The organism is Pseudomonas sp. MSSRFD41, from assembly GCF_014230245.1.
GTDB lineage: Bacteria > Pseudomonadota > Gammaproteobacteria > Pseudomonadales > Pseudomonadaceae > Aquipseudomonas > Aquipseudomonas piscis.
On record NZ_JACKZK010000011.1, the window covers coordinates 166,402 to 215,695 of the forward strand.

The following is a 49,294-nucleotide window of genomic DNA, read 5'->3' on the forward strand; positions in this document are numbered from 1 at the left end:
GCACCCGGCTGTCGAACTTGCGTGCCTGCTCGATGGCCTGCTGCACCTGCTCGATGCTGCGCAAGTCCACGGCCACTCCCTGGCCCTGTTCGCCGTCCAGGGGCTTGACCACCACCCGACGATGCTCGTCGAGGAACTCCAGGTTGTCGTCGGCGTTGCCCGCCAGGCGCTGCGCCGGCAGGTTCAGTCCGGCGCCCTTGAGCACCTTGTGGGTCAGGCTCTTGTCCTGGCACAGGGTCATGCTGATGGCGCTGGTCAGGTCGCTCAGGGATTCCCGGCAGCGCACCCGGCGCCCGCCGTGGCTGAGGGTGAACAAGCCCGCCTCGGCGTCGTCGACCTGTACATCGATACCCCGGCGATGGGCTTCCTCGACGATGATCCGGGCATAGGGGTTGAACTGCGCCTGGGGGCCGGGGCCAAGGAACAACGGCTGGTTGATGCCGTTCTTGCGCTTGATGGCGAAGGTCGAGAGGGTGCGAAAACCCAGCTTGGCGTAGAGGTTCTTGGCCTGGCGGTTGTCGTGCAACACGGACAGGTCGAGGTGGCTCAGGCCACGGCTCATGAAGTGTTCGATCAGGTGGCGCACCAATACCTCGCCAACGCCCGGTCGGCTGCAGTCGGGGTCCACCGCCAGGCACCACAGGCTGCTGCCGTGCTCCGGGTCCTGGTAGGCCTTGTAATGGTCCAGGCCCATGACGCTGCCGATCAGTGCGCCGCTGTCCTCGTCCTCGGCCAGCCAGTAGGCCGGTCCGCCCTGGTGGCGTGGGGTCAGTAGCTCTGGGTCGATGGGCAGCATGCCCCGGGCCAGGTACAGCTGGTTGATGGCCTGCCAGTCGGCGGCGCTTTGCGCACGGCGGATACGAAAGCCACGGAACACCCGGGTGGCCTGGCGGTAGTCGCTGAACCACAGGCGCAGGGTGTCGGAGGGGTCGAGGAACAGTTGCGCCGGTTCCAGCCCCAGCACCTGCTGGGGCGCGGCCACATACAGCGCGATGTCGCGCTCGCCGGGACGCTCGTTGAGCAGTTCCTCGGCCAGCCGGGTGGCGTCGGGGAAGGTATGGCCGATCAGCAGGCGACCCCAGCCGCAGTGCACGGCCACCGGTGCCTTGCCCGGTTCGTTGCCGTCCTCGGCGAAGCGCGCCTGCAGGCGCTCGTAGGTAGGGGCCTGGCCGCGCAGCAGGCGTTGGCTGTAGGCCGTATGGGCTTTCATCGATCAGATTCCTTGTTCACTGAGCCACAGGTTCAACGCCGCCAGCTGCCACAGCTTGGAGCCGCGCAACGGCGTCAGCTGGCCCTGGGGGTCGGTCAGCAGGCGGTCGAGCATCGCCGGATTGAACAGGCCGCGGTCCTGGCTCGGGTCCAGCAGCAGTTCGCGGACCCAGTCCAGGGTCTTGCCCTCCAGGTGCTTGAGCCCCGGTACCGGGAAGTAGCCTTTCTTGCGGTCGATGACCGCGCTGGGAATCACCAGCCGCGCGGCCTCCTTGAGCACCTGCTTGCCGCCGTCTGGCAGCTTGAAGCGCGCCGGGACCCGGGCCGAGAGCTCCACCAGGCGGTAGTCGAGGAAGGGCGTGCGGGCCTCCAGGCCCCAGGCCATGGTCATGTTGTCCACACGCTTGACCGGGTCGTCCACCAGCATCACCGTGCTGTCCAGGCGCAGGGCCTTGTCCACGGCAGCCTCGGCCCCGGGACGAGCGAAATGCTCGCGGACCCAGTCGCCGGCGGCGTCGTGGTCCAGCAACCAGCGCGGTTGCACGGTGGCGGCGTAGTCCTCGTAGCTGCGGTCGAAGAACGCCGCGCGGTAAGCGTCATAGGGATCATCGGCGCCGTCCACCTGCGGATACCAGTGGTAGCCGGCGAACAACTCGTCGGCACCCTGGCCGCTCTGCACCACCTTGCAGTGCTTGGCCACTTCCCGGGATAGCAAATAGAAGGCGATGCAGTCGTGGCTGACCATCGGCTCGCTCATGGCGCGAAACGCAGCGGGCAACTGCTCGATAATCTCGTGCTCGGCGATGCGCAGTTGGTGATGGCGGGTGCCGTAGTGCCGGGCGATCAGGTCGGAATACTGGAACTCGTCGCCTCGTTCGCCGCCGGCATCCTGGAAGCCGATGGAGAAGGTCGACAGCTCGTCCACCCCGACTTCGCGCAGCAGGCCCACCAGCAGGCTGGAGTCGACGCCGCCGGACAGCAGCACGCCGACGTCCACCGCCGCCCGTTGGCGGATGGCCACCGCTTCACGGGTGCTGTCCAGCACCCGGTCGCGCCAGTCTTCCAGGGTCAGCCGGGTTTCGTCGGCGGCCGGGCCATAGGCCAGGGTCCACCAGGTCTGCTGCTCGCTGCGGCCATCGGCCTCGATGCGCATCCAGGTGGCCGGCGGCAGTTTCTCGATACCGGCCAGCAAGGTCCTGGGAGCCGGGACCACGGCATGGAAGTTCAGGTAGTGGTTGAGGGCGACCGGGTCGAGCAGCGGATCGATGTCGCCGCCCTTGAGCAGTGCCGGCAGGGTCGAGGCGAAGCGCAGGCGCTGGCCGGTGCGCGACAGGTACAGGGGCTTGACCCCGAGGCGGTCGCGGGCCAGGAACAGGCGCTTGCTGTCGCGCTCCCAGATGGCGAAGGCGAACATGCCATTGAGCTTGGGCAGCAGCTCGGCGCCCCAGGCGTGGTAGCCCTTGAGCAGTACTTCGGTGTCGCCCCCGGAATGAAAGGCATAACCCTCGGCTTCCAGTTCGGCGCGCAGCTCGGGGTAGTTGTAGATCGCGCCATTGAAGGCCAGGGACAGGCCCAGCTGGTTGTCGACCATGGGCTGCGCCGAACCGTCCGACAGGTCCATGATCTTCAGGCGCCGATGGCCCAGGGCGATCGGCCCCTGGCTGTGGAAGCCCCAGGCGTCGGGACCGCGGGGGGCGAGGTGGTGGGTGATGCGTTCAACTGCCGCAAGGTCGGCAGGTTGGTGATCGAAACGTAGTTCTCCAGCTAATCCGCACATAAGTCCTTACCGGTTGTTTCCGTTGGGGAAGAGTCAATCCGTCGCCGCCAAAATCACGGCTACCTGGAAACTGACCTGTGCATAACTCGGGAGTTTTAGATCGATGGGTAATAAGCGCCAGGTCTTGTCCAACCCCGGACGGGCCGGGGCGGGGCAGTGAGGGGCAGGCAGCGCCGCCGGCAAGCGGCTGCCGGGGCCTTGTTTCAGGCCTTGCCGCGAATCAGCCGGCGCAGGGCGAAGCGGTTCGGATGGCAGGCCTCGGCCACGCTCCTGGGCAATGGCAGGGGCTCGTTTTCCAGCCAGGCGGCCAGCAGCTCCCCCGACAACGGCGCGGTGATCAAGCCGCGCGAGCCATGGCCACTGTTGATGTACAGGCCTTCGAGCCAGGGGCAGGGCAGGTCCGGTACCTGGCGAGCGTCCTTGCCCAGGGCGGCATAGGTATCGACGAAGGCGGCGGGGTCCGCCAGCGGGCCGACGATGGGCAGGTAGTCCGGGCTGGTGCAGCGAAAGGCCGCGCGGCCCTGCAAATCTTCCAGGGGCAGTTGTTCGACCTCCAGGCGGTGCAGCAGGTCGCTGGAGATTTCCCGCAGCATTTCCAGGTTGCCCGCATGTTCGGCCGTGGTCGGGGCCAGGTCCTGGCTGTGGAAATCGAAGCTGGCGCCCAGGGTGTGCTCCCCCAGCCGGGGCGGGGCGACATAGCCTTCGGCGCAGACCACCGTGGCCAGGGCCTGGCTGCGTGCCGTTTGCGGCAGGCGGGTGATCTGCCCACGGATGCGCTTGAGGGGCAACTCGGCGCTGGCGGGAAACTGCTTGATCTCGGCAGCGCCGGCGAGGATCACCACGGCGGCGCTGGCCAGTAGTTGTTCGCCGTCCCAGGCCTGCCACTGCTGGTCGACCCGGCGCAGTTCCAGCACCTGTCGATGGGTCAGGACCTGGATGCCTGGATGCCCGGCTTGCCACTGGCACAGCGCCGGCGGATGGACCCAGCCCCCTTCAGGGAAGAACAGCCCGCCGTATTCCAGGCCAATGCCGGCCCGGGCCTGGGCTTGCTCGCGGTCCAGGATGTGCAGCAAATCGTGGGGAAAGGCCGCGGCCAGTTGTGCCTGGCGCTCGGCCTCCTTGGGGTTGAACGCCAGTTGCAGGACGCCGCAGGCGTCCCAGTCCAGGCCCCGTTGCAGGTGTTCGAGCTGGCGGCGGGTGTAGCCGAAGCCGCTGAGGATCATCTGCGACAACGCCGTGCCGTGGGCCGATAGCTTGAGGTAGAGCACGCCCTGGGGATTGCCCGAGGCTTCCTGGGCCAGTTGCCCGTGGCGTTCGAGCAGTTGTACCTGCCAGCCACGGGCGGCCAGGCTGGCGGCACTGGAGCAGCCGGCCAGGCCGCCGCCGATCACCAGGGCGGTCTTGTCTTGTCGTGGTGGGCGGGCGAACCAGGGCTTGGCTGCGGTCGGAGCGGGCGTTTCTTCGGGCCAGCCGAGGAACTCGCCGCGCAGCACTTCCCATTTGCGGCCGATACCCGGGGTGCGCTTCATCTTGAAGCCCGCGGCGTTCAACAGGCGCCGCACCCAGCCGGCGCTGGTGAAGGTGCTGATGCTGGCGCCCGGTGCGGCCAGGCGGGCCAGTTCGGCGAACAGCTCGGCGGTCCACATCTCGGGGTTCTTCGCCGGGGCGAAACCATCGAGGAACCAGGCGTCCACCTGGGCGTCCAGTTGCGGCAGTTGCTCCAGGGCATCGCCGATCAACAGGGTCAGGATGACCCGGCCCTGGTCCAGGACCAGGCGCTGGAAACCACCGTGGATCGCCTGGTACTGCTCCAGCAGCGGCTGTGCCAGGTCGGCCAGCTCCGGCCAAAGCGCCAGGGCCCGTTGCAGGTCGGCATGGCTCAGGGGGTATTTTTCGACGCTGACGAAATGCAGGCGCGCCCCGGCCGGCGCTTGTTGCCGGAACAGTTGCCAGGCGCAGAGGAAGTTCAGCCCGGTGCCGAAGCCGGTCTCGCCGATGACGAAGCGCTGGCCGGCGGCCAGGGCGGCGAAGCGTTCCCCCAGGCGGTTCTGTTCGATGAAGACGTGGCGGGTTTCATCCAGCCCCGAGTCGCTGGAGAAATACACATCGTCGAAGACCCGCGAACGCGGGCGTCCTTGGTCGTCCCAGTCGAGCTGGGCGTAGGGCAGTTCTGCTGTCATGTTCGGCTCATGTGGCGCAAGGCGGCCATTCTAGCCGATCACCGGGTCGGCGCTTGATCCATGGCAAGCCGTTGGCGCTTCTGGATTTGTTTTCCCTGGCCGAGGTCCATCCGCTAGTCTTGGAAAATTCTTGGAAGGGAGCCACCCATGTTCGAATCCGCTGAAATCGGTCACGCCATCGACAAGGGAACCTATGACGCCGAAGTGCCGGCCTTGCGCGAAGCCTTGCTCGAGGCGCAGTTCGAGTTGCGCCAGAAGGCCGGATTCCCGGTGATCGTGCTGATCAATGGCGTGGAAGGGGCGGGCAAGGGCGAGACGGTCAAGCTGCTCAACGAATGGATGGACCCGCGCCTGATCGAGGTGCGCACCTTCGACCAGCAGACCGACGAGGAGCTGTCGCGGCCACCGGCCTGGCGCTATTGGCGCATGCTCCCGGCCAAGGGGCGCATGGGGGTGTTCTTCGGCAACTGGTACAGCCAGATGCTCCAGGGGCGGGTGCATGGGCAGATCAAGGACCCGCGCCTGGACCAGGCGATCAATGCTGCCGAGCGCCTGGAGAAGATGCTTTGCGATGAGGGCGCGCTGATCTTCAAGTTCTGGTTCCACCTGTCCAAGAAGCAGATGAAGGCCCGGCTCAAGGCCCTGCAGGACGATCCGCTGCACAGCTGGCGCATCAGCCCGCTGGACTGGCAGCAATCGGAGACCTACGACAAGTTCGTCAAGTACGGCGAGCGAGTGTTGCGCCGCACCAGTCGCGACTATGCGCCCTGGCATGTGATCGAAGGCGTGGACCCGCATTACCGCAGCCTTACCGTGGGCCGCATCCTCCTCGAGGGCTTGCAGAGCGCCCTGGCTCGCAAGCCGCTCAAGCCGGCCCAGGTCAACGCCGCGCCGTTGCCGCCAGCGGTGGACCAGTTGAGCCTGCTGGACAGCCTGGACATGACCCAGCACCTGGACAAGGACGACTACGAAGAGCAACTGATCACCGAGCAGGCGCGCCTGGCCGGCCTGTTGCGCGACAAGCGCATGCGCAAGCACGCCCTGGTGGCGGTGTTCGAGGGCAACGATGCGGCGGGCAAGGGCGGCGCCATCCGCCGGGTGGCGGCGGCGCTGGACCCACGCCAATACAGCATCGTGCCGATCGCCGCGCCGTCCGAAGACGAGCGCGCGCAGCCCTACCTCTGGCGTTTCTGGCGGCAAATCCCGGCCCGGGGCAAATTCACCATCTTCGATCGTTCCTGGTACGGCCGGGTGCTGGTGGAGCGGGTGGAGGGTTTCTGCAGCCCGGCCGACTGGTTGCGTGCCTACAGCGAGATCAACGACTTCGAGGAGCAGTTGGCCGATGCCCGGGTGATCGTGGTGAAGTTCTGGCTGGCCATCGACAAGGACACCCAGCTGGAGCGCTTCCAAGAGCGCGAAGAGATCCCCTTCAAGCGCTTCAAGATCACCGAGGACGACTGGCGCAACCGCGACAAGTGGGATGACTACCGCACCGCGGTGGGCGACATGGTCGACCGCACCAGTACCGAAGTGGCGCCCTGGACCCTGGTGGAGGCCAACGACAAGCGCTGGGCCCGGGTCAAGGTCCTGCGCACCATCAACCGGACTCTGGAAGAGGCCTTCGAGCGCAGCGACCGGCACGACAAGAAACACAAGAAGTAGGCCGATGGCCACGCATACGGCCAATGAATGATCGTCGCGGCCAGTTGGCCGCGGATCTATGCTCGACGCTCTTGAGCTGGCAACAACAAGGAGAGCGTCATGCGTGAAGTGGTGATAGTCGACAGCGTGCGGACTGGCCTGGCCAAGTCCTTTCGCGGCAAGTTCAACCAGACCCGTCCGGACGACATGGCCGCCCATTGTGTCAATGCGCTGTTGGCGCGCACTGGCATCGACCCGGCCAGCGTCGAGGATTGCATCGTCGGCGCCGGCTCCAACGAAGGGGCCCAGGGCTACAACATCGGACGCAACGTCGCCGTGCTTTCGGCCCTGGGCACCGGCACCGCGGGCATGACCCTCAACCGTTTCTGCTCTTCGGGGTTGCAGGCGATCGCCATCGCCGCCAACCAGATCGCCTCCGGCTGCAGCGACATCATCGTCGCCGGCGGGGTGGAGTCCATCAGCCTGACCATGAAGAGCGTCAACACCGAGAACCTGATCAATCCATTGCTCAAGGAACAGGTGCCGGGCATCTATTTCCCCATGGGCCAGACCGCCGAGGTGGTGGCTCGACGCTACAAGGTCAGTCGCGAGAGCCAGGACCTTTATGCCCTGCAGAGCCAGCAGCGCACCGCCCAAGCCCAGGCCGCCGGCCTGTTCGACGACGAGATCGTGCCGATGGCGGTCAAGTACAAGGTCGAGGACAAGAACACCGGGCAGGTGCAGATCCTCGATGGCGTGGTGGATCGCGACGACTGCAACCGCCCGGACACCACCCTGGAGAACCTGGCGGCGCTCAAGCCGGTGTTCGCCGAGGATGGTTCGGTGACCGCTGGCAACTCCTCACAGCTCTCCGATGGGGCTTCGATGACCCTGGTGATGAGCCTGGAGCGGGCACTGGCCCTGGGGCTCAAGCCCAAGGCGTTTTTCCGGGGATTCACCGTGGCCGGCTGTGAGCCGGACGAAATGGGCATCGGCCCGGTGTTCTCGGTGCCCAAGCTGCTCAAGGCCAAGGGCCTGGGCATCGCCGACATCGACCTGTGGGAACTCAACGAGGCTTTCGCGTCCCAGTGCCTGTATGCCCGCGAGCGCCTGGAAATCGACAACGCCCGCTACAACGTCAATGGCGGCTCGATCGCCATCGGCCACCCCTATGGCATGACCGGCTCGCGCCAGGTCGGACACCTGGTGCGCGAGCTGCAGCGGCGCAACCTGCGCTACGGCATCGTCACCATGTGCGTAGGGGGTGGCATGGGCGCCACCGGGCTGTTCGAGGCCGTGCGCTAGGCCTGTTGCTGCTATACCAGCCGGCTACGATGGGGCCGGCTTGCGTGTTTGCGACCTGGACCATCCTGTTTGCGCTCGGCCGCTCATGGCCGCTGTGTTGCTCCAGGTTCCGGCCCTAGAATGTGCCCGTCGCTGGCAGGTCTTGTGGGGTTGGCATGCATGTTTCATCCGGTCGTTGGGCCTACGGCCTGTTCCTCGCCTTGGTGACGGCGGTGCTCTGGGGCATCCTGCCCATCAAGCTCAAGCACGTGCTGCAAGCGATGGATCCGGTCACCGTGACCTGGTTCCGCCTGCTGGTCTCCGGCGGGTGCCTGCTGGTCTACCTGGCGGCGGTACGCCGCCTGCCCGACTGGCGCCAGCTCGGGCCACGAGGCGCCTGGCTGGTGCCGCTTGCGGTGGGCGGCCTGGTGGGCAACTACGTGCTGTACCTGATGGGCCTGAACCTGTTGAGCCCGGGCACCGCGCAACTGGTGGTGCAGATGGGGCCGATCCTGTTGCTGGTCGCCAGTGTGCTGGTGTTCAAGGAGCGTTTCAGCCTGGGGCAGGGCCTGGGCCTGCTGGTATTGCTGGTGGGGTTCGGGTTGTTCTTCAACCAGCGCCTGGCCGAGTTGCTGACCTCCCTGGGCGACTACACCGCTGGCGTGCTCACCGTGCTGGCGGCGTCGGCGGTCTGGACTTTCTATGCACTGGGCCAGAAGCAGTTGCTGAGCGTGTGGAATTCATTGCAGGTGATGATGGTGATCTACCTGTCCTGTGCCTTGCTGCTCACGCCCTGGGTTCATCCGCTGGAGGTCCTGGCGCTGACGCCGTTGCAAGGTTGGCTGCTGCTGGCCTGCTGCCTCAATACCCTGGTGGCCTATGGCGCGTTTGCCGAAGCCCTGGCCCATTGGGAGGCATCGCGGGTCAGTGCGACCCTGGCCATCACCCCGCTGGTGACCTTCGCCGCCGTGGCCTGGGCGGCCTGGGTGTGGCCGCAGTACGTGCACGCGGAACAGATCAACGGCCTGGGTTACGGCGGTGCGTTGTTGGTGGTGCTGGGTTCGGCGCTGACGGCCCTGGGGCCGTCGCTGATCGAGGGGCTGCGGGCACGGCGTCGGCGCGGTGGCGCCAGGTGACGATCACGGGCGGTGGCATGAGCCAGCCGCCCACTCTGGATGTCAGCCCTGTTTTCCGGCTTCCAGCATGTTTTCCGGGCGGACCCAGGCGTCGAACTGCGCATCGTCCAGGTAACCCAGTTGCAGCGCCGCCTCGCGCAGGGTCAGGTTCTCGGCGTAGGCCTTCTTGGCGATCTCGGCGGCCTTGTCGTAGCCGATATGCGGGTTGAGCGCGGTCACCAGCATCAGGCCGCGTTCCAGGTGGGCGGCCATTTGCACCGGGTCGGGCTCCAGGCCGGTGATGCAGTGCTGGTGGAAGTTGCTGCAGCCATCGGCCAGCAGGCGGATCGATTGCAGCAGGTTGTGGATGATCACCGGCTTGAACACGTTCAACTGCAAATGGCCCTGGCTGGCGGCGAAACCGATGGCGGTATCGTTGCCCATGACCTGGCAGGCCAGCATCGACAAGGCTTCGCACTGGGTCGGGTTGACCTTGCCGGGCATGATCGAACTGCCCGGCTCGTTGGCCGGCAGCTTGACCTCCGCCAGGCCGGCCCTCGGCCCCGAACCCAGCAAGCGCAGGTCGTTGGCGATCTTCATCAGGCACACGGCCAGGGTCTTGAGCGCGCCGGACAGGGCGGTCAGCGGTTCATGGCCGGCCAGGGCGGCGAACTTGTTGGGCGCGGTGACGAACGGCAGGCCGGAGAGGGCGGCCAGTTCGGCGGCGATGGCTTCGCCGAAACCGTGGGGCGAGTTCAGCCCGGTACCCACGGCGGTGCCGCCCTGGGCCAGTTCGCAGACCGCCGGCAGGGCACTGCGGATCGCCCGCTCGGCGTAGCTCAGCTGGGCGATGAAGGCCGAGAGTTCCTGGCCGAAGGTGATCGGCGTGGCATCCATCATGTGGGTGCGTCCGGTCTTCACCAGCTTCATGTGCCGCGCCGACAGCTCGGCCAGGCCACCGGAGAGTTCGGCGATGGCCGGCAGCAGTTGGAATTGCACGGCCTGGGCGGTGGCGATGTGCATGGCGGTGGGGAAGCAGTCGTTGGAGCTCTGGGAGCGGTTGACGTGATCGTTGGGGTGCACCGGCGCCTTGCCGCCGCGAGGGTTGCCCGCCAGCTCGTTGGCTCGTCCGGCCAGCACTTCGTTGACGTTCATGTTGCTCTGGGTGCCGCTGCCGGTTTGCCACACCACCAGCGGGAACTGGTCGTCGTGCTCGCCGGCCAGCACTTCGTCGGCGGCCTGTTCGATCAGCCGGGCGATATCCGCGGGCAGGTCGCCGTTGCGGTTGTTGACCCGGGCCGCGGCTTTCTTGATCAGCGCCAGGGCGTGCAGGACCGACAGTGGCATGCGTTCGGTACCGATGGCGAAGTTGACCAGCGAGCGTTGGGTCTGAGCGCCCCAGTAGGCTTCCTGCGGGACTTCAACCTGGCCCAGGCTGTCAGTTTCGATTCGATTCATCGTGGCGATCCTCCTAGTCTGACTGGCCAGTTTAGGCCCTGATCCGAGGCTCGGGTTCCCTTGGCGGGATTTATCCCTGCCATTGGCCCGGGCAAAACCGGGTGGGGTTGAGGGACGCGGAACAATAGGCGCAGAATGGACGCCCTTGGGGTTCTACCTCGCCTGCTAGAAAAGGAAACTCGATGACCCGTCTTCGTGCCCTCTGTTCCGCGGTTGTTCTGGTCTGTGCCAGCGGCCAGGTTCTTGCCGATACCGCCAGCCACAACGCCAGTGCCGAGGCTTTCCTGACCCTGGCCCATGCGGACAAGCTCGGTACCCCGGTCTACATGCAAGTGCAGCAAATGTTCGCCCAGCGTTTCGAGCAGACCAAGGCTCCGGAATCCAAGCGCGCGCTGCTGGAAACCTACCAGGCCAAGGCCAACGCGGCCCTGGACCAGGCCATCGGCTGGAACAAGCTGAAACCGGACATGGTCAAGCTCTACACCAGCAATTTCAGTGAATCGGAGCTCAAGGATCTGGTGGCTTTCTACCAGTCGCCACTGGGCAAGAAAGTCCTGGAGAAGATGCCCCAGCTGACCCAGCAATCGGCGCAGATGACCCAGGGCAAGCTGGAAAGCGCAGTGCCGGTGGTCAACAAGCTGCTGGCCGACATGACCGCCGAGCTCGAGCCCAAGGCCGCTCCGGCGAAGAAGAAGTAAGCGGAGCCCGCGATGATCATGCAACAACGGATCGAAACGGCGCTGGCGGGCTTGCAGCCTGCGCACCTGCAAGTGCTGGACGAAAGCCACATGCATAGTCGTGGCCAGGAAACCCACTTCAAGGCGGTGCTGGTCAGCGAGCAGTTTGCCGGCCTCAACAGCGTCAAGCGCCACCAGAAGGTCTACGCCACCCTGGGCGAGCTGATGGGCCAGTTCCATGCCCTGGCGCTGCATACCTACACGCCCCAGGAATGGGAAAAGATCGGCGCGGCCCCGGCCTCGCCGACCTGCGCCGGCGGTCATCCCTAGGAGCAGCCGCGGGCTTTGGCGGCAGGGCGCGATTCCGGGATTTCCGGCTCGGTTGGTCGCTTGCCACTCGAGACTTGGAGCTTGCCGCCGGCTTCCTGTTACAATCCGCAACGCGCCGCTTAGCCGGCGCGTTTTTTTTTGCATCCGGTTCACCCTTTGCGAGGGTAGCCACCTGGAGATTACCCATGACTCAACCCATCGTCGTGGCGGCACTGTACAAGTTCGTCACCCTCGAAGATTACGTCAGCCTGCGCGAGCCTTTGCTGCAGGCGATGCTCGACAACGGCATCAAGGGCACCCTGCTGATCGCCGAGGAAGGCATCAATGGCACGGTTTCCGGCAGCCGCGAAGGTATCGACGGCCTGCTGGACTGGCTCAAGAACGACCCGCGCATGCGCGACATCGACCACAAGGAGTCGTACTGCGACGAGCAGCCGTTCTACCGCACCAAGGTCAAGCTGAAGAAGGAAATCGTCACCCTGGGCGTGCCGGGCGTCGACCCGAACAAGCAGGTCGGGACCTATGTCGAGCCCCAGGACTGGAACGCCCTGATCAGCGACCCGGAGGTCCTGCTGATCGACACCCGCAACGACTACGAGGTGTCCATCGGTACCTTCGAAGGCGCCATCGACCCCAAGACCACCACCTTCCGTGAGTTCCCGGAGTACATCCGGGCCAACTTCGACCCCAGCAAGCACAAGAAAGTGGCGATGTTCTGCACCGGCGGCATTCGCTGCGAGAAGGCTTCGAGCTACATGCTCAGCGAAGGTTTCGGCGAGGTGTTCCACCTCAAGGGCGGGATCCTCAAGTACCTCGAGGAAGTGCCGCAGCAAGAGAGCAAGTGGCAGGGCGACTGCTTCGTGTTCGACAACCGGGTCACCGTGCGCCACGACCTCAGCGAAGGCGACTACGATCAATGTCATGCCTGCCGGACGCCGGTGAGCGTCGCGGATCGCGCCTCCGAGCACTATGTGCCGGGCATCAGTTGCCCTCATTGCTGGGACACGCTGAGCGAGAAGACCCGCCGCAGCGCCATCGACCGGCAGAAACAGATCGAGTTGGCCAAGGCTCGCAACCAGCCGCACCCGATCGGCTACAACTACAAGCAAGCATCCTCCGAGGCCTGAGCCATGTCCGCCCGCCTGCTCTATGTGATGGACCCGATGTGTTCATGGTGCTGGGGCTTCGCTCCGGTGGCCGAGGCCCTGGTGGAGCAGGCACAAGCTGCCGGCGTCGAGTTGCACCTGGTAGTGGGCGGCCTGCGCACCGGCAGTGGCGCGGCGCTGGAACCCACGACGCGGCGCTACATCCTCGAACACTGGCAGGCGGTGCACCAGGCCACCGGCCAGGCGTTCAAGTTCGAGGGGGCGTTGCCCGACGGATTCGTCTATGACACCGAGCCGGCTTGCCGAGCCATCGTCACCGCGCGGGGCCTGGCGCCGGATTGCGCCTGGAAGCTGTTGGGGCTGATCCAGCGCGCGTTCTATGTCGAAGGCCGGGATGTGACCCTGGCCAGCGTGCTGGTGGAACTGGCCGAACGCGCCGGAGTGCCGCGCATCGAATTCGCCGAGGCCTTCGACCGGGCCGAGCAGCATGCGGCCACGGCGGCGGACTTCACTTGGGTCCAGGACCTGGGCATCGCCGGGTTCCCCACCCTGCTGGCCGAGCGCAACGGCCAACTGGCCTTGCTGACCAACGGCTACCAGCCACTTGGCGAGCTCGCACCGTTGCTGGGGCGCTGGTTGGAGCGTGCCGCCAGTGCCTGAGCCGGTCGATCCAGGCGCCAGCGGCAAAACCGTCGACCGTCTGAGCTGGGCGGAAATCCGTCGCCTGGCCCTGCAACACAAGAAATCCCTGTGGATCGCCAATGGCGTCGCCGTCCTGGCGACCCTGTGCAGCGTGCCGATTCCCCTGCTGTTGCCATTGCTGGTGGACGAAGTGCTGCTGGGGCATGGCGATGCTGCGTTGCAGGTGATGCGGCTGTTGCTGCCGACGGCCTGGCATGACGCCGCCGGCTACATCGGCCTGATGCTGCTGGCGACCCTGGTCCTGCGCTGCGCGGCCCTGGTGTTCAACGTGGTCCAGGCCCGATTGTTCGCCGGCCTGGCCAAGGACATCGTCTATCGCATCCGTATCCGCCTGATCGAGCGACTCAAGCGCATCTCCCTGGGTGAGTACGAAAGCCTAGGCGGCGGCACCGTCAGCAGCCACCTGGTGACCGACTTGGACACCGTGGACAAGTTCGTCGGCGAGACCCTGAGCCGTTTCCTGGTGGCCATGCTGACCCTGGTGGGCACCGCCGGGATCCTGATGTGGATGCACTGGAAACTGGCCTTGCTGATCCTGCTGTTCAACCCGCTGGTGATCTTCGCCACAGTGCAGTTGGGCAAGCGGGTCAAGCACCTGAAGAAGCTGGAGAACGACAGCACCTCACGCTTTACCCAGGCCTTGACCGAGACTTTGGAAGCGATCCAGGAAGTCCGTGCAGGCAATCGCCAGGGCTACTTCCTCGGGCGCCTGGGGCGGCGTGCCGAAGAGGTGCGGGATTACGCAGTGGCCTCGCAATGGAAGAGCGACGCGTCGGGGCGGGCCAGCGGGCTGTTGTTCCAGTTCGGCATCGATATCTTCCGCGCCGTGGCGATGCTCACCGTGTTGTTTTCCGACCTGTCCATCGGCCAGATGCTGGCGGTGTTCAGCTACCTGTGGTTCATGATCGGCCCGGTGGAACAGTTGCTGAACCTGCAGTACGCCTATTATGCCGCGGGTGGGGCGCTGACCCGGATCAACGAGCTGCTGGCGCGCGCCGACGAGCCGCAACATGCCGGTGGCGTGGACCCGTTCCTGGGGCGCGAGACCGTGGGCATCGAGGTGCGCGGGCTGAGCTTCGGTTATGGCGACGAGCGCGTGCTGGACAACATGAACCTGTCCATCGCCCCGGGGGAGAAGGTGGCGATCGTCGGCGCCAGCGGCGGCGGCAAGAGTACCCTGGTGCAACTGTTGCTCGGCCTATACACGCCACAAGCCGGCAGTATCCGCTTCGGCGGTTCGACCCAGGAGGAGATCGGCCTGGCTACCGTGCGCGAGAATGTCGCCGTGGTGCTGCAACATCCGGCGTTGTTCAACGATACCGTGCGGGCCAACCTGACCATGGGCCGTGAGCGCAGCGACGGCGCCTGCTGGCAGGCGCTGGAGATCGCCCAGCTGGATGTCACGGTGAGGGCCTTGCCCCAGGGCCTGGACACCATGGTCGGACGTTCTGGGGTACGACTGTCCGGAGGCCAGCGCCAGCGCCTGGCGATTGCGCGGATGATTTTGGCCGAACCCAAGGTGGTGATCCTCGACGAGGCCACGTCCGCCCTGGACGCGGCCACCGAATACAACCTGCACCAGGCACTGACGCGTTTTTTACGGGGCCGGACTACGCTGATCATTGCTCACCGATTGTCGGCGGTGAAACAGGCGGACCGGGTATTGGTGTTCGATGGCGGGCAGATCGCCGAAGATGGCGACCATCAGCAACTAATTGCCGATGGCGGCCTCTATGCCAAGCTTTATGGGCATTTGCAGCAAGTTCGAGCGCCTTGAGTTTTATCCGGCTTTCTGTGCTTAGTGCTTGAATTTCCAGGTGTATTTATCGATTCAGCAGTCCAGGCTCGGGACCTTTTGCAAAGGGCTCGAGCCAGCGGCCGTTCGCCCGGTCTCGAAACGGGGGAAATTAGCCTAATCTGTGCTGTCTGAGGCGAGACTACTGGGTGTTCATTTGGCAGTGCTGAAGCAAGGACCCTCATGAAGCAAAAGCGGACTTTCGCAACGCCACGGTTGTTGGGCATCGTCTGGCCTTTCATTGCAGTGGTGGTATTCCAGGCACTCCTGGGTGGCCTCAGCCTGTATGTGCTATCGGCGGTGCGTGGCTACGTCGCCGGCGAAAGCCTATGGTCCAAGGGCCAGAAAGACGCGATCTACTACCTCAGTCTGTATGCCGACAGCCGCGACGAAGGCACCTTCCTCAAGTACCAGAACGCGATCGCCGTGCCCCAGGGCGGGCATGAGCTGCGGGGAGCGCTGGATAGTCAGCCGCCGGACCTGGAAGCGGCGCGGCTGGGGATCCTCAAGGGGGGCAACCACCCGGACGACGTGGCCAGCCTGATCTGGCTGTACCTCAACTTCCGGCACTTCAGCTACCTGGAAAAAGCCATCGACCGCTGGACCGTGGGCGACAGCTACCTGTTGCAACTGGACCAGGTCGCGCGGGAAATGCACCAGCACATCAATAGCAACAACGCCAGCGATGCCGATGTCCAGCGCTGGAAGAGCGAGATCTTCGCCATCAACGCTGGAGTCACCCCGGCGGCCAAGGCGTTCAGCGATGCCCTCGGGGAAGGCTCGCGGGTGATCCTGCGGTTGCTGCTGGTGACCAATCTGGCCACGGCGTTGTTCCTGATCGGCCTGGCTTTGCTGCGCACCCACAAGCTGCTGGCCCAGCGTCATGCCTTTGCCACCGCCTTGCAGCTGGAGAAAGAGCGGGCGCAAATCACCTTGCAGTCCATCGGCGACGGGGTGATCACCACGGATGTCGAAGGCGCCATCGCCTACATGAACCCGGCGGCGGAGGAGCTGACTCGCTGGAAGGGCGCGCAGGCCGTCGGCTTGCCCCTGGCGGCGCTATTCAATCTGCTGGACGAAAACGCCCAGACCGACGGCTTTACCTTGATCGAGCATATTCTCAGCGGCCAACTCAGTGGTGGCAGCGAGCATTCCAAGCTGATCCAGCGCCTGGACGGCAGCACAGTGTCGGTGACGCTGGTGGGGGCGCCAATCCGCAATGCCGGGAAGGTCAGCGGTGCGGTGCTGGTGTTGCACGACATGACCCAGGAGCGGCAATACATCGCCAACCTGTCCTGGCAGGCGACCCACGATGCCCTGACCGGCCTGGCCAACCGTCGCGAGTTCGAGTTTCGCCTGGAACAGGCCCTGTACGGCCTGGCCCGGCAACCGGCGCGGCATGCCCTGATGTTCCTGGACCTGGACCAGTTCAAGCTGGTCAACGACACCTGTGGTCATGCTGCCGGCGACGAATTGTTGCGGCATATCTGCGCCTTGCTGCAATCAGGACTGCGCGAGGGCGATACCTTGGCGCGGCTGGGCGGGGACGAGTTCGGCATCCTCCTGGAGAATTGCTCGCCGGAAGCCGCGGAGAAAATCGCCGAGGGGTTGCGCCAAACCGTGCAGAATCTGCATTTCGTCTGGAAGGGGCGGCCGTTCGTGACCACCGTCAGCATCGGACTGGTGCATATCGCCCAGACCCCGACCACCCTGGAGGCCTCCCTGCGCGCGGCGGACATGGCCTGCTACATGGCCAAGGAAAAGGGCCGCAACCGAGTGCAGGTCTACCATGCCGATGACTCGGAGCTGTCCCTGCGTTTTGGCGAAATGGCCTGGGTCCAGCGCCTGCACATGGCGCTGGAGGAAAACCGCTTCTGCCTGTATTCCCAGGAAATCACCGCGCTGGACCATCTGGAAGAAGGGGGGGGGCATCTGGAGATCCTCCTGCGCCTGCACGACGAGGCCGGGCGCATGATCCTGCCGGACAGCTTCATTCCGGCGGCCGAGCGCTATGGCCTGATGACGTCACTGGATCGTTGGGTGGTGCAGAATGTATTCAAGATCATTGCCCAGTGCATCGAGGAGGGGCGCGAAGGGCCGATGGCCATGTGTGCGATCAACTTGTCGGGGATCACCATCGGCGACGATGAATTCCTCGACTTCCTGCGCGAGCAGTTCGCCATCTACCGGATATCACCGGAACTGATCTGTTTTGAAATTACCGAAACCAGCGCCATCGCCAACCTCGGCAGTGCGATTCGTTTTATAAACGAACTCAAGGGTTTAGGTTGTCATTTTTCCCTGGACGACTTTTGTGCGGGAATGTCGTCGTTCGCTTATCTCAAACATTTGCCTGTAGACTTCCTGAAGATCGATGGAAGTTTCGTAAAGGATATGCTGGACGACCCGATTAACCGCGCCATGGTCGAGGTGATCAACCATATCGGGCATGTCATGGGTAAGCGCACGATTGCCGAATTCGTCGAAACGCCGCAGATCGAACAGGCCCTGCTCGAGATCGGTGTGGATTATGCTCAAGGCTACAACATCGAGCGCCCGCAATTGTTCACCTGTGACAGCCTGCAGTGTCGACCCGTGCGGCCACGGCCCGTATTGCTGAAGGCGCCCGGCACGTTCCGCTGAAACCTCTTTTGGATCCGTACATCACCATCAAAAGGAGCCCGACAGTGATCGACACATTCAGCCGAACCGGCCCGCTCATGGAAGCTGCCAGCTACCCCGCCTGGACCCAGCAACTGATCCAGGACTGTAGCGAGAGCAAGCGCCGCGTCGTAGAGCATGAGCTGTACCAGCGCATGCGAGACAACAAGCTCAGTCCGAAAATCATGCGCCAGTACCTGATCGGTGGTTGGCCGGTGGTCGAGCAGTTCGCCCTGTACATGGCGCAGAACCTGACCAAGACTCGCTTTGCCCGCCACCCTGGCGAAGACATGGCGCGCCGCTGGTTGATGCGCAACATTCGCGTCGAGCTCAACCATGCCGACTATTGGGTGCACTGGAGTCGGGCCCACGGGGTGACCCTGGAAGACCTGCAGGCCCAGCAGGTGCCACCGGAGCTGCATGCCCTGAGCCACTGGTGCTGGCATACCAGCTCGGCGGATTCGCTGATCGTGGCCATTGCCGCCACCAACTACGCCATCGAAGGGGCGACCGGCGAATGGTCGGCCCTGGTCTGCTCCAACGGCATTTATGCGGCGTCCTTCCCCGAGGAAGACCGCAAACGCGCCATGAAGTGGCTGAAGATGCACGCGCAGTACGACGATGCCCACCCATGGGAAGCCCTGGAGATCATCGTTACCCTGGCCGGGTTGAACCCCAGCAAGGCGCTGCAAGCCGAGCTGCGCCAGGCGATCTGCAAGAGCTATGACTATATGTACCTGTTCCTGGAGCGCTGCATGCAGCTGGAAAAGAACACGGTGACTCGCGAGCGCCTGGCGCTGGCCGAGGGCTGAGTCAGCAGTTGGCAGGACAGATCGCCACAAGCGGCTAGCGCTTGTGGCGATATTTGACGCCTAGCCTGCCATGGCCAGGCGATTGCGGCCCTCGCGCTTGGCGACGTAAAGCGCGCTATCGGCGCGGCGCAGCAGGCTTTCAGCGGATTCTCCGGGCAGCAGCGTGGCGCAGCCCAGGCTGACGGTCAGTTCGATCAGCTTGCCATCGGCCCGATGTTCCTGGGCCTGGGTGGCATTGCGCAGGCGCTCCCCGACCATGGCCGCAGCCTCGCGACCGGTGTTGGAGAGCAGGATCAGGAATTCCTCCCCGCCGAAACGAAACACCATGTCCACATTGCGCAGTTGCCCCTTGATGGAGGCGGCAACGCTTTTGAGTACCTCGTCGCCAGTGCTGTGGCCATGGCTATCGTTGATGCGCTTGAAATGGTCGATGTCCAGCATCAGCAGCGACAGCGGCAGCAGGTGGCGCCGAGCCATCTCGATTTCCCGCGACAGGGTCTGGTCCATGGCGATGCGATTCCCGGTGTCGGTCAGCGGGTCGCGCAGGGCGCTGCGGGTGGCGGCGCGGTACAGCAAGGCGTTGCGCATCGGGTAGAGCAGGGTGGAGAGCAAGGATTCCAGGTGGCCTTGTTCGCTATCGCTGAAGCGCTGGTTGCGACGAAAGACCAGTTCGCCCATGGGTTCGCCTTCATGGCTGAGGCTGTAGCTGATGGAATGGTGGCCGCGCTGGCCGAACTCCAGGCGCAGGTCGCTGGGGGCGTATCTGTAGTGCAGGGCATCGAGAGGCACCAGGCGCTGCGCTTCGCGGAAGAACAGCTCCAGGATGCGCTGCGGTTCCAGGCTGGTCTGCAACTGCAGGCCTAACTGTTGGCGCAACTGCGTGAGGCTCACTGGCTGTTTGAGCAGTGGCGATTGTTGGGTAAAGCCCAGGCGCTGCAATTTGGCGCTGTCAAAGTCAATTGCGTTGTTCTGGGTGGGAATCTTCATCTGAGCTTGCGCCCCCTGAGCACTGTGTAAAGTCTTACTGGCCTGGGTGAGAGCGGCTCGGAGCTGCGCGTCATACTGTTCCTTCAGTCCCGTAGGACAATCGCGCACATTTTATGCCGCTTCATCTTGGGCTTCCACGCCCCGATCAAAGCCATATTCCACGGTGCCAAGGCACGGTGTATTGAGTGTTCTTAGAGCGAAACTCGTGCCATTCGGTTCAGATGGAGAAAAATCCATCCAATTCAACGGGTTGTAAATATGAGAGAAATTGCCGTCATCCAGGGCGACGGTTGTTTGGCTTGGAGTCCGTGCTGGATGGGACTTGTCGAGGTGTCGCGACGGTATTCCGTCGCGACGAACGGAGGGGGTTACTGCGCGTCGAATGCCTGGCCGTTGATGCCGGTGCTATCCGGGCCCATGAGGTAGAGGTAGACCGGCATGATTTCTTCGGGTTGCGGGTTCTTGCTGGGGTTTTCACCCGGGTAGGCCAGGGCGCGCATGCTGGTGCGGGTGGCGCCGGGATTGATGCTATTGGCGCGTACCGGGGCGACGGTATCCAGCTCGTCGGCGAGGGTTTGCATCAGGCCTTCGGTGGCGAACTTGGATACTCCGTAGGCGCCCCAGTAGGCGCGGCCCTTGCGGCCGACACTGCTGGAGGTGAAGACCACCGAAGCGTCCTGGGACAGCTTGAGCAACGGCAGCAGGGTGCTGGTCAGCATGAAGGTGGCGTTGACGTTGACCTGCATGACCCGCATGAAGTTTTCCCCCGACAGCTGCTCCAGCGGTGTGCGCGGGCCAATGATCGAAGCGTTGTGCAGCAGGCCGTCGAGGCGACCGAATTCGGCTTCGATCATGGCCGCCAGCTCGTCGTACTGGTGCGGCAACGCGGTTTCCAGGTTGAACGGGATCACGACGGGCTGCGGGTGCCCGGCGGCCTCGATGGCGTCGTAGACCTCGGTCAGGTTGGCCTCGGTCTTGCCCAGCAGGAGCACGGTGGCGCCGTGGGCGGCGTAGGTCTTGGCGGCGGCGGCGCCGATGCCGCGACCGGCGCCGGTGACCAGGATGATCCGGTCCTTGAGCAGTTCGGGGCGGGCGGAGTAATCAAACATAAAAAGCCTCAGCGGAAATGGGAGCCTGCCGGGAGTCAGTCGGGCAGGGCGCTGCTCAGCAGCTGCACAATGCGTTATCCAGGACCTGGCGCAGTTCCAGTGGGTGGCTGACCACCACGTCTGCACCCCAGTGCCGGGGATTGTCGTCCGGATGGATGTAGCCGTAGGTCACGGCCGCGGTCTTGGTGCCGGCATCGCGGCCGGATGCGATGTCGCGCAGGTCGTCGCCGATGAACAGCACGGTGGAGGGGTCCAGGTCCAGCATCTTGCAGGCCAGGATCAGTGGTTCGGGGTCCGGCTTGCTGTTCTTCACGTGATCGGGGCAGATCAGCAGGGCCGAACGCTCGGCCAGTCCCAGTTGCTCCATGATCGGCGCGGCAAAGCGCACGGGCTTGTTGGTCACCACGCCCCAGGGCAGGTTCGCGCGCTCGATGTCGGCCAGCAACTGTTCCATGCCGTCGAACAACCGGCTATGCACCGCGCAATGCTGGAGGTAGCGCTCGAGGAACTCCTGGCGCAACTCTTCGAACCCCGGGGATTCGGGGTCCATGGCAAAGGTCACGGCCACCATGGCCCGGGCGCCGCCCGAGACTTCGTCGCGGATGTGCTGGTCGGGGATGGGCGGCAGGCCGCGATCACGGCGCATGCCCTGGCAGACAGCGATGAAGTCCGGCGCGGTATCGAGCAAGGTGCCATCCATATCGAAAAGAACGGCTCTGATGGCCATGTGTCACTCCTCTCGCAGGGTCTGGATCATGTAGTTGACGTCCACGTCCGCTGACAGCTTGTAGTGCTTGGTCAGCGGGTTGTAGGTCAGGCCGATGATGTCCTTGACGGTCAGGCCGGCGGCGCGGCTCCAGGCGCCGAGCTCCGATGGGCGGATGAATTTCTTGAAGTCATGGGTGCCGCGTGGCAGCAGCTTCATGATGTATTCCGCGCCGACGATGGCGAACAGGTAGGCCTTGGGGTTGCGGTTGATGGTAGAGAAAAACACCTGGCCGCCGGGCTTGACCATGCGCAAGCAGGCGCGGATCACCGACGAAGGATCGGGAACGTGCTCGAGCATCTCCAGGCAGGTGACCACGTCGAACTGCTCGGGCATTTCCTCGGCCAGAGCCTCGGCGGTGATCTGCCGGTATTCGACGTTCACCCCGGATTCCAGCTGGTGCAGCTGGGCGACCGCCAGCGGGGCCTCGCCCATGTCGATACCGGTCACGGTAGCGCCACGCTGGGCCATGGCTTCGCTGAGAATGCCGCCGCCGCAACCGACGTCCAGGACCTTCTTGCCGGCCAGGCCGACCCGTTCGTCGATCCAGTTGACCCGCAGCGGATTGATATCGTGCAGGGGCTTGAACTCGCTTTCACGGTCCCACCAGCGGTGGGCCAGGGCTTCGAACTTGGCGATTTCAGCGTGGTCGACGTTGCTCATGGGTAGTGCTCCAAAACTCAAGGAATTCGATAGGGCCTCGCGCGCTGGCTCGAGGCCCGGGATTATTGGGCGTGTCCGCTGATGCGCCTGGCCCAGTCGCGGGCGGTGTCGCCGAGTTGGCGCTCATCCATGCGGGTCAGCCGCTTGTTGTCCAGTAGCTGCTTGCCGGCCACCCAGAGGTGCGTCACGCAGTCGCGGCCGGTGGCATAGATCAGTTGCGACACCGGGTCGTAAATCGGTTGCTGGGCCAGCCCGGACAGGTCGAATGCCACCAGATCCGCAGCCTTGCCGAGCTCCAGGGAGCCCACTTCATCTTCCAGGCCCATGGCCCTGGCGCCGTTGAGGGTGGCCATGCGCAGGGCACGATGGGCATCCAGCGCGGTTGCCGAACCTGCCACGGCTTTGGCCAGCAAGGCTGCGGTGCGGGTTTCGCCGAGCAGGTCCAGGTCGTTGTTGCTGGCTGCGCCGTCGGTGCCCACCGCGACATTGACCCCGGCCTGCCACAGGCGCTCGACCGGGCAGAAGCCGCTGGCCAGTTTAAGGTTGGACTCCGGGCAATGAACCACGCTGGTGTTGGTTTCTACCAGCAAAGCCAGGTCTTCATCGCTGATTTGGGTCATATGAACGGCCTGCAAGCGTGGTCCCAGCAAGCCTAGTCGTGCGAGGCGGGCCAACGGTCGCTCGCCATGCCGCTCCAGGGACTGCTGGATCTCGAATGCGGTTTCGTGCACGTGCATGTGGATCGAGGCGTCCAGTTCCTCGGCGATCATGCGGACCTTCTCCAGGTTTTCGTCGCTTACGGTGTAGGGGGCATGGGGGCCGAAGGTAATGCGGATGCGCGGGTGATGCTTGAGATCGCTGAGCAGTTCCACGCCCTGGCGAATGGCGTCGGCCGCGTCGTGGGCGCCAGGAATCGGGAAGTCCAGTACCGGAATGGCGATCTGGGCGCGAATGCCGCTGTTGTGAACCCGTTCGCTGGCGACCTTGGGGAAGAAATACATGTCGCAGAAGCAGGTGATGCCGCCTTTTATCTGCTCGGCGATGGCCAGGTCCGTGCCGTCGTGGACGAAGGCTTCATCCACCCATTTGGCTTCGGCGGGCCAGATGTGGTTCTCCAGCCAGGTCATCAGCGGCAAGTCGTCGGCCAGGCCGCGAAACAGGGTCATGGCCGCATGCCCGTGGGCGTTGATCAGGCCCGGGGCGAGCAGCATGCCGGGCAGCTCGCGGACCTCGCCAGCCTGGCGCCTCAGGGCTTCGTTGCGTGGCCCGATGAAGGCGATGCGGCCGTCGCGGATGCCCAGGCCGTGGTCCTTGAGGACGACGCCGGCTGGCTCCACAGGCACTAACCAGGTGGGCAGCAGCAACAGGTCGAGCGCAGGTTCACGGTTCGGCATCGAGTATCGGTCCAGGGCTTCAAAGACAAAGGATGGCGAAGTATACCCGAGCGTCTTCGCCGGGGGATCGCTATAATCGGCGGCTTTTGTTCATGAGTGCGGGGTGAGGGATGCGCGATCGTCTGTTGGCTGCGGAGAAGGTCAAGGCCATTGACTGGCGAGATGGCACTCTGTACCTGCTCGATCAGCGGGCCTTGCCCCTTGAAGAGAACTGGCTGGCCTGCGACAGCGTCGCCGCGGTGGCCGAGGCCATTCGCGCGATGGTGGTGCGCGGTGCGTCGGCCATTGGCATCAGTGCAGCCTATGGTGTGGTCCTGGCTGCCCGCGCACGTTTTGCCGCCGGTGGCGACTGGATCGCTGCGCTCGATGCGGACTTGGAGCTGCTCGAAGCCACCCGGCCGACGGCGGTCAACCTCTCCTGGGCCTTGCGCCACATGCGTGAGCGGCTGGAGCGGGTCAGGGAGCATGCCGACCCTCTGGCGGCCCTGGAGGTCGAGGCCCTGGCGATCCATGAAAGCGATCGCGAGGCCAACCTGACCATGGCCCAGCTCGGGGTGGAGCTGATTCGTCGGCACCAGGGAAACCCGCAGACCTTGCTGACCCATTGCAATACCGGGGCCCTGGCCAGCGGTGGCTTCGGCACTGCCCTGGGAGTGATTCGCGGAGCCTGGCTGGAGGGCATGGTGGAGCGGGTCTACGTCGATGAAACCCGGCCCTGGCTGCAAGGGTCGCGGCTGACTGCCTGGGAACTTGCCAGTGAAGGCGTGCCGGTGACCCTGAACGCCGATGCCGCGGCGGCGCACATCATGAAGACCAAGGGCCTGACCTGGGTGGTGGTCGGTGCGGACAGGATCGCCGCCAATGGCGATGTGGCGAACAAGATCGGCACCTACCAGCTGGCCGTCAACGCCATGCATCATGGCGTGCGCTTCATGGTGGTGGCCTCCAGTTCGACCATCGACATGAGCCTGGCCACTGGCGAGGACATTCCCCTCGAGGAGCGTGACGCCCGCGAGCTGCTGGAGGTGGGTGGCAAACCGCTGGGGGCGGCGGTGGCGGTCTTCAATCCGGTGTTCGACGTCACGCCGGCGGACCTGATCGACGCCATCGTCACCGAGAAGGGCGTCGTCGAGCGCCCTGATGCGGCAAAAATGGCCCAATTGCTGTGCCGCAAGCGCCTGCATTGAGTCGGGAGCGATGCCTGTCAGCAGGCAGGACCAAAAAATGCTCGCCAGCTCGGAAAAAACCTGGTTGTCGGAAAGGGAATCGGCCTCTGAGGCCCTGTCGCCGTCTTTCAGGTGGTCATCGGTCAACTAGCTACGTTCCATGCGCATCAGGGGGATAGGTGCGTGGCGGCGATTGTGATAACATCCGGCGGTTTCCAGGGTGGTCCGATGCGGTCACCTCTACTGCGCAAATCCATGTCATAACTTGTTGATTTGTCGTAAGTCGGTGCTGGCACTAGGCCTGCAGCGGCGAGCTTCGTTCGTCCCATCTGGATGTGGCGAAGTTTCACCAGAAAAAGGAATCAGGCTTCTCATGGGCGAACTGGCCAAAGAAATCCTACCGGTCAATATCGAAGACGAGCTGAAACAGTCCTACCTCGACTACGCGATGAGCGTAATCGTCGGGCGGGCACTGCCTGATGCGCGCGACGGCTTGAAGCCCGTGCACCGGCGTGTGCTGTACGCAATGAGCGAACTCGGTAACGACTGGAACAAGCCGTACAAGAAATCTGCCCGTGTGGTCGGTGACGTGATCGGTAAGTACCACCCCCACGGCGATACCGCGGTGTACGACACCATCGTCCGCATGGCTCAGCCATTCTCCCTGCGCTACCTGTTGGTAGACGGCCAGGGTAACTTCGGTTCGGTGGACGGCGATAACGCGGCGGCCATGCGATACACCGAGGTGCGCATGACCAAGCTGGCGCACGAGCTGCTGGCCGACCTGCACAAGGAAACCGTGGATTGGGTGCCCAACTATGATGGCACCGAACTGATTCCCGCGGTCATGCCGACCAAGATCCCCAACCTGCTGGTCAATGGTTCCAGCGGTATTGCCGTGGGCATGGCGACCAACATCCCGCCGCACAACCTGGGCGAGGTGATCGATGGCTGCCTGGCACTGATCGACAATCCCGAGCTGAGCGTCGACGACCTGATGCAGTTCATCCCCGGTCCGGACTTTCCCACCGCCGGTATCATCAACGGCCGCCAGGGCATCATCGAGGCCTACCGCACAGGCCGTGGCCGTATCTACATGCGCGCCCGCTCCACTGTCGAGGACATCGACAAGGTCGGTGGTCGCCAGCAGATCGTCATCACCGAGCTGCCATACCAGCTGAACAAGGCCCGCCTGATCGAGAAGATCGCCGAGCTGGTCAAGGAGAAGAAACTCGAAGGCATCACCGAGTTGCGCGACGAGTCCGACAAGGACGGCATGCGCGTGGTGATCGAACTGCGCCGTGGCGAAGTGCCGGAGGTGGTGCTCAACAACCTCTACGCCCAGACCCAGTTGCAGAGCGTGTTCGGCATCAACATCGTCGCGCTGATCGACGGTCGTCCGCGGATCCTCAACTTGAAGGACCTGCTGGAAGCTTTCGTTCGTCATCGCCGCGAAGTGGTGACCCGGCGTACCGTATTCGAGCTGCGCAAGGCTCGCGAGCGTGGCCATATCCTCGAAGGCCAGGCCGTTGCCCTGTCCAACATCGATCCGGTCATCGCCCTGATCAAGGCCTCGCCGACACCGTCCGAAGCCAAGGAAGCGCTGGTTTCCACACCGTGGGAATCCAGTGCCGTGCAGGTCATGGTCGAGCGCGCTGGTGCCGATTCCTGCCGCCCTGAGGACCTGCCGGAGCAGTATGGCCTGCACGACGGCAAGTACTTCCTGTCCCCGGAACAGGCCCAGGCCATCCTGGAACTGCGCCTGCACCGCCTGACGGGCCTGGAACACGAGAAACTGCTGGCCGAGTACCAGGAGATCCTCAACCAGATCGGCGAGCTGATCCGCATCCTCAACAGCGCTGAGCGCCTGATGGAAGTGATCCGCGAAGAGCTGGAAGTGATCCGTGCCGAATACGGCGACGAGCGCCGTACCGAAATCGTCAATGCGACCCACGATCTCGACTACGGCGACATGATCCCCGAAGAAGAGCGCGTAGTGACCATTTCCCATGGCGGTTATGCCAAGACCCAGCCGTTGTCGGCCTACCAGGCCCAACGCCGTGGTGGCAAGGGCAAGTCGGCGACCGGCGTGAAGGATGAGGATTACATCGAGCACCTGCTGGTAGCCAACAGCCATGCCACCCTGTTGCTGTTCTCCAGCAAGGGCAAGGTGTACTGGCTCAAGACCTACGAGATTCCTGAAGCTTCCCGTGCTGCCCGCGGTCGTCCGCTGGTGAACATCATCGACTCGCTGGAGCAGGGCGAGCGCATCACCGCGATGTTGCAGGTCGACCTCGAGGCCCTGCAGCAGGGCGCCGACTCCGAGGAGGTCGAAGAGGCTGAGGACGTTCTGGCCGACGCCGAAGTGATGGATGAAGAGGAAGCCGAGGACGATGACGACCGCGACACGCCGGAGTGGGTCGCCGAGCCGACCGGTGCCTTCGTGTTCATGGCGACCGCCTTCGGCCTGGTCAAGAAGGTCTCGCTGGCAAGCTTCGCCAAGCCGCGCAAGGCCGGCTTGATCGCCTTGAAGCTGAAAGAGGGCGATACCCTGATCGCTGCCGCCATCACCGATGGTGCGCGGGAAGTCATGTTGTTCTCCAGCGCCAGCAAGGTCATCCGCTTCGTCGAGAGCGAAGTTCGTGAGCGCGGTCGTGTGGCCGGTGGTGTGCGCGGGATGAAGTTGGGCAAGTCCCAGCAACTGATTTCCATGCTCATCCCCGAGTCCGGCGCGCAGATCCTTACCGCCTCGGAGCGCGGTATCGGCAAGCGTACCGAGCTTGCCAAGTTCCCGCGTCGCAAGCGTGGCGGCCAGGGCGTGATCGCCATGAAGGGGCGTACCGGCAATCTGATCGGCGCCATCCAGGTGCGTGAAGACGAGCAGATCATGCTCATCTCCGATCAGGGGACCCTGGTGCGTACACGGGTAGGCGAGGTGTCGATCCTCAGCCGCAACACCCAGGGGGTGACGCTGATCAAGTTGGCCGACGACGAGACGCTGGTAGGCCTGGAGCGTATCCAGGCGTCGGATGAGCTCGAGGGCGTGCTCGAAGACGGCGAGGTGATCGATGGTGAGGTAGTCGATGCCGAGGGCGAGGCGCCCGACGCCGCCGACGAGGTGACCCAGGAATAACCCAGCGCAATAACCCGGCGGGGCGATCAGCATGATCGCCCCGCTTCATAACTGAAGCAGAGCGAGAGTGGATGTGAGCAAACGAGCCTTTAACTTCTGCGCAGGCCCTGCCGCGCTTCCTGAAGCGGTGCTGAAGCGCGCCCAGGCCGAGATGCTGGACTGGAACGGCAAGGGCCTGTCGGTCATGGAAATGAGCCATCGTAGCGACGACTATGTGGCCATCGCCGAAAAAGCCGAGCAGGACCTGCGCGAGCTGATGTCCATCCCCTCCAACTACAAGGTGCTGTTCCTCCAGGGCGGCGCCAGCCAGCAATTCGCCGAGATCCCGTTGAACCTGCTGCCGGAAAACGGCACGGCGGACTATATCGAGACTGGTATCTGGTCGAAGAAGGCCATCGAGGAAGCCCGTCGCTTCGGTGCCGTCAACATCGCCGCCAGCGCCAAGTCCTACGACTACCTGGCCATCCCGGGCCAGAACGAGTGGAAGCTGACCGCGGGCGCGGCCTATGTGCACTATGCATCCAACGAAACCATCGGTGGCCTGCAGTTCGACTGGGTGCCGCAGACCGGTGACGTGCCTCTGGTGGTCGACATGTCCTCCGACATTCTTTCGCGTCCGGCCGATGTGTCGCAGTACGGCTTGATCTACGCCGGCGCGCAGAAGAACATCGGCCCGAGTGGCCTGGTGGTGGTGATCGTCCGCGAAGACCTGCTGGGCCGCGCCCGTAGCGCTTGCCCGACCATGCTCGACTACAAGGTCGCTGCCGACAACGGCTCGATGTACAACACTCCGGCTACCTATTCCTGGTACCTCTCGGGCCTGGTCTTCGAGTGGCTGAAGGAGCAGGGTGGCGTTGCCGCCATGGAGCAGCGCAACAAGGCGAAGAAAGATGCCCTGTACGGCTTCATCGACAACAGCGATTTCTACACCAACCCGATCAGCGTCAACGCCCGTTCGTGGATGAACGTGCCGTTCCGTCTGGCCGACGAGCGCCTGGACAAGGCTTTCTTGGCCGGTGCCGATGCCCGGGGCCTGCTCAATCTCAAGGGGCACCGCTCGGTAGGCGGCATGCGCGCCTCCATCTATAACGCATTGGGCCTCGATGCGGTCAACGCGCTGGTGGCCTACATGGCGGAGTTCGAGAAGGAACATGGCTGATGTCTGAGCAAGAACTCAAGGCCTTGCGCCTGCGCATTGACTCCCTGGACGAGAAGGTCCTGGAGCTGATCAGTGAGCGCGCGCGCTGTGCTCAGGAAGTGGCCCGGGTGAAGATGGCTTCCCTGGCCGAAGGCGAGGTGCCGGTGTTCTATCGCCCCGAGCGCGAGGCCCAGGTTCTCAAGCGGGTGATGGAGCGTAACCAGGGGCCGCTGGACAATGAGGAAATGGCGCGGTTGTTCCGCGAGATCATGTCCTCCTGCCTGGCGCTGGAGCAGCCGCTGAAAGTGGCCTATCTGGGCCCCGAGGGTACCTTCACCCAGGCCGCGGCCTTGAAGCATTTCGGTCACGCGGTGATCAGCAAGCCGATGGCGGCCATCGACGAGGTGTTCCGCGAAGTGGCGGCCGGTGCGGTGAACTTCGGCGTGGTGCCGGTGGAGAATTCCACCGAGGGTGCGGTCAACCATACCCTCGACAGTTTCCTCGAGCACGACATGGTGATTTGCGGCGAGGTCGAGCTGCGTATCCACCATCACCTGCTGGTGGGCGAGAACACCAAGACCGACAGCATCAGCCGTATCTATTCCCATGCCCAGTCGCTGGCCCAGTGTCGCAAATGGCTGGACGCCCACTATCCGAATGTGGAGCGGGTCGCGGTATCGAGCAATGCCGAGGCCGCCAAGCGGGTCAAGGGGGAGTGGAGCTCGGCGGCGATCGCCGGCGACATGGCGGCGAGCCTCTATGGCCTGACCCGCCTGGCTGACAAGATCGAGGATCGTCCGGACAACTCCACGCGGTTTCTGATGATCGGCAATCAGGAAGTGCCGCCGACTGGAGACGACAAGACTTCGATCATCGTTTCCATGAGCAACAAGCCGGGTGCGCTGCACGAGCTGCTGGTGCCGTTCCATGACAATGGCATCGATCTGACGCGGATCGAGACCCGGCCTTCGCGCAGTGGCAAATGGACCTACGTATTCTTCATCGACTTTGTCGGCCACCACCGCGATCCGCTGGTCAAGGGTGTGTTGGAGAAGATCAGTCAGGAAGCAGTGGCACTCAAGGTGCTGGGTTCCTACCCGAAAGCGGTTCTCTGAGGCATTTAACAATGAGTGGCGACTTCCTCGCCCTGGCGCAGCCAGGCGTGCAACAACTTTCGCCGTACGTTCCGGGCAAGCCCGTGGACGAACTGGCCCGTGAGCTGGATATCGATCCGGCCACCATCGTCAAGCTGGCGAGCAACGAAAATCCGCTGGGCGCCAGTCCGAAGGCGCTTGCCGCGATTCGCGAAGAGCTGGCCGAGCTGACTCGCTACCCGGATGGCAACGGCTTCGCGCTCAAGTCCCTGCTGGCCGAGCGCTGTGGCGTCGAGATCGGGCAGGTGACCCTGGGCAATGGCTCCAACGACATCCTCGAGCTGGTCGCTCGCGCCTACCTGGCCCCAGGCCTGAATGCGGTGTTCAGCGAGCACGCCTTTGCCGTGTACCCGATCGTCACCCAGGCGGTCGGTGCTGAGGCGCGGGTAGTGCCGGCCAAGAATTGGGGGCATGACCTGCCCGCCATGCTCAAGGCCATCGATGCGCAAACCCGGGTGCTGTTCATCGCCAACCCGAACAACCCGACGGGTACCTGGTTCGATGCCGAGGCGCTGGACGAGTTTCTCCAGGACGTACCGGCCCATGTGCTGGTGGTGCTGGACGAGGCCTACATCGAGTATGCCGAAGGCAGCGACCTGCCTGATGGCCTGGATTTCCTGGCGGCTTACCCGAACCTGCTGGTCTCGCGGACGTTTTCCAAGGCCTATGGCCTGGCAGCTCTGCGGGTCGGTTATGGCCTGTCTACCGCGGTGGTGGCGGATGTGCTGAATCGCGTGCGCCAACCCTTCAACGTCAACAGCCTGGCCCTGGCCGCGGCTTGCGCAGCATTGCAGGACGATGACTACCTGGCTGAAAGCCGGCGCCTGAACGAGGCTGGAATGCAGCAGTTGGAAGCGGGGTTCGGCGAGTTGGGCCTGGATTGGATCCCGTCCAAGGGCAACTTCATCGCCGTTGACCTGGGGCGCGAGGCCGCACCGGTATTCCAGGGGTTGTTGCGTGAAGGGGTGATCGTGCGCCCTGTGGCCAACTACTCAATGCCCAACCACCTGCGCGTGACCATCGGTTTGCCGGCGGAAAATACCCGCTTCCTCGAGGCCTTGGCCAAGGTCCTGGCTCGTGGTTGATGTCATTCCAGTGCAATCTGCTGTGCCTATGATCGGTCGCCTGGTGGTGATCGGCTTGGGATTGATTGGCGGCTCCTTTGCCAAGGGGTTGCGTGAAAGTGGTATCTGTCGTGAAGTGGTTGGCGTTGACCTGGATCCGCAGTCCCGTCGATTGGCCGTGGAACTGGGGGTGGTGGATCGCTGCGAAGAGGACTTGGCCCTGGCTTGCCAGGGGGCCGATGTGATCCAGCTGGCGGTGCCGATCCTGGCCATGGAGAAATTGCTGGCCAAATTGGCGGGCATGGATCTGGGGCGGGCGGTGTTGACCGATGTCGGCAGCGCCAAAGGCAATGTGGTGCGGGCGGCGACCGAGGCTTTTGCTGGCATGCCGGCGCGCTTCGTGCCTGGGCATCCGATCGCCGGTTCCGAGCAAAGCGGCGTCGAGGCCTCCAATGCCCAGTTGTTTCGCCGGCACAAGGTGATCTTGACGCCGTTGGCGCAGACCGATGCGCTGGCGCTGGCGCTGGTCGACAGCTTGTGGCGCGAATTGGGGGCAGATGTCGAACATATGCAGGTCCAGCGGCATGATGAGGTCCTGGCTGCAACCAGCCATCTACCGCATTTGTTGGCATTCGGCCTGGTCGACTCGTTGGCCAAGCGCAGTGAAAATCTGGATATCTTCCGTTACGCTGCGGGCGGGTTCCGCGATTTCACGAGAATCGCTGGCAGTGACCCGGTCATGTGGCATGACATCTTCCTCGCCAATCGCGAAGCGGTCCTGCGCACACTCGATACATTTCGCAATGACCTCGACGCCTTGCGCGACGCGGTCGATGCAGGGGACGGGCATCAGTTGTTGGGCGTATTCACTCGCGCCCGGGTAGCCCGCGAGCATTTCGGTAAAATCCTGGCCCGCCGGGCCTATGTGGACGCTATGAACTCCAACGATCTGATTTTCCTGGCAAATCCTGGTGGCCGCCTGAGTGGGCGGATTCGTGTTCCAGGTGACAAATCGATTTCCCACCGCTCGATCATGCTCGGCTCCCTGGCCGAAGGCACCACTGAAGTGGAAGGCTTCCTCGAGGGGGAAGATGCGCTGGCTACCTTGCAGGCTTTCCGCGACATGGGGGTGGTCATCGAGGGGCCGCATCACGGCCGGGTGACCATTCATGGAGTCGGGCTGCATGGTTTGAAGCCGGCACCTGGCCCGATCTACCTGGGCAACTCCGGTACGTCCATGCGCCTGCTCTCCGGCCTGCTGGCTGCGCAGGATTTTGATAGCACCCTGACGGGCGACCCTTCACTGTCCAAGCGTCCAATGAATCGTGTGGCCAATCCGTTGCGGGAGATGGGCGCGGTGATCGAGACCGCGGCCGAAGGTCGCCCGCCGATGGTGATCCGTGGCGGTCATAAGCTCAAGGGCTTGACCTACACCTTGCCGATGGCCAGCGCCCAGGTGAAGTCCTGCCTGCTATTGGCGGGGCTGTACGCCGAAGGCAAGACCACGGTGACCGAGCCGGCGCCGACTCGCGACCATACCGAGCGCATGCTGCGCGGCTTCGGTTATTCAGTGGATGTCGAGGGAGCGACCGCCTCGGTGGTTTCCGGTGGCAAGCTCAAGGCTAGTCATATCGAGGTGCCGGCGGACATCTCCTCCGCGGCCTTCTTCCTGGTGGCCGCTTCGATCGCCGAAGGCTCCGAGCTGGTGCTGGAGCATGTGGGGATCAACCCGACTCGTACCGGGGTCATCGATATCCTGCGCCTGATGGGAGCCGACATTCGCCTGGAAAACCAGCGTGAAGTGGGTGGCGAACCGGTTGCAGACTTGCATGTGCGCGCAGCCAAACTCAAGGGAATCGAGATCCCGGAGGAACTGGTGCCGCTGGCGATCGACGAGTTCCCGGTACTGTTCGTCGCTGCTGCTTGTGCCGAAGGGCGTACTGTGCTGCGTGGTGCGGAAGAGCTGAGGGTCAAGGAGTCCGACCGCATCCAGGTGATGGCCGACGGCCTGCTGACCCTGGGTGTGAAATGCGAACCGACCCCGGATGGCATCATCATCGATGGTGGCCAGATTGGTGGTGGCGAGGTCCATGGTCATGGCGACCACCGGATTGCCATGGCCTTCAGTGTGGCCTCGTTGCGCGCCAATGCGCCGATTCGCATCCATGACTGCGCCAACGTCGCCACCTCCTTCCCGAACTTCCTTGCGTTGTGCGCCCAGGTCGGCATCCGTGTTGCCCAAGAGGCTCAGTCGTGATGAGCAAGGCGCCTGTAATCACCATCGATGGGCCAAGCGGTTCGGGCAAGGGCACCATCGCTGGCAAGCTGGCCGAGCATCTGGGCTGGTGTCTGCTGGACTCCGGGGCCTTGTATCGGTTGCTGGCGTTCGCTGCCCGCAATCATGGGGTCGATTTGACCAACGAGGAGTCGCTCAAGCTTCTGGCGGCTCATCTGGATGTACAGTTCCTGGGTGCTACCGAAAGCCATCCGCAACGGATCATCCTCGAAGGCGACGATGTGACCGACGACTTGCGTAATGAGCAGGTCGGTGCCTGGGCTTCCCAGGTCGCTGCATTGCCGGCCGTACGGGATGCGTTGTTGCAGCGTCAACGGGCCTTTCGTGAATTGCCGGGGCTGGTCGCCGATGGTCGTGACATGGGCACGGTAGTCTTTCCCGATGCGCCATTGAAGATTTTCCTGACCGCTAGTGCCGAGGAGCGTGCGCGCCGCCGCTACTTGCAGTTGAAGGGAAAGGTCGATGGTGTTAGTCTGTCGAGTCTGCTAGATGAGATTCGTGCGCGTGATGAGCGCGATACCCAGCGAGCGGTCGCCCCGCTCAAGCCGGCGGCTGACGCCATACAGCTGGATTCAACGGAGTTGTCCATCGATCAGGTGTTGCAACGCATCTTGAGCGAAATCGCCCTTCGCGATATCGCCGGGTGAACAAGGAAGATCGTAGGGGACCAGTCATAGTCCTGCGATCTTTCTTTTATATGAACGTAACCCACATTGTCTGGAATGTGGCAGATGGGCGGAATCTTCGCCCTTATCAACAGGAATTAAAATGAGCGAAAGCTTTGCGGAACTCTTTGAAGAAAGCCTGAAAACCCTGAACCTTCAGGCAGGCTCCATCATCACCGGTGTTATCGTCGACATCGACTACCAAGCGCGTTGGGTAACCGTTCACGCTGGTCTGAAGTCTGAAGCGCTGATCCCGCTTGAGCAGTTCTACAACGATGCCGGCGAACTGTCCATCAATGTTGGTGATGAAGTTCACGTTGCTCTGGACTCGGTTGAAGACGGCTTCGGTGAAACCAAGCTCTCCCGTGAAAAAGCCAAGCGCGCTGAATGCTGGATCGTTCTGGAAGCAGCCTTCGCAGCCGAAGAAGTGGTCAAGGGCGTTATCAACGGTAAGGTTAAAGGCGGCTTCACTGTCGACGTTAACGGCATCCGTGCGTTCCTGCCAGGTTCTCTGGTTGACGTCCGTCCAGTGCGCGACACCACGCACCTGGAAGGCAAAGAGCTCGAGTTTAAGGTCATCAAACTCGACCAGAAGCGCAACAACGTTGTCGTTTCCCGCCGTAGCGTCCTTGAAGCCGAGAACTCCGCCGAGCGTGAAGCTCTGCTGGAATCCCTGCAGGAAGGTCAGCAAGTCAAGGGTATCGTCAAGAACCTCACCGATTACGGCGCATTCGTCGATCTGGGTGGCGTCGACGGCCTGCTGCACATTACCGACATGGCTTGGAAACGTATCAAGCATCCTTCCGAAATCGTCAATGTTGGTGACGAGATCGATGTCAAGGTTCTGAAGTACGATCGCGAGCGCAATCGTGTTTCCTTGGGCCTGAAGCAACTGGGTGAAGACCCATGGGTTGCCATCAAAGCTCGTTACCCAGAAAGCACCCGCGTTACCGCTCGTGTAACCAACCTGACTGACTACGGCTGCTTCGCTGAGCTGGAAGAAGGCGTTGAAGGTCTGGTACACGTTTCGGAAATGGACTGGACCAACAAGAACATCCATCCTTCGAAAGTCGTACAAGTTGGCGACGAAGTGGAAGTTATGGTTCTGGACATCGACGAAGAGCGTCGTCGTATTTCCCTTGGCATCAAGCAGTGCAAGTCCAACCCATGGGAAGACTTCTCTGGCCAGTTCAACAAGGGCGACAAGATCTCCGGCACCATCAAGTCGATCACCGATTTCGGTATCTTCATTGGTCTGGACGGCGGCATCGACGGCCTGGTTCACCTGTCCGACATCTCCTGGAACGAAGTGGGCGAAGAAGCTGTACGTCGCTTCAAGAAGGGCGACGAGTTGGACACCGTTATCCTGTCGGTTGACCCAGAGCGTGAGCGTATCTCCCTGGGTATCAAGCAACTGGAAAGCGATCCGTTCTCCGAGTACGTACAAGAGAACGACAAAGGCGCAATCGTTAAGGGTGTTGTAAAAGAAGTTGACGCCAAAGGCGCCATCGTCACCCTGGCTAACGATATCGAAGCTACTCTGAAAGCCTCTGAGATCAGCCGTGACCGCATCGAAGATGCGCGCAACGTCCTGAAAGAAGGCGAAGAAGTTGAAGCTAAGATCATCAGCGTTGACCGTAAGAGCCGTGTAATCCAGCTCTCCATCAAGTCGAAAGACGTTGAGGACGAGAAAGAAGCTATCCAGAGCCTGCGCGACAAGCCGGCTACCTCGGATATCGCTGCTGGTCCTACCACTCTGGGTGACCTGCTGCGTGCACAGATGGAGAAGCAGAACTAAGTTCTGGTTCACCAAAAAAGGGCGACTTCGGTCGCCCTTTTTTATGCCTGGAGATCAGCAATGATATCTTGGAGTGAAACCAAGGCATGCAATCATGGGTCTCTCTAGGTGGGTAGATTGTATTTAAGGGTCTTGGCTTTCGCTGGACGAGTCAGGTATCTAGAAGCTTGACCTAGGGAGGAGTATGAGCAGGTTTATGGTCGTGAGTTTGATTTTGCTTTTGGTGGGTTGTGAAGCCAATGTGAGAACCCATGCAATTCGAGGGGGCACTGGTATCGAAATTGACTGTTCTGGATTGGGCGCGGATTGGGATAGATGCTACGAACGGGCTGCACGTGAGTGCGGCTCCAGTGGTTATCGGGTCATCACTAAATCTAGCGATGCGAAGGATGAGGAGGGCGATTATCCCTTTGGCTGGAATCCGGCGGGGTATATGACGAGGACAATGCTGGTTATGTGTCGTTAAGGTTTTCGGTTGTTACAGATGCGTCTTGTTTATATTGCTCGATGTGGGTGGGCTGTTCAAAACCTTCTGGGCATGCTACAACCTTCTAAGCACTGATCTAGCTGCTTGAAAAAGAAGGGAAAAATATGACGAAGTCGGAGTTGATCGAACGAATTGTCACCCATCAAGGGCTGCTGTCATCCAAGGATGTCGAGTTGGCCATCAAGACGATGCTTGAGCAAATGTCTCAGTGTTTGGCTACTGGTGATCGGATCGAGATCAGGGGGTTTGGTAGTTTCTCACTCCACTATCGTGCTCCGAGGGTCGGCCGAAATCCGAAGACAGGTCAGTCGGTCAGCTTGGATGGGAAGTTTGTTCCGCATTTCAAGCCAGGCAAGGAGCTTAGGGATAGGGTTAATGAAGAAGAGGATAATTCTTTTTAAGTTTTGACTCTGAGAGACTTCAAGCTTCCATAAGGAAGAAGTTATTCTCCAAATTACCCTTGCAATGTTGCTAGAGCAGGGCTTCTTTCTGTTCCGGAAAATTTAGATGTTCTTTCTGGTCATGCCATGCCTATAGACGGGTGTGGTTTTTTTGTATTTGCAATTTGAACTTTCGCTGTGGATTTTGCAGGTCACACCTATTGTAGGTTATTGGGAGTTCAACCTGTGCTGGCTGGCTTGCGGTATAAGGATCAATGGTGAGCGATTTTTGAGAGGAAATGTAGCTCCTCGGTGCATTGTAGGCGCATAATGCCAGCTTTTGAGTGTTTCAGGCATAGTCTGTAGCGCGAGTTTGAGAGGGTACGCTAAAAAATGACCAGGATTCTTTTGACAGGAGCATCCGGTTTTGTGGGAGGCGCTCTTCATGAGCGTTTAGCCAAATTCCCGACTTATGATTTGACCCTCGCACTACGTAGGCCCATGCAAACACTTGGGGCTGCTGTCACCAGTGCTCTGATCGAGCAAATCGACGGTGTTACGGACTGGACTCAATCACTGTTGGATTGCGAAGTGGTTATACATGCTGCTGCTCGTGTCCATGTAATGCGTGAGTCTTCCAAAGATCCTCTCGCATCGTTTCGAAAAGTGAATGTAGAGGGAACGCTGAATTTGGCGCGCCAAGCTGCGGCTAAGGGCGTTCGCCGTTTCATATTCATTAGCTCCATCAAGGTCAATGGTGAGGAAACCTTCGGGGTCCCCTATACCGCAGATTCTGAACCAGCTCCGGTGGATCCTTATGGTATTTCCAAGCTGGAGGCGGAACAGGGGCTCATGAGCATTGCCTCCCAGACCGGGATGGAGGTGGTGATCATTCGCCCAGTTCTAGTTTACGGCCCTGGGGTCAAGGCGAATTTCTTGAGCATGATGAAATGGTTGAGCCAAGGCATTCCGTTGCCTTTTGGTGCGATCAACAACAGGCGTAGTCTAGTGGCTTTGGGTAACTTGGTGGATCTTGTTGTCACATGTATCGATCATCCCAAGGCTGCCAATCAGAAGTTCCTCGTCAGTGATGGTGATGATCTTTCAACGACTATGTTGCTGAATAAAATGGCGCAAGCATTGAATAAGCCTGCTCGACTTTTACCTATCCCGAGTTTTTTTTTGAAGCTTGCAGCATTCTTGTTGGGCAAGCAGTCTCTTTCGCAGCGCCTCTGTGGCTCGCTTCAGGTCGATATCGACAAAAACCGAGAGTTGCTGGGATGGAAGCCACCGTTAAGCGTAGATTCTGCACTGGGTGCTACAGCCAGGGATTTTCTTGCAAAAAATACCTGATTTCTATTTTTTAGTAGTTTTGTGCGTTTTTATTATTGGTTAAGAGTGGATATTCAATTAATACCCTCTTTTGTTTTTAAGGATTAGAAGTCTAGATGGCAATTAGCTGGTTGATGTTGGTGGTGCTCGGTGCTTCGCTTTTACTAACGTGGGTGCTGCGACGTTATGCGCTGACGCGCAGCCTCATGGATATTCCCAATGATCGTAGTTCCCATTCAGTTCCGACTCCGAGGGGAGGAGGTGTAGCGATTGTTCTGAGTTTTCTCTCCGCTATTCCCTTTTTAGGCGGGGTTGTTGAGATGCCCTGGCCTTACATATGGGCGTTATGGGGGGGGGGAGCGCTTATAGCTGTAGTTGGGTTTCTAGATGATCATGGTCATATCGCTGCGCGTTGGCGGCTATTAGCTCATTTTTCCTCTGCTGTTTGGTGTCTGGCCTGGTTGGGCGGCTTCCCTCCGATCCAATTGGTGGGCGGAACCTTCGATCTTTCTTGGGTAGGCCATGCCTTTGCCGTGCTCTATCTGGTATGGGTGCTCAATTTATACAACTTCATGGATGGTATTGACGGTATTGCCAGCATCCAAGCCGTTACTGTTTGTCTTGGCGCATGCGTTATTTATTGGGCGGCTGGTGATGCATCCTTGATCTGGGGGCCTCTGCTCCTGGCCATGGCGGTATTGGGCTTCCTTTATTGGAACTTCCCTCCGGCGCGTATCTTCATGGGAGATGCGGGTAGTGGATTCCTTGGATTAGTTCTTGGGATATTTTCTCTCCAAGCAGCTTGGGTCTCTCCAAAGTATTTCTGGGTGTGGTTGATTCTGTTGGGGGTGTTCATCATGGATGCAACCTTTACCTTGATGCGCAGATTGCTGAGAGGAGACAAGATTTACGAGGCACATCGTAGCCATGCCTATCAGTTCGCTTCGCGCAAATATGGTCGGCATCTACCGGTGACCCTTGCGGTGCTGGCGATCAATGTATTGTGGTTGCTACCTATATCCGTATGCGTAGGTCTATTGGAGCTGGATGGTATGATTGGCGCAGTACTGGCCTATGTGCCGTTGCTTGTTCTTGCCGTCAAATTCCATGCAGGTGAGTTAGAAAAGGCCAGTTGAGCTAGGCCAGCTCCGCAACATCAAGTGAGTGCTGCCTATCAACGGGCAATGTAGGTTGTGACTAGGGTTCGAGGTTCTAAAAAAGGATGATGGATAAAATAAGAACGCGTCTGCTAAGACTTCCACGCAGACAGAAAAGAATCCTGCAGGTCATCGCCGACGTTTTGCTGGTGTGGGTTGCATTGTGGATGTCGTTCGTTGTCAGGCTGGGTTTTGATGAGCTGAACAATCCTTTTGTAGTGCATTTCTGGCTATTTCTCAGTGCTCCGATCATCGCCATTCCGCTGTTCATCCGCTTTGGCATGTACCGTGCCGTCATGCGCTATTTTGGTAATGATGCACTCATCGCCATTGTAAAAGCGGTGACGCTGGCAGCTTTGGTTCTGGCGCTAGTCGTTTATATCTATAGCAATCATCAAACCGTGGTGCCTCGTTCCATCGTGTTCAACTATTGGTGGTTGAGCATGGTGATGATCGGAGGACTCAGGCTGATCATGCGTCAGTATTTTCTGGGCGATTGGTTTACCACTGCCCAGCATGTGCCATTTGCCAATCGGGATGATGGTTTACCAAAGGTAGCCATTTATGGGGCGGGGGCTGCTGGTAACCAACTGATTGCAGCATTGCGTTTGGGGCGCATGATGCGACCTGTAGCCTTTATCGATGATGACAGTAGTATTGCGGATCGGATGATCGCCGGGCTTCAGGTATACAAGCCCAAGCACCTGCAACAAATGATCGATGAAACCGGAGCAGAAGAAATTCTCCTGGCTATTCCTTCGTCCAGCCGTAGCCGACGTCGGGAGATATTGGGATTCCTGGAAGGTTTCCCCCTCCATGTCAGGAGCGTGCCGGGTTTCATGGACTTGGCTAGCGGTCGGGTAAAGGTCGACGATATCCAGGAGGTGGATATTGCCGATCTGCTCGGCCGAGACGCCGTTCCTGCCCAGGGTGATCTGCTGGCTCATTGCATCCAGGGGCAGACGGTTCTGGTGACGGGGGCAGGTGGTTCCATTGGCTCCGAGCTGTGCCGGCAGATCTTGAGCTTGCGTCCGACCACCCTGATATTGCTCGATCACAGTGAGTTCAACCTCTACAGCATCCTGGCAGAGTTGGAGCAACGCCTCTCCCGGGAATCCCTGCCAGTGAAATTGCTGCCGATCCTCGGGTCGGTGCGCAACTATGAAAAGCTTTTGAGCGTCATGGGCACCTGGAGTGTCGATACGGTCTATCACGCTGCGGCCTACAAGCATGTTCCCATGGTCGAGCACAACATCGCCGAAGGCGTGCTCAACAATGTCATGGGCACCCTCAATACCGCCCAGGCCGCATTGCAATCGGGGGTCGCCAATTTTGTGTTGATCTCCACCGACAAAGCCGTCCGGCCAACCAATGTGATGGGTAGTACCAAGCGCCTGGCGGAACTCACCTTGCAAGCGCTGAGCAAGGAACTGGCCCCCGTACTGTTCAACGACCCATCGAAGATTTCACGGGTCAATAAAACCCGATTCACCATGGTTCGCTTCGGCAATGTGCTGGGTTCGTCAGGTTCGGTCATCCCGCTGTTCCACAAGCAGATCAAATCCGGAGGGCCGCTCACGGTTACCCACCCGAAAATCACCCGCTATTTCATGACCATCCCGGAGGCCGCCCAACTGGTCATCCAGGCCGGTTCGATGGGGCAGGGTGGTGATGTTTTCGTGTTGGATATGGGCGAGCCGGTGAGAATAGTCGAGTTGGCGGAGAAGATGATTCATCTTTCCGGGTTGAGCGTTCGCTCGGAAAAGAACCCCCATGGAGATATTGCTATTGAGTTCACCGGGTTGCGCCCTGGTGAAAAGCTTTACGAAGAATTGCTGATTGGCGATAACGTGGTGGCCACCCAGCATCCGATGATCATGAGTGCCAACGAGGATCATTTGTCTTGGGATGCGCTCAAGATCAAGCTTGATGAGCTCCTGGCGGCATTGGATGGCGATGATTATTCGCGGGTTCGCCAGCTCTTGCGCGAGACCGTCAGCGGCTACACACCTGACGGAGAAATCGTCGATTGGGTTTATCAGCAGCAGCGTCTCAAGCCCTGAATCTACACAAGCGGTAACTCTCTCGGTTTTGACTTGCCTCATGCATCTCCTAGGTTTGGAAGGCAGCTTCGGAAAAGCTGCTTTCCTTATCGATGTCATGGAGCGTCATTATGCATAACCCTTATTTCTCCTCCCTGGCCTTTGCATTCCTGGCCAGTCTTTCTCTCCTCACCCAGGCGGCACCAGTCGCCAAGGTGCAGGAAGCCGCCACCGAAGTGGTGGAGCATTCCATCTCCAATCCAACCAGGCTTGATCTCAACACTGCCGATGCCGCCCTCTTGCAGCGGGAGCTGCTTGGCATAGGCGAAGCCAAGGCCAGGGCTATAGTCAGTTATCGTGAGGCAAACGGCCCCTTCGCTTCAGTGGACGAACTGCTTGAGGTCAAGGGAATCGGCAGGGCCATTCTCGAGCGCAACCGAGACAAGCTCCAGGTCAACTGAGGCGCCCCGTTCAAGACGAAAGGGTTGGCCTTACGGTCAATCCTCGTCGACGAGGTAGATTTTCTTCATGAAACGATGTGAATATTATGGGTGTAATATTTTTGCGTCGATCTTGCGAAATCGCGAATACCCATCAGGTTCATTCATCGTCAGGAGTGCAGCTATGAGTTCGGTTCGTTCCCAAGGCAAGGCCTTGATCACGGGGGCTTCATCCGGTATCGGCGCGGTCTACGCCGAGCGCTTGGCGGCGCGTGGCTTTGACTTGTTGCTGGTAGCCCGGGACAAAGAGCGTCTGCTGGCGGCAGCCAGTACTTTACAAGCCGATCATTCGGTACAGGTCGAGGTCTTGAAGGCCGACCTGACATCCAGAAGCGATCTGCTCGAGGTGGAGAGTCGCCTGCGCAATGACCGGGACATCAGCCTGTTGCTGAACAATGCCGGCGTTGCCGCCCATGGGCCCCTGGCTGCTGCGGACCTGGATCAGATGGAGCAGATGATCCAGCTCAATGTGGTGGCCCTGACCCGTTTGGCGAGCGCCGCAGCCGCCAACTTTTCTGCGGCGGGGCGAGGAGCGATCATCAATATCGCCTCCGTGGTGGCCCTGCTGCCGGAACGTTTCAACGCGACCTACAGCGCCACCAAGGCTTATGTATTGAGCCTGAGCCAATCCCTGCAGGCGGAACTGAAAGACACCGGGGTCCAAGTCCAGGCCGTCCTGCCCGGAGTCACTCGTACCGAAATCTGGCAGCGGGCGGGCTTGGATGCATCCGCTATTCCGGCAGAAATGGTGATGGATGCGCAGGAAATGGTCGATGCGGCCTTGAGCGGCTTCGACCAGCAGGAGTTGATTACCCTGCCGTCGCTGCCTGATGCCGCGGATTGGCAGGCCTTGGTGGCGGCGCGTTTAGCCCTGGCCCCCAACCTCTCACGCAGCAGTGCGGCTGCCCGTTACAAATAAGCCCGGAACGGAGCGGTTGCCGTTACCGCTCCTGTTCCTTCAAGCCTTCGCGTACCACTTCAAGTATCTGCGCAGCCAGTTGTGGATTTTCCACGCTACGCGACAGCATCAGCGCACCCGCCAGAGTCGACATGATCATCAGGCTGCGCTTGGCCTTGTCTTCGCCCTCCAGGGTCGCTTCCACTTGCGCGAGCCTGGCCTTGAGCACCGCGTCGGTGGTGGCGCTGGGCTGGCCACGTTGACCGAGCTCCGAGCTCATGGTCGGAAGCGGGCAGCCCTGGTGTGGTGACTCCTGGTGCCATTCGGAGAGGTAATTGTCGATGAAGGCCTGCAGGGGACGTTCCTGGGCGAACAGCTTGGCGCAATGAGCGTCGAGGTCCTGGGCGGCAGAGCAGAGCGCTTCCTCGACCAGTTCATCCTTGGAGCTGAAGTGGGAATAGAAACCGCCATGGGTCAGGCCCAGGGCTTTCATCAGGGGTTGCAAGCCTGTTGCGCCTATCCCGTCGCGACGAAACCGCTCCGAGGCTTCCTTGATGATGCGCTTATGGGTCTGGGCTTTGTGGTCTGCTGAATAACGCATCGGGGAAACCTCCGCAACAAGGCCACTATTTTAACCAGGGTTCGGCAGATCACATCCACTTCCGTACCAGCTTTGGCTGGCTGCTACAGCGTGATGACAGGTTTCCATGCCGAGCACAGCCAGGTGAGTTGGCACGATAAGTGATTACTGATCATTCATCCATTGTTGAACAATCCTGAGGCCCTTTCATGAACGTTGGTTTATCCCTGGCGGATCAGATTCGGCTGGAATTGCGTGCGGACATCATTGGCGGTCGTCTGGTGCCCGGCATGCCCTTGGTGGAGAACGAACTGGCCGTTACCTACAACGCCTCGCGCAATACCATCCGCGAAGCCCTGCATTGTCTTGGGCAGGAGGGACTGACGCGTTATGTGCGCCACAAGGGGGTGATGGTCCGCCGCCTGGAACGTGACGATCTGCGTGATCTGTTCAGGGTACGCCGGACTCTGGAGTTGCAAGCGATCGCCAACGCCAAGCCGCTGCGCGAGTACCAGTCGAACCTTATGCTCGATGCTATCGAAGCGGCCGAATTGGCCAGGGAGCGAGAGGACTGGCGCGCCGTCGGTACCCATGGCCTGGTGTTTCACCAGCATGTGGTGGCGTTGCTGGACTCACCATTGCTGGACGAGTTTTTCACCAAGGTGGTGGCGCAGCTACGGCTGGTGTTTTGCGCTGCGCCAGACGAGGCGCTGTTCCAGGCTCCCTGGCTGGAGCGCGACCGGCAGATCCATGGGTGGCTGGCCGACGGCGACCAGGAGTCGGCCGGAGCGGCCATGGAGTGTTACCTGGATGATTCTGAGTGCCTGTTGCTGAACATGTTCGATCCATCCTTGCGTCATTGAACGAGGAGCATAGCGATGTACAAGGACTATCCCGCGGCCTACCAGGTCAGCAAGGGCTCAGCGCTGCAAGTGGACACGGCCTTCTACGAGCGTATTCGAGCCAACCCTGGCCAGCGTACGTTGATCGAGAGTTTCGAGGTGCCGATCCGCACGGGACGTGCCTGGAAGGTGCCGGCCGGTCATGTGTTCCGGGTCACCACGCCCCATGGTCCGCAGGTGGGCGATTTCAACGTCTGGAATGCCCACGACCCGCGCGAGCGCCTGTGGGCGGCCCGAACCCGGCAGTTGCAGGGGGCACATGTCAGTACTCACGATCGGCTCTGGTCGAACCTGCCGTTCTTGCGGCCGCTGGTGACCATCACCGATGACAGCCTGGCCGATTACGGTATCGATGAGCATGGCGGCCGCCTGCATGACTTGCTGGGAACCCGCTGCGATCCTTATGTGAACCGTATGCTCACCGGCGAGGATTTTCACCACCACTGCCATTCCAACCTGACGCGGGCGGTGCTGCCCCACGGCCTGACTGAGTTCGACGTGCATGACGTGTTGAACATCTTCCAGTGCACGGGGTTGAACCACGACGACCTGTACTTCATGAAGGCCTGCCCGGCGGGCAAGGGCGATTACCTGGAGTTCTTTGCCGAAATCGACCTGCTCTGCGCCTTGTCGACCTGCCCTGGCGGGGACTTGTCCCTGCCGATGTGGGGACCGCAGGCGCAGGATCCACTCAGCGTATGTCGGCCGTTGGGGGTCGAGGTCTATCGCCTGGAGCAAGCGTTACTCGAAGGCTGGAGCTCGCCTGAACGAGCGGCCTACCAGGGCCTGCATGGTTTGCAACTCGCCAAGCCCGAATGGGAAAGTTGAGTCCATGGACCCTTGCACCGCAGGCGCAGGGGTCCATGTATTCACCGGTCGCGGGCGTCCTTGGCGTCCGCTTCGGCATTGCGTTCGGCCACGCGTCGGCGCTGTTCTTCGGTAAGTTCCACCTTGCTGGCGGTATCGCGTAGCAGCATCAGGCCACCCACGATCGAACCGATAGCGACCACCAGAATCAACCAGGCATACCAGGGCATGGAGCTCTCCTTGATGAGGCCGCCTGCCGGAGGCGAGATTCGCTCCGCAGCGGCTTGTAACGCTTTGAGTCAAAACGTTTTGCAGGGTTCCATTGTATGCCTGATCGGCCTGGCCGGCAGCGTGTCTAGAGTCCGGTGAGCATGGCATCCGCCGGCGCATTGGCCCGCGACTGCCCGGTGCACTGGAAGTAGATGAAGCCCAGCCCCATGAGGCCGAGGAAGACCAGGCCGATCAGCGTATTGAACCAGGCCATGGCCACCAGGCACACCACGGCCAGCAGCAGTGCCAGGGTGGGGACCAGCGGATAACCGGGAGCGCGGAAGCTGCGTGGCAGGCCGGGCTCGGTCCGGCGCAGCCGGAACAGGCTGAGCATGCTCATGATGTACATCACGATGGCGCCGAACACGGCCATGGTGATCATGGCGGCGGTGAGGCTCAGCCCGCCGAGGTTGACCAGGCCATCGCTGTAGATCGCGGCGATGCCCACCAGCCCGCCGGCGATGATCGCCCGGTGTGGGGTCTGGAACCGCGACAGCCTGGCCAGGGAGGCGGGCAGGTAGCCAGCGCGGGCCAGGGCGAAGAATTGCCGCGAGTAGCCGAGGATGATCCCGTGGAAGCTGGCAACCAGGCCGAACAAGCCGATCCACACCAGCATGTGCAGCCAGCCGGAGTCATCGCCGACCACCGCCTTCATGGCCTGGGGCAGCGGGTCGTTGATGTTCGCCAAACTGCGCCAGTCACCCACGCCACCTGCGAAGAACATCACGCCCAGGGCCAGCACCACCAAGGTCAGGATGCCGCTGATGTAGGCCCGGGGGATGGTGCGCCTGGGGTCCTTGGCCTCTTCGGCAGCCATGGCCGCGCCCTCGATGGCCAGGAAGAACCAGATGGCGAAGGGGATCGCCGCGAACATGCCGGCAACTGCTGCGCTACCGAACTGATCCGTGCCGGCCCAGCCATTGGCGGCGAAGTGGCTGAAGCTGAACGCCGGGGCCACCACGCCCATGAATACCAGCAATTCCAGGACCGCCAGGACGCAGACCACCAGTTCGAAGGTTGCCGCCAGCTTCACCCCGAGAATGTTCAGGCCCATGAAGACGACATAGGCCGCCACTGCGGCGTGCTTGGGGTCCAGCGCCGGAAACTGCACGTTCAAGTAGGCACCGATGGCCAGGGCGATGGCCGGTGGGGCGAAGACGAATTCGATCAGGGTCGCCAGCCCGGCGATCATCCCGCCTTTTTCGCCGAAAGCCCGGCGGCTGTAGGCAAAAGGGCCTCCGGCATGGGGAATCGCGGAGGTCAGTTCGGTGAAGCTGAATATAAAGCAGGCATACATGCAGGCGACCAGCAGCGAGGTCACCAGGAACCCCAGGGTCCCGGCCACGCCCCAGCCATAGCTCCAGCCGAAGTACTCCCCGGAAATCACCAGGCCGACCGCGATACCCCATAGATGCAGCGTGCCCAGGGTGGGCTTGAGTCCTGTGTTCATCGATAGCGTCCTGAACGATTGGAAAGGTTCGGGGCAGGGCGTTGCAGCGGTCGTGCCAGGCGGCCATGGGACGTCGCAAAGCTCGGAAAGCCGTCGTATCGAGGATATTCCCGACCGTGGCTGATGGTCAGCGTTTCAATCTGGTGCGGTTGGCCGCCTCGCTTTGGGGCGAGGGCCAGCGCGTCCATGGCGTGAGTCTTTACGCTTTCTTTATGGGTCACCCACCCCGTCGCTCTCGTTCCTTTACAGGCAGCCTGCGGACAATGTCGCCATTCGCGGCGATCGCCGTACCTCGGAGACATTCCATGAACATTCTGGACGCGGTGTCGTTGCTGCTGGCAGTAGGCCTGTTCGTTTACCTGCTGATTGCACTGTTGTGCGCGAATCGGAACTAGGAGCGACGCTGATGCACAGTTATGACTATTGGCTGATCCTCGCTTTCTTCGCGCTGGTGCTGGTGCCTGCGCCTTGGCTGGGACGCTTCTACTACAACGTGATGGAAGGCCAGCGTACCTGGCTGACCCCGGTCCTGGGGCCGGTGGAACGTGTGTGCTACCGCATCGCCGGGGTCGATCCGCAACTGGAGCAGAGCTGGCAGAAGTACAGCCTGGCCTTGCTGGCCTTCAACCTCGCCGGGTTCGCCCTGTTGTTCCTCATCCTGCTGTTCCAGGACCACTTGCCACTCAACCCGCAACACCTGCCGGGGCAGGAGTGGACCCTGGCCTTCAACACCGCGGTCAGCTTCATGACCAACACCAACTGGCAGGCCTACAGCGGCGAGGCGTCCCTGAGCTACTTCAGCCAGATGGCCGGCCTGACGGTACAGAACTTCGTCAGCGCGGCCACCGGACTGGCGGTGCTGGTGGCCCTGTGCCGGGGTATCGGCCGGCGCTCGGTACGCACCCTGGGCAATTTCTGGGCCGACATGACCCGCGCCACCCTCTACGGCCTGCTGCCGCTGTGCCTGCTGTTGGCCTTGCTGCTGGTCTGGCAGGGCGTGCCGCAGACGTTCGCTCACTATGTGGACGCCCTGACCGTGCAGGGTAACGATCAGGTGATTCCCCTGGGACCAGCGGCCAGCCAGATCGCCATCAAGCAACTGGGCACCAATGGCGGTGGCTTCTTCGGGGTCAACTCGGCGCATCCGTTCGAGAACCCCACGGCCTGGAGCAACCTGTTCGAACTGGTATCGATCATCCTGATCCCGGTGGCGCTGGTCTTCACTTTTGGCCATTACGTCAAGGACATGCGCCAGAGCCGGGCCATCATCGCCTGCATGCTGGCGCTGTTCCTGATCGGCGGCGCCACCTCGCTGTGGGCGGAATACCAACCCAACCCGGCACTGGCCAACCCGGTGGTGGAACAGGCAGCGCCACTGGAGGGCAAGGAGACGCGCTTCGGCACCACGGCCACGGTGCTGTGGTCGGTGACCACCACCGCCGCCTCCAACGGGTCGGTCAACGGCATGCACGACAGCCTCAACCCGCTGAGCGGCATGGTGGCGCTGATCAACATGATGGTGGGCGAGGTGATCTTCGGCGGCGTCGGCGCCGGGCTCTACGGCATGCTGCTCAATGTGCTGATCGCGGTATTCCTGGCCGGCCTGATGATCGGGCGCACGCCTGAGTACCTGGGCAAGAAGCTCCAGGCCAGGGAGGTGCAATTATTGGTGCTGACCCTGATGGTCATGCCCATCGGCGTGCTGGTCCTGGGGGCCCTGGCCGCCAGCTTGCCAGGGCCGGCCGGCGCCATCAGCAACCCTGGGCCCCACGGCTTCAGCCAACTGCTGTACGCCTATACCTCGGCCAGTGCCAACAATGGCTCGGCATTCGGTGGTTTCAGCGCCAACACCTCGTTTCATAACCTGATGCTGGGCCTGGGCATGCTGATCGGTCGCTTCGGCTACATCCTGCCGGTGCTGGCCCTGGCTGGCAGCCTGGCCCTGAAGAAACCCGCGCCTGTGGGCCAGAACAGTTTTCCCACCCATGGTCCACTGTTCGTGGCCTTGCTGACCATGACCATCTTGCTGGTAGGCGGCCTGACGTTCCTGCCGACCCTGGCACTGGGCCCGATCGCCGAACAACTGAGCATGGGTTTCTGAGGATCCGATGATGAATATGCATGTTCCCGCCTCGAACAAGGTTGCCGATGGGGTGGCCAAGGCCAAGCAGTCTGCTGCGCCATCGCCGGCCACCAGCCTGTCCGCCCTATGGCGCCCGGCGCTGGTCCAGGCCTTCGCCAAGCTCGACCCACGGCAGCTGCAGCGCTCGCCGGTGATGCTGGTGGTGGAGCTGACGGCGATCCTCACCACTGTGCTGTGCTTGGTGCCCAACACCGCGGTGCCGACTTTCGTTGCCGCGCAGATTGCCCTGTGGCTGTGGTTCACCGTGTTGTTCGCCAACTTCGCCG

General features: G+C 61.8%; 41 protein-coding genes and 1 pseudogene (1 of these 42 cut by a window edge). 30 read left to right on the forward strand and 12 right to left on the reverse strand.

Features of this window, described 5'->3' with window-relative positions; all coding sequences use genetic code 11:
* The 3 genes from ngg to mnmC form a co-directional block, all read right to left on the reverse strand.
* A protein-coding gene (ngg, locus tag H7A76_RS18380) for an N-acetylglutaminylglutamine synthetase (protein WP_185699796.1) crosses the window boundary here: on the reverse strand, positions 1-1,210 show its 5' portion. The gene continues 533 nt to the left of window position 1, outside the view; the window shows 1,210 of its 1,743 coding nt (coding positions 1-1,210); it begins with the start codon at positions 1,208-1,210; its stop codon lies off the left edge, out of view.
* A 3-nt stretch (positions 1,211-1,213) separates the two neighbouring features.
* Positions 1,214-2,986, reverse strand: a complete 1,773-nt coding sequence (locus H7A76_RS18385) for an N-acetylglutaminylglutamine amidotransferase (RefSeq protein ID WP_185699797.1) — start codon at positions 2,984-2,986, stop codon at positions 1,214-1,216.
* Positions 2,987-3,189: 203 nt separating this feature from the next.
* A complete protein-coding gene (gene mnmC, locus H7A76_RS18390) occupies positions 3,190-5,166 on the reverse strand; it encodes a bifunctional tRNA (5-methylaminomethyl-2-thiouridine)(34)-methyltransferase MnmD/FAD-dependent 5-carboxymethylaminomethyl-2-thiouridine(34) oxidoreductase MnmC (protein WP_185699798.1) in 1,977 nt (658 codons plus the stop codon).
* A 147-nt stretch (positions 5,167-5,313) separates the two neighbouring features.
* Between mnmC and pap the strand changes: the two genes are divergently transcribed.
* From pap to H7A76_RS18405, 3 genes are all read left to right on the forward strand, one after another.
* Positions 5,314-6,828 carry a polyphosphate:AMP phosphotransferase gene (gene pap / locus H7A76_RS18395; RefSeq protein WP_185699799.1) on the forward strand — a complete coding sequence of 505 codons (1,515 nt, stop codon included), beginning with the start codon at positions 5,314-5,316 and terminating at the stop codon, positions 6,826-6,828.
* A gap of 99 nt (positions 6,829-6,927) precedes the next feature.
* The gene (locus tag H7A76_RS18400; RefSeq protein WP_185699800.1) at positions 6,928-8,112 is read left to right on the forward strand and encodes a thiolase family protein; all 1,185 of its coding nucleotides are present in this window, start codon (positions 6,928-6,930) and stop codon (positions 8,110-8,112) included.
* A gap of 155 nt (positions 8,113-8,267) precedes the next feature.
* Positions 8,268-9,227 (forward strand): DMT family transporter, encoded by a 960-nt coding sequence (locus tag H7A76_RS18405; RefSeq protein WP_185699801.1) that lies wholly within the window; start codon positions 8,268-8,270, stop codon positions 9,225-9,227.
* A gap of 42 nt (positions 9,228-9,269) precedes the next feature.
* Here H7A76_RS18405 and H7A76_RS18410 read toward each other — a convergent pair whose 3' ends face one another.
* The gene (locus H7A76_RS18410) at positions 9,270-10,664 is read right to left on the reverse strand and encodes a class II fumarate hydratase (protein ID WP_185699802.1); all 1,395 of its coding nucleotides are present in this window, start codon (positions 10,662-10,664) and stop codon (positions 9,270-9,272) included.
* A 182-nt stretch (positions 10,665-10,846) separates the two neighbouring features.
* Here H7A76_RS18410 and H7A76_RS18415 point away from each other — a divergent pair, with 182 nt between their 5' ends.
* The 7 genes from H7A76_RS18415 to H7A76_RS18445 all read left to right on the forward strand — a co-directional run bounded on the left by H7A76_RS18415 (position 10,847) and on the right by H7A76_RS18445 (position 18,747).
* Positions 10,847-11,362 carry a DUF2059 domain-containing protein gene (locus H7A76_RS18415; RefSeq protein ID WP_085596795.1) on the forward strand — a complete coding sequence of 172 codons (516 nt, stop codon included), beginning with the start codon at positions 10,847-10,849 and terminating at the stop codon, positions 11,360-11,362.
* A 12-nt stretch (positions 11,363-11,374) separates the two neighbouring features.
* Positions 11,375-11,671, forward strand: coding sequence for a BolA family protein (locus H7A76_RS18420; protein ID WP_185699803.1), 297 nt, complete (start codon positions 11,375-11,377; stop codon positions 11,669-11,671).
* Positions 11,672-11,856: 185 nt separating this feature from the next.
* Positions 11,857-12,798: a rhodanese-related sulfurtransferase gene (locus tag H7A76_RS18425; RefSeq protein WP_185699804.1), complete on the forward strand. Its 942-nt coding sequence runs from the start codon at positions 11,857-11,859 to the stop codon at positions 12,796-12,798.
* A 36-nt stretch (positions 12,799-12,834) separates the two neighbouring features.
* On the forward strand, positions 12,835-13,437 hold the full coding sequence (locus H7A76_RS18430) for a DsbA family protein (RefSeq protein WP_185699832.1): 603 nt from the start codon (positions 12,835-12,837) through the stop codon (positions 13,435-13,437).
* Positions 13,430-15,256 (forward strand): ABC transporter ATP-binding protein, encoded by a 1,827-nt coding sequence (locus tag H7A76_RS18435; protein WP_185699805.1) that lies wholly within the window; start codon positions 13,430-13,432, stop codon positions 15,254-15,256. Before H7A76_RS18430 ends, H7A76_RS18435 begins: the two co-directional genes overlap by 8 nt.
* Positions 15,257-15,457: 201 nt before the next feature.
* Complete coding sequence (locus tag H7A76_RS18440) at positions 15,458-17,917, forward strand: EAL domain-containing protein (RefSeq protein WP_185699806.1); 2,460 nt, start codon at positions 15,458-15,460, stop codon at positions 17,915-17,917.
* A 77-nt stretch (positions 17,918-17,994) separates the two neighbouring features.
* Positions 17,995-18,747 (forward strand): iron-containing redox enzyme family protein, encoded by a 753-nt coding sequence (locus tag H7A76_RS18445; RefSeq protein WP_221775290.1) that lies wholly within the window; start codon positions 17,995-17,997, stop codon positions 18,745-18,747.
* A gap of 60 nt (positions 18,748-18,807) precedes the next feature.
* Here H7A76_RS18445 and H7A76_RS18450 read toward each other — a convergent pair whose 3' ends face one another.
* The 5 genes from H7A76_RS18450 to H7A76_RS18470 all read right to left on the reverse strand — a co-directional run bounded on the left by H7A76_RS18450 (position 18,808) and on the right by H7A76_RS18470 (position 23,666).
* Positions 18,808-19,734 carry a GGDEF domain-containing protein gene (locus H7A76_RS18450; protein WP_185699808.1) on the reverse strand — a complete coding sequence of 309 codons (927 nt, stop codon included), beginning with the start codon at positions 19,732-19,734 and terminating at the stop codon, positions 18,808-18,810.
* 368 nt (positions 19,735-20,102) lie between these two features.
* Positions 20,103-20,843 (reverse strand): YciK family oxidoreductase, encoded by a 741-nt coding sequence (locus H7A76_RS18455; RefSeq protein WP_185699809.1) that lies wholly within the window; start codon positions 20,841-20,843, stop codon positions 20,103-20,105.
* A 55-nt stretch (positions 20,844-20,898) separates the two neighbouring features.
* Positions 20,899-21,570, reverse strand: a complete 672-nt coding sequence (gene mupP, locus H7A76_RS18460) for an N-acetylmuramic acid 6-phosphate phosphatase MupP (RefSeq protein ID WP_185699810.1) — start codon at positions 21,568-21,570, stop codon at positions 20,899-20,901.
* Between the two features lie 3 nt (positions 21,571-21,573).
* Positions 21,574-22,272, reverse strand: a complete 699-nt coding sequence (gene ubiG, locus H7A76_RS18465; protein ID WP_185699811.1) for a bifunctional 2-polyprenyl-6-hydroxyphenol methylase/3-demethylubiquinol 3-O-methyltransferase UbiG — start codon at positions 22,270-22,272, stop codon at positions 21,574-21,576.
* Between the two features lie 62 nt (positions 22,273-22,334).
* Positions 22,335-23,666 carry a TRZ/ATZ family hydrolase gene (locus H7A76_RS18470; protein WP_185699812.1) on the reverse strand — a complete coding sequence of 444 codons (1,332 nt, stop codon included), beginning with the start codon at positions 23,664-23,666 and terminating at the stop codon, positions 22,335-22,337.
* A gap of 110 nt (positions 23,667-23,776) precedes the next feature.
* Here H7A76_RS18470 and mtnA point away from each other — a divergent pair, with 110 nt between their 5' ends.
* From mtnA to H7A76_RS18540, 15 genes are all read left to right on the forward strand, one after another.
* Positions 23,777-24,853 carry an S-methyl-5-thioribose-1-phosphate isomerase gene (mtnA, locus tag H7A76_RS18475; RefSeq protein WP_185699813.1) on the forward strand — a complete coding sequence of 359 codons (1,077 nt, stop codon included), beginning with the start codon at positions 23,777-23,779 and terminating at the stop codon, positions 24,851-24,853.
* Positions 24,854-25,205: 352 nt separating this feature from the next.
* Entirely contained in the window at positions 25,206-27,965 is a 2,760-nt protein-coding gene (gyrA, locus tag H7A76_RS18480) for a DNA gyrase subunit A (RefSeq protein WP_185699814.1), read from the forward strand.
* 73 nt (positions 27,966-28,038) lie between these two features.
* Entirely contained in the window at positions 28,039-29,124 is a 1,086-nt protein-coding gene (serC, locus tag H7A76_RS18485; protein WP_185699815.1) for a 3-phosphoserine/phosphohydroxythreonine transaminase, read from the forward strand.
* Positions 29,124-30,218, forward strand: coding sequence for a prephenate dehydratase (pheA, locus tag H7A76_RS18490; protein ID WP_185699816.1), 1,095 nt, complete (start codon positions 29,124-29,126; stop codon positions 30,216-30,218). The genes serC and pheA overlap by 1 nt, the downstream gene beginning before the upstream one ends.
* An 11-nt stretch (positions 30,219-30,229) precedes the next feature.
* Positions 30,230-31,342 (forward strand): histidinol-phosphate transaminase, encoded by a 1,113-nt coding sequence (gene hisC, locus H7A76_RS18495; protein WP_185699817.1) that lies wholly within the window; start codon positions 30,230-30,232, stop codon positions 31,340-31,342.
* 28 nt (positions 31,343-31,370) lie between these two features.
* Positions 31,371-33,578, forward strand: a complete 2,208-nt coding sequence (locus H7A76_RS18500) for a bifunctional prephenate dehydrogenase/3-phosphoshikimate 1-carboxyvinyltransferase (RefSeq protein ID WP_185699833.1) — start codon at positions 31,371-31,373, stop codon at positions 33,576-33,578.
* Entirely contained in the window at positions 33,578-34,264 is a 687-nt protein-coding gene (gene cmk / locus H7A76_RS18505) for a (d)CMP kinase (protein WP_053133198.1), read from the forward strand. The genes H7A76_RS18500 and cmk overlap by 1 nt, the downstream gene beginning before the upstream one ends.
* Positions 34,265-34,385: 121 nt before the next feature.
* Positions 34,386-36,080 (forward strand): 30S ribosomal protein S1, encoded by a 1,695-nt coding sequence (gene rpsA / locus H7A76_RS18510; RefSeq protein WP_022640118.1) that lies wholly within the window; start codon positions 34,386-34,388, stop codon positions 36,078-36,080.
* A 184-nt stretch (positions 36,081-36,264) separates the two neighbouring features.
* Positions 36,265-36,546 (forward strand): hypothetical protein, encoded by a 282-nt coding sequence (locus H7A76_RS32385; protein WP_260498005.1) that lies wholly within the window; start codon positions 36,265-36,267, stop codon positions 36,544-36,546.
* A 125-nt stretch (positions 36,547-36,671) separates the two neighbouring features.
* Positions 36,672-36,968 (forward strand): integration host factor subunit beta, encoded by a 297-nt coding sequence (ihfB, locus tag H7A76_RS18515; RefSeq protein ID WP_185699818.1) that lies wholly within the window; start codon positions 36,672-36,674, stop codon positions 36,966-36,968.
* 372 nt (positions 36,969-37,340) lie between these two features.
* Complete coding sequence (locus tag H7A76_RS18520; protein ID WP_185699819.1) at positions 37,341-38,300, forward strand: UDP-glucose 4-epimerase family protein; 960 nt, start codon at positions 37,341-37,343, stop codon at positions 38,298-38,300.
* Positions 38,301-38,395: 95 nt separating this feature from the next.
* Positions 38,396-39,415 (forward strand): MraY family glycosyltransferase, encoded by a 1,020-nt coding sequence (locus H7A76_RS18525; protein ID WP_185699820.1) that lies wholly within the window; start codon positions 38,396-38,398, stop codon positions 39,413-39,415.
* An 89-nt stretch (positions 39,416-39,504) separates the two neighbouring features.
* Positions 39,505-41,499 (forward strand): polysaccharide biosynthesis protein, encoded by a 1,995-nt coding sequence (locus tag H7A76_RS18530; protein ID WP_409519195.1) that lies wholly within the window; start codon positions 39,505-39,507, stop codon positions 41,497-41,499.
* A 110-nt stretch (positions 41,500-41,609) separates the two neighbouring features.
* Positions 41,610-41,939, forward strand: a complete 330-nt coding sequence (locus H7A76_RS18535; protein WP_185699822.1) for a ComEA family DNA-binding protein — start codon at positions 41,610-41,612, stop codon at positions 41,937-41,939.
* 163 nt (positions 41,940-42,102) lie between these two features.
* Positions 42,103-42,897: an SDR family NAD(P)-dependent oxidoreductase gene (locus tag H7A76_RS18540; RefSeq protein ID WP_185699834.1), complete on the forward strand. Its 795-nt coding sequence runs from the start codon at positions 42,103-42,105 to the stop codon at positions 42,895-42,897.
* 22 nt (positions 42,898-42,919) lie between these two features.
* Here H7A76_RS18540 and H7A76_RS18545 read toward each other — a convergent pair whose 3' ends face one another.
* On the reverse strand, positions 42,920-43,477 hold the full coding sequence (locus H7A76_RS18545) for a TetR/AcrR family transcriptional regulator (protein ID WP_185699823.1): 558 nt from the start codon (positions 43,475-43,477) through the stop codon (positions 42,920-42,922).
* Between the two features lie 188 nt (positions 43,478-43,665).
* On the opposite strand from H7A76_RS18545, the gene H7A76_RS18550 reads away from it, so the two are divergent.
* Both H7A76_RS18550 and H7A76_RS18555 read left to right on the forward strand, forming a co-directional pair.
* Entirely contained in the window at positions 43,666-44,319 is a 654-nt protein-coding gene (locus H7A76_RS18550) for a GntR family transcriptional regulator (RefSeq protein WP_185699824.1), read from the forward strand.
* A 15-nt stretch (positions 44,320-44,334) separates the two neighbouring features.
* On the forward strand, positions 44,335-45,186 hold the full coding sequence (locus H7A76_RS18555; protein ID WP_185699825.1) for an urea carboxylase-associated family protein: 852 nt from the start codon (positions 44,335-44,337) through the stop codon (positions 45,184-45,186).
* A 41-nt stretch (positions 45,187-45,227) separates the two neighbouring features.
* Here H7A76_RS18555 and H7A76_RS18560 read toward each other — a convergent pair whose 3' ends face one another.
* A complete protein-coding gene (locus H7A76_RS18560) occupies positions 45,228-45,395 on the reverse strand; it encodes a DUF2897 family protein (RefSeq protein ID WP_022640108.1) in 168 nt (55 codons plus the stop codon).
* 125 nt (positions 45,396-45,520) lie between these two features.
* Positions 45,521-46,885, reverse strand: coding sequence for an ethanolamine permease (gene eat, locus H7A76_RS18565; RefSeq protein WP_185699826.1), 1,365 nt, complete (start codon positions 46,883-46,885; stop codon positions 45,521-45,523).
* Between the two features lie 305 nt (positions 46,886-47,190).
* Here eat and H7A76_RS18570 point away from each other — a divergent pair, with 305 nt between their 5' ends.
* The 3 genes and pseudogenes from H7A76_RS18570 to H7A76_RS18580 form a co-directional block, all read left to right on the forward strand.
* Complete coding sequence (locus H7A76_RS18570; RefSeq protein WP_022640106.1) at positions 47,191-47,280, forward strand: potassium-transporting ATPase F; 90 nt, start codon at positions 47,191-47,193, stop codon at positions 47,278-47,280.
* 11 nt (positions 47,281-47,291) lie between these two features.
* Positions 47,292-48,986: a potassium-transporting ATPase subunit KdpA gene (gene kdpA / locus H7A76_RS18575; RefSeq protein WP_185699827.1), complete on the forward strand. Its 1,695-nt coding sequence runs from the start codon at positions 47,292-47,294 to the stop codon at positions 48,984-48,986.
* 10 nt (positions 48,987-48,996) lie between these two features.
* Positions 48,997-49,294: pseudogene (locus H7A76_RS18580) on the forward strand (potassium-transporting ATPase subunit B); the annotation flags it as partial.

Excerpts from the sequence above, each read along its gene's own strand:
- H7A76_RS18385 (WP_185699797.1), bottom strand. The coding sequence starts at position 2,986 with ATGTGCGGATTAGCTGGAGAACTACGTTTCGATCACCAACCTGCCGAC.
- mnmC (WP_185699798.1), bottom strand. The coding sequence starts at position 5,166 with ATGACAGCAGAACTGCCCTACGCCCAGCTCGACTGGGACGACCAAGGA.
- pap (WP_185699799.1), top strand. The coding sequence starts at position 5,314 with ATGTTCGAATCCGCTGAAATCGGTCACGCCATCGACAAGGGAACCTAT.
- H7A76_RS18400 (WP_185699800.1), top strand. The coding sequence starts at position 6,928 with ATGCGTGAAGTGGTGATAGTCGACAGCGTGCGGACTGGCCTGGCCAAG.
- H7A76_RS18405 (WP_185699801.1), top strand. The coding sequence starts at position 8,268 with ATGCATGTTTCATCCGGTCGTTGGGCCTACGGCCTGTTCCTCGCCTTG.
- H7A76_RS18410 (WP_185699802.1), bottom strand. The coding sequence starts at position 10,664 with ATGAATCGAATCGAAACTGACAGCCTGGGCCAGGTTGAAGTCCCGCAG.
- H7A76_RS18415 (WP_085596795.1), top strand. The coding sequence starts at position 10,847 with ATGACCCGTCTTCGTGCCCTCTGTTCCGCGGTTGTTCTGGTCTGTGCC.
- H7A76_RS18420 (WP_185699803.1), top strand. The coding sequence starts at position 11,375 with ATGATCATGCAACAACGGATCGAAACGGCGCTGGCGGGCTTGCAGCCT.
- H7A76_RS18425 (WP_185699804.1), top strand. The coding sequence starts at position 11,857 with ATGACTCAACCCATCGTCGTGGCGGCACTGTACAAGTTCGTCACCCTC.
- H7A76_RS18430 (WP_185699832.1), top strand. The coding sequence starts at position 12,835 with ATGTGTTCATGGTGCTGGGGCTTCGCTCCGGTGGCCGAGGCCCTGGTG.
- H7A76_RS18440 (WP_185699806.1), top strand. The coding sequence starts at position 15,458 with ATGAAGCAAAAGCGGACTTTCGCAACGCCACGGTTGTTGGGCATCGTC.
- H7A76_RS18445 (WP_221775290.1), top strand. The coding sequence starts at position 17,995 with ATGGAAGCTGCCAGCTACCCCGCCTGGACCCAGCAACTGATCCAGGAC.
- H7A76_RS18450 (WP_185699808.1), bottom strand. The coding sequence starts at position 19,734 with ATGAAGATTCCCACCCAGAACAACGCAATTGACTTTGACAGCGCCAAA.
- H7A76_RS18455 (WP_185699809.1), bottom strand. The coding sequence starts at position 20,843 with ATGTTTGATTACTCCGCCCGCCCCGAACTGCTCAAGGACCGGATCATC.
- mupP (WP_185699810.1), bottom strand. The coding sequence starts at position 21,570 with ATGGCCATCAGAGCCGTTCTTTTCGATATGGATGGCACCTTGCTCGAT.
- ubiG (WP_185699811.1), bottom strand. The coding sequence starts at position 22,272 with ATGAGCAACGTCGACCACGCTGAAATCGCCAAGTTCGAAGCCCTGGCC.
- H7A76_RS18470 (WP_185699812.1), bottom strand. The coding sequence starts at position 23,666 with ATGCCGAACCGTGAACCTGCGCTCGACCTGTTGCTGCTGCCCACCTGG.
- mtnA (WP_185699813.1), top strand. The coding sequence starts at position 23,777 with ATGCGCGATCGTCTGTTGGCTGCGGAGAAGGTCAAGGCCATTGACTGG.
- gyrA (WP_185699814.1), top strand. The coding sequence starts at position 25,206 with ATGGGCGAACTGGCCAAAGAAATCCTACCGGTCAATATCGAAGACGAG.
- pheA (WP_185699816.1), top strand. The coding sequence starts at position 29,124 with ATGTCTGAGCAAGAACTCAAGGCCTTGCGCCTGCGCATTGACTCCCTG.
- hisC (WP_185699817.1), top strand. The coding sequence starts at position 30,230 with ATGAGTGGCGACTTCCTCGCCCTGGCGCAGCCAGGCGTGCAACAACTT.
- H7A76_RS18500 (WP_185699833.1), top strand. The coding sequence starts at position 31,371 with ATGATCGGTCGCCTGGTGGTGATCGGCTTGGGATTGATTGGCGGCTCC.
- cmk (WP_053133198.1), top strand. The coding sequence starts at position 33,578 with ATGAGCAAGGCGCCTGTAATCACCATCGATGGGCCAAGCGGTTCGGGC.
- rpsA (WP_022640118.1), top strand. The coding sequence starts at position 34,386 with ATGAGCGAAAGCTTTGCGGAACTCTTTGAAGAAAGCCTGAAAACCCTG.
- H7A76_RS32385 (WP_260498005.1), top strand. The coding sequence starts at position 36,265 with ATGAGCAGGTTTATGGTCGTGAGTTTGATTTTGCTTTTGGTGGGTTGT.
- ihfB (WP_185699818.1), top strand. The coding sequence starts at position 36,672 with ATGACGAAGTCGGAGTTGATCGAACGAATTGTCACCCATCAAGGGCTG.
- H7A76_RS18520 (WP_185699819.1), top strand. The coding sequence starts at position 37,341 with ATGACCAGGATTCTTTTGACAGGAGCATCCGGTTTTGTGGGAGGCGCT.
- H7A76_RS18525 (WP_185699820.1), top strand. The coding sequence starts at position 38,396 with ATGGCAATTAGCTGGTTGATGTTGGTGGTGCTCGGTGCTTCGCTTTTA.
- H7A76_RS18530 (WP_409519195.1), top strand. The coding sequence starts at position 39,505 with ATGGATAAAATAAGAACGCGTCTGCTAAGACTTCCACGCAGACAGAAA.
- H7A76_RS18535 (WP_185699822.1), top strand. The coding sequence starts at position 41,610 with ATGCATAACCCTTATTTCTCCTCCCTGGCCTTTGCATTCCTGGCCAGT.
- H7A76_RS18540 (WP_185699834.1), top strand. The coding sequence starts at position 42,103 with ATGAGTTCGGTTCGTTCCCAAGGCAAGGCCTTGATCACGGGGGCTTCA.
- H7A76_RS18545 (WP_185699823.1), bottom strand. The coding sequence starts at position 43,477 with ATGCGTTATTCAGCAGACCACAAAGCCCAGACCCATAAGCGCATCATC.
- H7A76_RS18550 (WP_185699824.1), top strand. The coding sequence starts at position 43,666 with ATGAACGTTGGTTTATCCCTGGCGGATCAGATTCGGCTGGAATTGCGT.
- H7A76_RS18555 (WP_185699825.1), top strand. The coding sequence starts at position 44,335 with ATGTACAAGGACTATCCCGCGGCCTACCAGGTCAGCAAGGGCTCAGCG.
- H7A76_RS18560 (WP_022640108.1), bottom strand. The coding sequence starts at position 45,395 with ATGCCCTGGTATGCCTGGTTGATTCTGGTGGTCGCTATCGGTTCGATC.
- eat (WP_185699826.1), bottom strand. The coding sequence starts at position 46,885 with ATGAACACAGGACTCAAGCCCACCCTGGGCACGCTGCATCTATGGGGT.
- H7A76_RS18570 (WP_022640106.1), top strand. The coding sequence starts at position 47,191 with ATGAACATTCTGGACGCGGTGTCGTTGCTGCTGGCAGTAGGCCTGTTC.
- kdpA (WP_185699827.1), top strand. The coding sequence starts at position 47,292 with ATGCACAGTTATGACTATTGGCTGATCCTCGCTTTCTTCGCGCTGGTG.